This window comes from Streptomyces sp. BF23-19 (assembly GCF_041106355.1).
In the GTDB taxonomy this organism is placed as follows: domain Bacteria; phylum Actinomycetota; class Actinomycetes; order Streptomycetales; family Streptomycetaceae; genus Streptomyces; species Streptomyces virginiae_A.
On the sequence record NZ_JBGBPT010000070.1, the window covers coordinates 1 to 49,779 of the forward strand.

Sequence of the window (49,779 nt, forward strand, 5' to 3'; positions counted from 1 at the left end):
CACCACCACCACCCCAACCCCACCAACCACAAAGAAGCGACGACCACCCCGGTTGAACCCCCGCCACACCGGCGCTGCGCGGTTGCCCCGGGGCCACCTTCTCCACGACGGCGGGAGGATGCGGGAGAGTGCGAGATGGCAGCAGCCCTCTCGCCACGCAGACCCGCACATCTCCACATCACGAAGAGGCGAAGCTCCCCTGATTGAGCGCCACCCAACGCAGACATGACCTGTGCAGTGCCATGTGTCAGCGGGCGGTGAGACGCTTGAACATCGGCATCAGGGAGGGGCGCACATGGCGATTGAATGGGACCACATCACCCAGCCGCGGTTCGATCGGATCGTGGAGGCCTTGGCGCACCGGCTGTACAGCGAGGACGCCGAAGTTGAGGTGATGAACGGGCGCGGCGGCGACGGCGGGATCGACATCAAGGTGACGCTGGACGGGCGCGTGCGGATCTACCAGCTGAAGTACTTCCCGGAGGGCTTCCCCGGCTCGTACCAGGGGCGCAGAGCAGGCATCAAGCGGTCGTTCAGGAAGGCGCTGGAGCACGATCCTGATGACTGGGTGTTGGTCGTCCCCTGTGCTCTGACGCCGTCAGAGCGCGCGTTCGTCATGGGCCTGGGCGGGGGTGTCGAGCGGCCCAGGATCCGTGTCCTGGACCGTGCCTGGCTGGACGACAAGTTGGCCCTCCACTCGGACCTGGAGGCCTCGTTTGTCCGGGACGATCTGCGGGAGGCGGCGCGAGACTACGGGGCGGAGCTGGCGTTCTTGGCGGGCGGCACCGGCGACATTGACCAAAGGGTCGGCGCTCTGGGCCGGCGGATCGATCGTCTCGATCTGCACTGGTCCATCGATGTGGCCTACCGCAACGGTGCGGTGGTCAAGACCCTGCGGCCGAAGCACCCCCGTGCACATCAGGTGAGCCCGATCTACTTCACCGTCCGCGGCCATCTGAAGGATGCCGATCCCGGCCTGACCGAGGCAGTGCGGCGCGTCGTGGGATTCGGTACCGCTGAGGAACTCGTCTTCCCCGCCTCGGTCATCCAGGAACTCAGCGTGCACGGCCCGGAGTGGCTTCAGATCGACGGTGAGAGCACCGAGGTTCGGATGTCGCGGCTGTCCCCCGCGCCAGGCGAGGGGCAGAAGGTCGAGCTGGTCTTCCTCGACGGTTCGGGCGGCGTGCGATCGGTGCACGAGGGGACCGTGCGGGCCTTGGGGAAGGGGCAGCTGGGGAGCAGCCTCGACCTGCAGTTCACCGGGTCCCGAATCACGATCTGCCACGCCGACGACGCCAGTGTTCCAACGACGGTGAACTGCGCGATCGACTTGGCCGGCCTGTCCTGTGTCGATGCTCTCCAGGCCCTCGACATCTACGGTCACGTCATGGAGGGCAGCGTCTTCCGCCTGCGCCTCAACGGCCAGGAGATGGCGTCAGGCACGTTCCCCGGGGCGGCCTTCTCCCGCGACGACTACGAGCGGCACGCCCGGCTCCGGCTGAGCGTGGAAGACCTGCACGTGGTGCAGCAGCACGCGCGGCACTACTTCGCCGTGCCCAGCGAGCTGCGGCCGGCCGACCGCGTGCTGCTGCGCATCGCCCGGCTCCTCATCGACGGGCACTGCGTTGCCAACCCGTTCCTGGCCAGCCTGACCATGGAACTCAACGGCGAGGACTCCCCCGTCCTGCGCGCGCTCCTGCTCGGCAATGGCGCCGCCAACAGAGCGCTGCTACCTGACTTCGCGATCCCGTTCGGCGACCGCGATTTGCCGCTGGGGACCGTCCACATCTACCACCCCCGCGTCCTGGCCACAGACGGCGAGCAGGCCCTGCAGGCCCTGGCTGCGGGCCATGCGGAGGGTCACAAGGTGACGCTGCGCCCCGCCAACGGCGAGCCGTACCGCTTCTACCTCGACCGGCCCGGCGACACCACCGACCTCAGCACCCTGACCCCCACACCACTCGGAATCCCCGGCCCCAGCTCCCGGACGTCCGGCCCTCCGGATAGCTCGCCCAGCACGTAGGAGCCGCGCCGATCGAGACTCCCCGAGACACAGGCGGTGGGGCAGAATCGTGCTCATGGTCCGCTCGTTCTGCAGCGCCCCCGTATCCGACCGCGAGTACCTGCAGCGCGTCCGTCGGCACCCACCGAGCTCCTTGCTGCGGCTGATAGCGCGAGTCAGCTCACAGATGCCGACCAAGATCGACTGGCCCACGAACCCCAACTACCGGCCATGGGCTCTGGCGGACGCCGCTATGGTCTCGCTGGTACGCAGCAACGAGCACAGGCGGCGGCCGGCCAGCGACGAAGACCTGGTCGAGATCCTCGCCCAGTACCTGGCGCTCGACGACCCGATCCGCCACCTGCCCGTCGGCGAGCGCCTGGAGGGTTACCTGCTTCGGGTGGCCGGTCAGCAGTTCACCTGGCAGGAGGATGACTTCTCCGAGCTCGCCCGGAGCCTGGCCCTGTTGATTCACACCGAGCCGACCAAGCAGCTGGAGGTCCTCACCGATGGCTGGGAGCAGGACCTGCTGGGCTGCTCTTTGTCCGACTACGTGGGGCTTGGCCAGCTTCTCTACACGGCGGCGATCAATCGGCAAGGCCGGTTCGACTGGGCCTGGCTCCCCGAACACGAGCTCACCGCTTTCGGTGGCCTGAACAGCCACGCGGTGATCTCTGCGGTGATCGAGCGGCACTTCGCGACCGGGGCGCAGGAGGAACGCGCGCTAGCGGCAGCCGCTGGATCCTCGGACCCGCTGCTGCGCCGGTACACGCCCAACCGGCTGCGTTCCCGGCCACTGGTACGCGGCTACGGATGCGACTACCTCATACCGGTCACACCCGCCGTGCTGGGCAAGGTAAGCCCCATGGGCCTCTACTACACCGCGCGAGACCACTACCAGGACGACGAGGTGTTCCTGGCGTTCACCCGGGACCTGGGCGAGCTCTTCGAGCAGTACGTCGGCCGGAACCTGGGCCTTCTGCCCGACAGCACCGTGTATCCGGAGATCGTCTATGGCAAGGAGAACAGGAAGAGCGTCGACTGGATCGTGGTGCTGCCCGACCTCGTACTGCTGGTGGAGGCCAAGGCGGCCCGGCCCACTACATCTCTCAGGCTCGGGCCACAGGACAAGTTCAGCGACGAGCTCAACCTGAAAGTGGGCAAGGCCGTGGGCAAGCAGATTCCCAACACCGTGAAGTGCATCCGCGACCGGACGCCTGAGTTCGCCCACATTCCGCACGACCTGCCGATGTTCGGCATCGTGGTGACCATGGAGCCCTACCACTGGGTGAACGCCCCCGAGTTCCGTTCCGTCCTGCCGCCAGATTCTGACGGGGTATCCACAGTTATCGCCTCAGCTGGCGAGCTGGAGGACGCGGTCGTCTCGACCGGCCCCAGCCTCCGAGAGGCGATCCTGGGTCAGATCGACCAGGCCCCACCCGGAGGGTGGTCCCTGCGCGCCCTGACCAGCGGACGAACCGTCATCAACCCGATCCTTGACGCGGCATGGTCGGCCTTCCCTTGGGGCGACCACCACGCAACCCCAGCCGGCGACACGGCGACGGGCGCATCGTAGGGCAGCACTCTTCTCAATGCCGGATCGATTCGGCATTGCCGACGGGTGGGCGGTTACCGGCTACCGGCCCCGGTTGTCAGTGGCCCGGTTTACGCTGCCGGTCAACGACGGCCCGAGGGAGCTGGCATGGAGCTCGATCCCCAACGCTTCTTCAGCGGCAACCAGCGCAAGGTTCTGTACTCCCTCGCCGGTGGGCTCTGCGAGCTCTGCGGTGAGGAACTGGGCTCCGGCTGGCACGCCGACCATCGCATTCCCTGGGCCGCAGGCGGCCCGACAGTCATTGAGAACGGCCAGGCCCTGTGCGCAGGGTGCAACCAGACCAAGGGGGACGGGATGTTGCAGTACTTCCAGGACAAGTTCAAGGCGCGCCCTTTTCAGGCAGACGTGGTCACTCAGGTTCTCGACGGCATCGAGTCCGGGCGCGACCGAACTGTGGTTCTCGCCTCTCCTGGATCCGGAAAGACCCTGGCTTATCTGTCGCTGGCGACGCGCCTGTTCCGGGAAGGCCGCATCGACCACATCGCCGTCTTCGTACCTCGCGTTGCTCTCGCTCAGCAGTGCGAGGTGGGTTGGCAGCATCTGACGCCGGACAAGCGCCCAGGGGGACTTTGCACCCTCTTCGAGGAGCCGCGGTTCGGGAAGATCTGGCACCGTACCAACGAGGTGCCGCTCACGGCTGGCAGGGGCACCGGCTTCGTGGCCACGTACAGCGCTTTGGCGACCAGCGAATCGATCTTCGTCGAATGGGCAGCCAAGCACCAGGGCAGGTTCCTGCTGATCGCGGATGAGGCCCAGTTCTGCGGGGACTCCCGGGACGGCGATGGCGGTGGGACCCGGGCCGGCACGCTCATCCAGAGGCTTCACGAGCATGCGCTCCACACGCTGCTCCTGACCGGTACGCCGTACCGTGCGGACAACAACCCGCTGGTCCTCGCCGACTACGAGGACCCGCAGCACGGGGACGCGAACGGTCTGCGGCGTTTGGTGAAGCATGCCGAGGCCACTTACGCGGACGGGATCGCGGAGAACTACCTCCGGACGTTCGAAATGCACCTCACGGAAGCACGGGTCTCGCGCCGCACGCTCGGCGACCCCTCCGACCGCATGAGCGGTGACAGTCTGCTCACCTACAACCTGTCCGACGACGGCGACGGCCTCGCGGAGGTCCTCCGCGACCCCAAGACGTGGGAGCCGCTGGTCGAGCAGGTGGTCTCGAAGGTCCGCGACAAGCAGAAGTTCAACCCCGCCTACCGCGGGCTGATCTCGTGCATGGGCCAGAGCGAGGCCAGGAAGGTCCAGCAGTACCTTCAGGCCCGCCATCCGGGGCTCCGAGTCGGGATCGCCGTCTCATCCGACACGGACGCTCCACGGGCACTGTCCGAGTTCCGATCGCTGCCCATGGACATCCTCGTGACCGTGCGGATGGCCTTCATCGGCTACGACTGCCCGCAGATCACCGTCGTAGGGATCCTCACCCACTACCGGGACCGGGGTCACCTCATGCAGCTCGTCGGCCGGGGTCTGCGCGTGTGGAGCGACATGCCGCCCCGAGAGCAGTCCTGCCTGATCATCGCCCCCGACGACCCCAGGATGAAGGAGTTCCTCGAACACCTTCGCGGCCTGCGGGAGGACGGCCTGCGGCGCGTCAAGGAGCGGGAGGCAGGTGAATCGGAGTCAGGGCCTTCCAGCGAAGGCCAGCTGTCCCTGTCCTACGTGGAGTCCGCGGTGGCGACCACCACAAGGGCGGCCAGCAACGACACCGACGTCGAGTCGGACGAGCTGCTGCTGATCGAGTCCATCAAGGTCGAGGTCGACTCCGCTGAGGACGCGACGAAGTTCGCCCGGTTCCTGGAGCTCTACGGCATCAGGACCAAGCTGGGAGACCAGGTCCCAGGACAGCGCAACGACCAGGACAACGAGATGATCGTCCAGGTCCCCCAACCTCCTCGCACCGACAAGGAGATCATCGACGACCTCAAGAGCAGGACCACCAGCGCCATCACCCGGTACCTTCGCAAAGCCGGCGTCGCACCTGGTTCCCCGGGCTACCAGGACGCCGTCACGAAGGCCACCTTCAGGGTGAACGAAGCCGCTGGCTACACCGCGAAGACCGCCAACACCGTGGACCTCGCCGAGAAGCGGCTGCAGGCCGCACTAGCCCTGAAATAGGAGGGCTCATGAGCGTACGCATAGAGTCGAACTCGCAGCTCACCCCAGAGCAGGAGCGGGTCTACCGGCTTCGAAACGCCGCGGAACGCGATGGCGGAACCCCCGGAGGCTTCCTTGAGCTGATGGCTGCCGTCGTGGCAGACGACACGTGGCGGCAGATCCCCTCCGCCGTCAACGCCTCGGAGCCGTTCTCGTCCTTCGCGGAGTTCATCGAGGCGAAACCGCCCTTCGGGCTGGGCCAGCGCGTCGAGGATGTGCACACCCTCCTCCAGATGCGTCACCCGCACGAGGCGGCCGCCGAGTTCCGGGCCAAGATGGACGCCATGCGCGCCGATGTGCGCCGGCTCCTGGCAGAAGACGGCATCACCGGCTACTCGGAACAACAGCGCGACCGCGACATCCAGGCGTGGGCCGCGCTCGACAAGTCCGGCAGCTGGTGGCTGGCGTTCTTCGTGGCGTGCCAGGTCTCACCACAGCCCGCGGCTGGGGAGACCAGGCGGAAGGCCAACTCGAAGATCTCTGCCAGCGAATTCGCCCGGCGGGCGGGCACGTCGGCGGACCGTGTGCTGCGCTACTACAAGGCCTGGGAAGACGCGTACGCCGCCGGCGCAGTGCCCGTCGGGTCCGACCAGCTCCATCCCGGCCACGAGCCGGTGGAGCTGCCCCCGTCCGACGACTGGACTCTGTACTACAGCAGCCGGCGCAGCGCGTCGACGGACCGTGGCGCGCTCATCAGTGCGGCGGCTGAAGCACAGGGTATCCGTCCTACCAAGGCCCTTGAGGTAGCGGAGAACCCCACTGCGCTCCGTGCCGCGATCCTCGCCGACCCCAGGACCGCGGATGCCGCGCGCGCGGCACTCAAGGCGCTCACCGTTGAAGAACGCCGAAACGAGCACTTGGAATACGTACGCCAGGTCGCGGAGGGCGGAAAGGCACCAGTGGGGTCGGGCCAGGTCCTGGAACTGCCCGAGCAGATCAGAGCCGAAGTGTCCGAGCAGCTCGCCGCAATTGCCGAGCAGTCCTCGGACGCCGACGCCGTGTCCAGCGCCTACGAGACCGTGCAGGAACTCGTCGCAAGGGCCGTTGAGGGGAATCCGGAGCTCCACGCCAGCGAGCAGCGGGCACGATTCCAGACGGCCCTCAAGGCCACCCGAAGGAGCATCGGCATCATCGACCCCGAGCGCCTCCCCGCGGTCATCGACGACAGCCTCCGCGAGGAGATCACGGCGCTGCAGGAAATCGTCAACACGCTTGTCGCGAGCATCGCCAGCCGCGAACGCTGAACACGGACATGCGCCGGGCCCTCCCTTCAGGCGGGGCCGGCGCACGACGACCCGAGGTCAGCGCTCGCGCACTATGTCGCCACGGCGCACCTTGTAGTGCCGCTCACGTACTTCTGGGTCGCTGACCAGCGTCGTCTCCCCGACCTGTGTCCAGCGACGCCAGTAGGCAGCACCACCATGGTTCTCCCCCATGCACGAGCACACACAGTCGTCACCCTCCGCGGCCTGGCACCGCTTGTCGCAGCGCTGCCTCATGGAGAACTCCAGGTAAAGATCGATCTCCCCGAACTTCAGGGCCATCGCTTCGACCAAGGACCGCAGGTGTGGACGCGCGATCTCCCAGCGTGCGGGCACCGCATCACGGTTCCACGTGGGGCGCATGTACGACCCCAGCTCGTCCAGGATCCAGCGCTTGTTAGATCCACCTTCATAGGGCATCCATGCCTGAAGCCGCACTTGTCCCACCGGGCGTCGCACCCAGGGATTCGTCACCGGCTACCCCCTCCGCGTCGTATGTCCCACATCTTTGATCACCAGCGCGGCCAGCGCTAGGCCCGAGGTGCTGCAGAGCGCACCGCCCAGGAGAGTGCCGCCTATGCTTCCTGCCCTGCTGCGTTCTGGATGGCTGCGAGCCACCGGGCCATGAAGTCCTCGGCCGAGTCCAGTTCTCCGGGGCGGCGGAAGATGCCCTCGATGTGCTCGGCCATGACCTCGTTGAGCTGCTCACTGAGGTGGTCGAAGAAGGGGTCCAGGCACAAGCTGAGAAGGTTGGCCGCCTCGACCTTGGTGAAGCTGCGGGCTGCCGTGAGCACGATTTCGCCCATGCCCAGCTCGTCGATTTTGGCGCGGATGGCTTGCTGGCCGGATGTGTCCGGGAGCAGTAGGCCGTGCATCAGGTAGAGGCTGCCGCAGAAGCCGAAGATGCGGGCGACTTCTCGTGCGCGGGCCAGCCGTGCAGGGCTGGCGTCTTCGGCTTCGGCCACCACGTCACGCTGCCGTGCCGCGTGCAGGACATCGTCCAGAGCTCCGTCACGCTCAGCGTGCTCAAAGGCCGCGGCCAGCGTCTCGCAGTCGAGTCCCAAATGCAGTCCGGAGCTGGTCATCGCCTGCGCGAAGCTCTCCCCGCTCACCTCCGCCTGGGGCAGTCCGAGCAACGCGATGAGGTTCACCATGCTGCGCTGTCCACCGCGTGGTGGTGGCTGGATGTCCTGGCTGCTGTCGAGGAGCGCTTCACGCATGCGTCCCGGATGACCGAACAGGCCGGGCGAGCGGGCAAGGAACCTGTCGGCGTCGGCGTAGAGGTCGTCCGTGTCGATGTCGTCGCACGCTCGACGGGCCTGCTCGATCAGGCGTTGGACAGGGCTGCGACGCAATGCCCAGACGAGTGCGTCACGGACTGGCTCGAAGGGCGGTTCCGGTACGGGCTGGCGGGAGTGCGCTCCTGGTGTGCCGGCTCGCATGTACCAGACCAGGACGGTGGCCCGTAAGTCCTTGCCCTGCCCGCTGCAACGCGTCAGGACATCGGCGATCTCCACGGTGCGGGGGTCCAGAACAGATGTCGACCCCCGGCCTCGCCCCAGTGCCGTACGAGCATGCCGCGGGAGCAGGCCGGCTCGCCGCCATCGTTCCAGTTGCGCCGCTGATACGGCCAGGCCGCGGTCGTGGAGGAGCTCAAGCAGCTCTCGATCCGCCGGGGATCCCTCGTTGCGGGTCACGTCCGCACTTTAGAACCCCGCGAAGTGTCGTGGAGCCGTGAATTCGAAGTCTGACTCAATGGGGCGACAGGGGGAGAGGCCTGGCTTCACGAACGTCTTTCGGTCCGTTCGGGGGCACACGGGCCCGTCCCATCGCCTTGGCCCTCGGGGGACGTTCGCTGTGGGCAACCGGCAGAGAGGAAGAGAAGGCACCGACATGCTGAACGATGTGATCACGGGCTCGATCGCGGAGCTTCTGGGTGGCCTCGCCGTGGTCGTGGCTGTCGGCCTCGACGCACGGGCCCGCCGTCGCCGTGGTGCCCGGCGCGGCACCGCGTCGGGCGGAGACGGGGCGGAGACGAGGGCCGCCCGCACGTACACCCTGATCGGTACGCGGGCCCCGGACGGCCACGCGGTGCAGATCGCCAGCAGCCGCCCCGCGGGAACCGTGATCAACCGCCAGCAGCCGGCCGGCGAACGACGGCGGTTCGAGCTGACTGACGCGGTCCTTTCCGACGGCACGTACGCAGCGGAACCCCTCGACTGGTACCGGTGAAGTCCCAGCCTCGAACCGACCGAGATCAGCGGCCGGCCACCGTGATCGCGGGAGAGTCCACCCACACTGCGGTGCCACCGGATGTCACGGTCAGGCCGTACCTGCCGACGCTCGGCCGGCCGAGCTCCTCCCACCGGCGGTATGCGGAGGTGATCTCGTCCCACAGCTGTCGGGACCCGGCCTGGGTGACGGCGAAGTCGGTCGCGGTGCGGCCGTCGTAGTCGACGGCCGCCCAGGATCCGGTGGCGGGGTCTCGGATCTGGAGGCGGGTGTGGGCGTGTTCGCCGCTGGTGTCCCAGGCGAACGAGGCGCCGGGGACGGTGATGCCGATGTGGAACTCGGCATCGAGGTCGCCGCCCGCGACCGCCCACGGTGACAACCCCGTCGACGAGTACGTGGCTGCGCTCGCGGCGCCCTCCGGGGCGGCGGGCGGCTGGTCGGGCTCGGCGTCGGGGCGTGCCATCTGCATGAAGGAGGCGAAAGTATGGAAGCGGCCCTGGGCTTCGCCGTCTCCGGTGGCGGTGAGTGCGAGGGTGCCGTAGCTGCACCAGGCCGAGGTCCAGGGGGCCACGATGCGGCCGCCCGGCCGCAGCTGGGTCAGCCAGGCGGGTGGGATGCGGTCGACGGAGAAGGTGGCCAGGACCATGTCGTAGGGGGCGTTCGGCGGCCAGCCCAGGGCGCCGTCCGCGGCCACGACCGTCGGCGCGAAGCCAGCCGTCTTCAGGTTCTCCTGCGCGTTGGCGGCGAGTGTGGGGTCGAGGTCGACGGTGGTGACCTGCTCGTCGCCCACCAGCGCGCACAGCAGGCCCGCGTTGAAGCCGGTACCCGCACCCAGTTCCAGCACCCGCACACGGGCACGGACGTCGTCCTGGGCGGGGGGTTCGGCGAGGCCGGCGAGGAGGAGCATGCGGGCGACCATGGAGGGCATGGAGGCTGACGAGGACGGCAGGTCGTCGGTGAAGCGGGTGACCAGCGGCTCGTCCGAGTAGGCCGCGGCCAACCAGCGGTCGGGCTCCGTCGTCCGGTCCACGGGTCGGTAGCCGCCGGAGCCGTCGCGCAGCCAGATCCGGTCGGGCAGGAACCCGTGACGGGGTACACGGCGGAAGGCCGCCTGCAGGCGTGCCGGGAGTGGCCGGCCGAGCTGGTCGGCGACCGCCGCGAGCAGGCCGTCGACGAGCGGGTCGGTTGCTGGGGCGTCCGGTGTGGTGGGCACGGCTACTTCTTCGAACCCGGCTCGGTGGGCGGAGGGGGCGGTGGCGGAGGCGGAGGGGGTGGCGGGACAGGCCGGTTCGGCTGGTGCCCGTCATCACCGATCGGTGACCGGTGCTTGCCCTCCATGATCCCTGCCACAGCAGCCCTCCCACGGGTCGAGATCTCCTAACGGTAGAACCGGAGGAGCAGATACGGCAGAGCGCGTGCCGGACACGTAGAGAACCGCATGGCTGTTTCCCGTCCCCGTCTCCCCCCAGGCCGGTGGGTACCGCCGCGGGTGCGTCCATACCCACCGGGCCGCCAGGCGCGCCTGATTCAGCAGTTGCTGACGACTCGCTAGGATCCGCCCTGCGGCAGGAGGCGCACGCCGCGACCTGATGGCCGGTACCCCACGTCGGCCGTACCTCAGGTAAGGGCACCCGGGCTACCAGGCCCGAGGGATGGCCCCGCCGCATGACCAACACACCCGCGCGGTATCGACTCTGCGGGGCAGGTGGGGGCCCTGGAGCGGAGATCGATCATGACCAAAGCCGGCGCCAGCGGAGCAAAGAGCCGAGCCCGCAAAACCCAGCAGGCCACCGGGGTGAAGTACACGACGCTGCGGCGCACCGCCGCCGCGCGCGCTCGTCGCGGCCGCGTCGTGCAGTTCCTCACCGAAGGCTATGAGGTGGCGACCCTCCCGTACCAGATCGCCGCGGCCTGGACCCGACAGGGGCTGCACGTCCTGTTGCTCCACGACTACAAGCCCTACCGCACCGACCTCGACCTGTACTCGAAGCAGGCAAAGAAGCGCAAAGCGGCCGAAGCGCGGCGCCAGGCACATCCCGGCCCTCGAAGCACCGTGCTCCTGCACCCCGACCAGCTGCAGGGCCGTGGCCTGCTCGTCGAACAGCACACCCCGTGGCACGTGCGCGAGCAGGGTGACCACGGAGGCAGGGAGCTTCTCCTTCGTGAGGCGCTTGAGGTCGGCCGGGCTCACTTCGACGTCGTGGTTCTGATGGGCCATGGGGTCTTCGCCCGGTTGTCCCTCGTCGATGACTTCGTGCTCCTGGCCCACACCGCCGAGGGCATTCCCAGCGGGGAGAGCCTCCCCCGCGGGAAGGGCGGCGACGGCCGGACGGAATGGGTGGCGCTGTCGCCGGCGCAGAGCGCCGCCCTTCTGCGGGACCGACACCTCGCGGACCTGCACCACCCGGTCGCCCTTCTCGGCATGGTCACGGCCAGAACCCTGTACACCGGGGACACCCCGCCCAGGCTCGATCCCGAGTTCGTGAAGGCCGTAGAGGAGAACATGGCCTCCGTGGGACTGCCGCTGCTGGGACACATCACCCTGGACGGACACAACGACGCCAAGACCCTGGTGGAACGCCAGCACAAGCCGTCGACAGCGGCCACGGCGCCACCCGACCACGGGGTGGTCGAGACAGCGCAGGCCATCCGCCGCCGTTGGTGACCGGCGCTCGCCCTCCGCCATGTGTCTCGTCTTCGACCGGGGTGGCTGAGCAAGGCTGTGGCTGTGACGGGCGCGCATCCGCTGTTCGCACACCGCGCCCGCGCATTTCGAGGCCTGCCAGGCCCGGTCCGCGAGACGCGGATCTTCTCCAGTACCGCCTTGAAATGGGTGCAGTCCGCCCGTTGACCTGGTGTGACGATCAGGGACAGCGGGCGGCAACGGCCGTCCACGCTCAGGGTAGTTTGGTGGTGAACCCGCCGCGCGAGCGGCCCAGGCCCTCACCTTCCGCGCCACCTCCACCAGGCGGGCGTGAAGGCTCTGCCACGCGGTTTCGCCCTGATGTTCTGCCCGTACGGCCACCCTTTGAGGCGGATACCGGCGCCTGCCGCGTGCTGATGAGCCCGCACGATGGTGGAGTCCACCGAGATGTCCCAGTCGATATCACCTGCCGCGTCGGCTGCGGCCTGGACATGCTGGAGCAGACGCTCCCACGTCCCGTCACCCGACCACAGCCGGTGGCGCTCGTAGACGGTCTTCCACGGCCCGAACCGTTCGGGCAGGTCACGCAACTGCACGCCGGTCCGCACCCGGTGCAAAATCCCGTCGATCATCTGCCGGTGGTCCCGCCACCTGCCACAACGCCTATTGCTGACCGGCAGGAACGGCCGCAGCCGTTCCCACTCGGCGTCTGTCAGATCTCGCCGCCCCATGTCCGCAACAACGACCAGGACACGGAGCAGTCCCACGATTGGCCGGACAAGTCCTAGCTAGTGGGTCGAGTCGAAGATGTTGAAACGGGCGGGTTCGGCGCCGTCGACGAACCGCAGCTGATTGCCGTCGACGATCGTCAGCGGCCTCTTGCCCTCCGAGCCGTCGTACCAGATCTCGTAGTAGTCGTCCTTGTCGACGAAGGTGAACTGGTTGGCCTTCTTCGTTCCGACCCTCATGTAGTCGTCGGGGATCTGGATCCAGCCGCCCTCGTTTTCCTTCGAGGTGACCTGGAGGTAGCCGCCCCAGTTGCCGTCCTTCGCCCAGCCGTCCACGACCTTCAGCCACGCTGCGGGGAGGATTTCCTGGATGGGATCTCCCGGGATCTCGTTACCGGACTTGTCCTTCCTGACGTTGCCGTTGGAGTCCTTGGCCCACACCTTCGGAGTGTCCTCGTTGATGAGGAGGCCGGTTCCGTTGAAGCGCATGCAGTTGCTGGTCTTCTTCTCCGCTCCCGTGTGGATCAGGAAGCTGTTGGTGCGCAGCCGTCCCATGAATGCTCTCCTTCGCGATGATGATCAAGGTCTCCGCTCCATTCCCCGGTCGGCGTCACGGCGAATCGGCCGGGCTCCCCCAACCACCCCTAGGAGGGAGCGCGCGGGGGCGCAGTCCCGGCGTAGGCGTGACATCCCGTGCGCTGCCTGAAGCTGCGGTTCCACCCCATCAGCCGGTGGTGTGACCGGACGTCCCTGAGGCCATGGAGGTTCCGGAGCGGCGATCGGGCACGGGCGACTTCTGATCCGCAGCTTCTGGGGATCGGACGCTGACGACCACTCCCTTGGCTGCTAACCCGCCGACTGCTGCGGAAAACTTCAATGACCTCGATCACCTTTGACCGGTCGGCAGGTCCTAGTTGCCGGCCTGGCCCCCTTGGTTGTCACGGGTGGCGGTAGCCGTTCACGTACCTGCGGGCGGCCGCCTCGCTCGTGCCGAGCGCGGTCGCTACCGTCTCCATCGGGATCCGGCCGACCTGCACCGCAAGAGCCGCGTCCGCACCCACCCCGGCGATCAGATACCTGAGGTCCGCGAGGGCCTTCAACGCCACGAGCGGATCCTTCACCGCAGTGGTCTCCAAGCTCTCCTTCAGGTCGGTCAGCAGAGCGATGAGGGGTTCCGGGAGGGGGACGGCGGCGTCCCGGACCACGGTCAGGTGCGCGCCGTAGTCCGCGATCGGCCCGGTCAGATCGACGTCGGCCTCGTAGAGGGGCTTCCGGTCGTCGAGCACGGTCCAGTCGAGGGGGTACTCGGCCGCTCCGCGCCAGCCGCACGCGCACGCACCGCGCAGGAGGGCGGCCTTCGGGCGGCCGAACCGGCCGTCGTACGCGTGCCATTCCGTGGTGGACGGCACGTGCGAGCCGCTGCCCACGTCGAAGTACACCGGCCCCGGCTCGGTGCCGTCCTCCAGCAGCACCCCGACCGAGCCCTCGTGCGCAGCACCCAGGTCCCTCAGCGTCCGGTCCACCACACCCCACCCCTCCCCGTCATACGGCCTGTGCGGGCCGGATCGGTGCCGGGCCCCGCCGGTTCCAGCGTGCCGCACCCGCCCGGCCGCATGCCCGCGTCCGGTGAAAGTGCCACCCCCAAGGGAACGCTGCGCCGTCCCGGACCCCATCAGGACGCCAGGGTGCGGGGCTTGCGCAGCCAGAGCAGCCATCCCGCCGCGCCGGCTGCCACTGCGAACAGGAGGGCGTCTTGGACGTGGTTTGCCGACCCCGGGGGAACCGTGAGCATTCTGACTCCACCCGTGCCGTCGGGGTGAGTCCTGGTTGAGTGTCTGGTGCCGCGAACAGTCGCGTCAGGGCCGTCGTCTGCCGCTCATCCGCGCGGTCGACGCCACCTGCGCCCTCCTGGCCGACGGGCATCGGAGAGGGTGTGGAAGGCGAGCTGACCGTTTGGCGGGGAAGGTCGGTCCGCCCAGGCTGTGACCCCGGGCTTGGATCGATCGGGCCCAGGTGTACAGGGCCCCGAACCTCGCCAGGGCACGCACCCGAACTGAAGTTGTGGTCCTGCGGTTCGGTACCTGTCTGTCCGGTGGCAAGGCCCCGGCGGAGAAGCCCGGGGCCGAGCAATCCCGGCATCGCCCCGTCCCGTTGGTAGGGCGGGCTCGCGTTCCCGGTGCCTTGGTGGCGAGCGCCGCCGGGGCACCGGGAACGCCCGGAAGGGGGCCGAGGCCGGGTGTGTGTTAGGCCCGGATCTCGTTGACGGGTTTTGGCAGTGGCTGGTGATTCCGCCGGCTGGCGGGGAGCGCTACTCGAACTGCCCGGGCCAGAAGACGACGCGAGGGGAGGCTCACTTCATCTGGATGCCCAGGCGTACGCATTCGATGAGGTAGTCCCCGGTGTCGGCATCGATGGTGACACCGTGGGCCTCGCTGTGGAATCCGGGGAAGGCTCGGTCGAACGCCTCCAGCGCGGACAGGTAGCGCAGGACCGGACCGTTGAGCGCGCCGAGTGCTTCTCCGGGCATCAGGACGGGGATCCCCGGGGGAGTCACGGTGACCATGGCCGCAGCCACCCTGCCGGCGGCCTGGGCGAGGGGGAGGCGTTCCGTGCCGCCCCGGATCAGCTGCCGGTAGCACGCCTGGGGTGGGGCGACGGGTTGCGGCAGCTGCTGGAAGGCGGTGTCCAGGGCGTCGATCAGTTCCGCCCGGGTGAGGTGTTCGTGCATGTCCTGGCAGAGACCGCGCAGGGTCGTGCCGCTGTAGCGCTGCGGGTAGCGCTCGACGAGGTCCGGCAGTACTTGGCGCAGCGGGGTGTCGGCGTCATGGAGGGCTTTGAAGTCCATGAGGGCGTCCATCAGGGTGCCCCACTTGCCCTTGGTGATGCCCATGGAGAACAGGACGAGGGTGGTGTAGGTGTCGGTCTTCTCCACGACGATGCCGCGGCCGGCCAGGTACGCGGTGAGGATGCGGGCGGGGATGCCCCAGGAGTCCGCCTCGCCGCGCGCGTTGACGCCGGGGCAGGTCAGCGTCACCTTGATGGGGTCCAGGAGGCACTGGCCCTCGCCGAGTCCCTTGAAGCCGTGCCAGTCCGCCTCCGGGACGAGCTCCCAGCAGCGGGGGTCGGAGGCCAGGAGTGCCGGGGAGGCGTCTGCGAAGGCCACGGTGGTCCCGTCGGCCGGGTCGGTGACGGTGTCGGGCTGCCAGACGCCGAAGAACCACGGCAGCCGGTCCCCGGCCTCCGCGATCCGGCGCCCGGTGCGGACGAGGGCCTGCCGGAACCGCACGGCCTCGGTCACCGCCTCGTTCACCAGCCACTCGCCCTGCGGTCCGTCCATCATCGCCGCGGCCACGTCCAGCGAGGCGATCACCGGGTACAGCGCCGAGGTGGTGCCGTGCATCATGAACGTCTCGTTGAACCGGTGGTGCTCGACCGGTGCTCGGGGTGAGGACTTCACGTGGACCATGGCGCTCTGCGACAGGGCGGCCAGCAGCTTGTGCGTCGACTGGGTCGCGAAGACCGTGGGCCGCTCGTCGCCCTCGAAGGTGTCCGGCCCCACGGCCATGCCGTACCGGCCCGCGTACAGCGGGGAGAAGCGCGCGTAGGCGAACCAGGCCTCGTCGAAGTGCAGACGGGGCGTGCTGGGAGCCAGGGCGCGCGCGGTTTGCACGGTGTCGTAGCACAGGCCGTCGTACGTCGAGTTCGTGATCACCGCGTACTGGGCCTCGGGGGACACCGCTCCCGGAGTCAGGGGGTGGGCGGCGATCCTGGCGGCGACCGCGGCAGGCGCCGTCTCGCGCGCCGGGAGCGGTCCGGCCAGCCCGTATCCGTTGCGGGTCGGGACGAGGTAGACCGGGCGTGCACCCGAGATCACCAGCCCGTGCAGCACCGACTTGTGGCAGTTGCGGTCCACCAGGGCGATCTCGTCGGCGGTGACGCAGTAGTGGCCGACCATACGGTCCGCGGTGGAGTCGCCGTGGAGCACGAAGTACGTCCGGTCGGCGCCGAAGATGCGGGCGGCGTTGCGCTCGGCTTCCCCGATGGGGCCGCTGTGCTCGAAGAGGGAACCCAGTTCCTCCACCGAGATCGACAGATCGGTGCGGAAGAGCCGCTCACCGTAGTAGTCGAAGAAGGCCCTGCCCACGGGCGACTTCAAGAAGGCCACGCCGCCCGAGTGCGCCGGGGTGTGCCAGGAGTACTCGTGGGCGTCGTCGAACCGTCGCAGCGCTTTGAAGAACGGCGGCAGGACGGAGTCGCCGTACTCCCGGGCGGCGTTGAAGACCCGGCCCGCGATGAAGGACGGCGTGTCCTCCAGAGGCCAGATGTATCCGACGGCGGTCTCCGCCACCCACAGGGGGAGTCGGTCCAGACCGTGGTCCGATTCCTCGCTCATGACGACGAAGACGGGCAGGGCCGTGAACCGGCGGGTGATCTGGCGCAACACGGCCGCTCCCCGGCCGTCGCCGTCCTCGCCGGTCTCGGACGGCAGGTCCCATGCGACGACCGCGGCCGACAGGCCCGCCTCCGTACGCAGGGCGGCGCAGGCCGCCTCGACGGTCCGCGCCCACCGCACCTCCAGGCCGCGATTCTCCAGCTCCTTGCCGATCCTCCGCAGTTGGTCACCGCCGACGCCCCGGCCCAAGGGGTCCTCGCGCAAAGCCAGCAGGACACTACCGTTCGCCATGACACTCTCCACGTGCGTCAACCCATCCCGACCTGCCAAGCATCGAGTTCAAACACCACGGACCGGGTCGAAATCCGGCGACCCTCACCCGTTCGGCAGGGGCGCACGACAGGGCACCCCTCGTTCCGCAGACCTAAGGCCGAGCGAATGACGGCTCGCGCAGGTCTGGTTATCCGCTATCCGTTATCCGGGTCGGGCGCCGCCGGGCCTCTTCCACGACTCCGCGACTCCGCGGCGCATCGCCGCAGCCGACCGGGGGCAACGGTCCGGGGTGTCACCCGAGGGCGCAGGCCCAGGCGGGCCTTGACCCCGAATGTTGAACACATCCATACGGCTTGGGCCCGCAGTTATCACTCCAGCCCACAACGCCCCACACGACCGCGAAGGTAACCCTCGGCGACCGCTCCCCAAGATCTGCCAGACCCCGCTGGACTCCGTCGCAGACATGAGGCGATGGAGGGGGAGGCGGGTGCGTTCCGGACGATGCCGGTGAGGAACACGGCGAGGACCAGGACTCCGAAAGCCCGGCACCAGCGAGCCGGCCCGGACAGGATCACCCACGCGCCCATGTACGGACACCAGAACCGGCGGAAGGCCACGCCCCCAGCCCACAGCGCCATACAGACCGCCACGGTGACCAGCACCCTGGTGAGGCCGGTGCCGCCGAGCAGGTGGCCGGTCACGGCCGCCGTGGCGAGCATGGCCTCCGCGGTGCCCCCAGGGCGACGACGCCACGCACGGCACGGTCCGGGTCGAACGCACACAAGGCTGTACGCGCATCCTGAACGGCTTCAATGCGGTAGCCGACCCGGCCCCGGTGGCCGAAGACGAACTCCTCCAGCTCGGCGAGGGCCTGGCGCCGGTGGGCAGTGCCCTGGCGGGCGACGCGGATGAGATCCACCAGTGCGGGGGCAGCGCCAACGGGCTGCGCCCGCTGCCCATATCGACCTGGGCGGCCTCCCTTCCCACCCGCGCCGTCTGACAGGATGCGGAGCATGAGCTACTGGGACCCACTGCCGGCCGTCCGGGCCGCGGAGAGCGGGCCGCTGCCCGCGCCGGACGGCGGCACGTGGCTGCCCTCCGCGGACTACCGCGGCCGCTGGTGGAACCCCCGCCCCGAACGCTGGGCGGAACGCGACTGGCGCAACGTGCCGGGGCCGTTCTACGGGGCCGGGACCGACACGTGCTGGATGGGCCGGCTGATCGCGCCCGCGCACGTGCTCTACGACGACGAGTGGGGCGCCGAGTTCGTCTACCGGCAGCCCCGTGACACGGCGCAGGCGCTGGCTCTGCTGGGCGCGGTCGCGCAGGACCCGATGGTCGGGTACGCCCGCGACGGTGACGACCACTGGACCCCGGAGCTCGTCCGCGACTGGTGGAGGAAGCGGGGCCGGGTGCGGGAGTGGGCCGCGGCCCTGGACCGTACGTGGTCCGTCTCGAGCCGGGCGGAGGAGCGCGAGGCGGCCGGCGGGGGCCGGGAGTACGTCGCCTACATCGACGGAAGCCTCGCGCAGGACCTACGCCACTACCTCTTCTGGCTGTCCGAAGGCCGCCCGGCCAACCCCGGCGAACCCTTGCCAGCCCTCCCCCTGCGCGGGGCCTAGCAGGGGTCAGTGCCCAGGTTACGGCCCGCAGGACGCGCCCCTGCTGGGCCTGGATGTCGACGCCGCCCACTGGGGGAAGATCACCGGGCTGGATGCTGTCAACCGAGGCGGTGACCGGCGACGTGTGACGGCTGCCGGACCTGCCCGCGGTCGACAGCGCCACGGGGGCTGTGGCTTTATTCACGGGCCTCCAGCCGCCCCCAGCGCCATCGCAACTCGTCATAAAACGCCTCCCAAAACGGGTTCTGGCACAGATCTTGGGGAGTCGTCGCGGAGCGTTACCCCGTTGTTCGATTGCGAGGAGACGCTTCGCGTGAGACCGCGTACGCCTTGGCATCCCTCGATCAGAATTGACGCTCCCTCAGGTGCCTGCCTGCCGCTGCTGCGCTCGGTTGTGGGCGGTGATGGTGCTGGTCATGCAGACCGATGCACCGTTCTGGGACTCGCTGGTGTTCGACGGGATCGACGATGTGGACGTCGAGGCGGTGACGGCCGCGTTCGGCACAGTCGAGGTGATGGCGAGAGGCCGCGCGGTGGGGGCGGCATGTCCGGACTGTGGTCGCTTCTCGGACCGAGTCCACGACCGGTACCAACGCAGGCTGAAAGACCTTCCGCTCGCTGAACAGGGCTTCGTGATCCTGCTGACGGTCCGGCGCTTCATCTGCGGAGCGGCGGACTGCCCGCGCCGGACGTTCGCCGAGCCGTTCTCACGGCTGGCCGTCCCTCACGCACGGTTCACAACGCGGCTCAACCGCGCCCTGGAGCGGGTGGGGCTCGCGCTGGCCGGGCGGGCCGGGGCCCGGCTGGCCGCCCAGTTGGGCTTCGGCGCGGGACGGATGACCTTGTTACGCAGGGTCATGGCATTGCCCGATCCACAGTTCAGCACGCCGCGTGTGCTGGGCGTGGACGACTTCGCGATCCGTCGCGGCCAGACCTACTCCACCGTCTTGACCAGCGTCGAAGACCATCGCGTGGTCGATGTGCTCCCGACCCGCGAAGCCGGGCCACTGGCCGCCTGGCTGATCCAGCACCCAGGCGTGGAGATCATCTGCCGGGACCGAGCTGGCGCATACGCCGAGGGCGCCCGCCGCGGCGCCCCCGACGCTCTGCAGGTCGCCGACCGGTTCCATCTGTGGCAGGGCCTCGGCCGAGCCGTTGAGACCTGCGTCGCCGCCCACCGCGACTGCCTGCGCAGCCCGTCGCCCACCGGCACACTGCCAGGCGCGACCCGTCCCGACCCCGCTCGGCCGCAGGACGACTCGGCACCTGTCGGCCGGCGGGCCGAACGGAAGAAGGCAGCACACGCCCTGGTCCACGAGCTCCTCGCCCAAGGCCACTCACGCCGGGCGATTGCTCGGCACCTGGGCTGGGGTCTCAACACCGTGCTCCGGTACGCGAACGCCGCACGCTGGCAGGACACCTTTCGCGAGAACCGGCCCCGGTCCAGCAAGCTGGACCCCTACAAGCCCTACCTGGAGCGGCGATTCGCCGAGGGATGCACCAGCGTCACCCGACTGCACGGCGAACTCATTGCCGCCAACGCGCCCGTCACCTACCAGATGGTCCGCGCCCACATCGCGACCCTCCGCAGGACTCCGGCCGACGCGGCACCGCGGCCGCCGTCGGTGCGGCAGGTGACCGGCTGGCTCACTCGCCACCCCACCGCCCTGACCGAAGATGACCGCGCCGGACTGAAGGGCATCCTTGCCCGCTGCCCTGAACTTGACACGGCCTCCAGGCATGTCCGCGAGTTCGGCGAGATCCTCACCGGACGCCTCGGCGCCACACTCCCCACCTGGATCGATGCCGTCGACGCCAGCCAGCTACCCGGCCTCACCGGCTTCGCACTCCATCTGCTCCGAGACCTCGACGCAGTGACAGCCGGTCTCACTCTCAACTGGAGCTCCGGCAGTATCGAGGGAGCCGTCAACCGCATCAAGAAGATCAAGCGGCAGCTCTATGGCCGCGCCAGATTCGAACTTCTCCGAAAGATGATCCTGCTCCAGTAGCACTACGAGACGCTCCCCAAGAGCTGCGCGAGAACCGAGAAGTACTGCGCAGGTCAGATACCTTGCAGACATGACCAGAGTGTTGCCTACTGACGTTGCTCACGTACTGGACACCGTTTTGAGCATGGTGGTGGACCCAGGTCTCGCGCTGCATCGGCAGATGCGGCATCTCCGACTGGAGAAGTGCTGTGCGTGCGGCTGCGGTTCGACGTACTTCAGTCTCGATGCGGACGGTGTTTCACCTGCACCCGCGCTTACGGGCACGCAGGTGGTGGCCGACATGGAACTGTTCGGCGCGGACGGAGAGACCGCCGGCGAGGTTCTGGTGTTCGCCGAGGACGGGTATCTGGCGTGGCTTGAGGTCTGCTCTTGGAGCGAAGACACCTTCACACTGATCGACGCACACCGGATCCTGTGCCCATGCGACCGATGAGTGCCGGATGAGCGACCAAAGGGGCACTGAAACAGGGGGCCCTGGGCTCGCGCCCCTCCCCCTGTAATCGAACGGCACCGTCGCTCTCCGCGACCGCTCCCCAAGATCTGTGCCAGAACCCCAAAACGGGTGACATAGCCACCCCCGCCGACCTGCACGACGCCGCTGCTGCGAAGGAAGTCCTCTTCCGCCTGCGTCTGATGCACCCCGAGATCACGATCCTCTGGGCTGACTCGGCGTACGCCGGAAAGCTCGTCGGCTGGGCCAAACGGCACCTCAACCTCACGATCAAGCCGGTCAGCCGGCCTAAGGACGTCTCCGGCTTCGTGATCCTGCCCCGACGCTGGGTTGTCGAGCTCGCTCGCTTGGATGATGCACGCACGCCGCCACGCGAGGGACTACGAACGGCTCATCCAGCACTCCGAAACCCTGATCACCTGGGCCGCCATCACCCTCATGACCAGGCGCCTCGCGCGGAAGGGGGCCACCCCCAGCTGGCCGAGGAAACCTCAGCCCTCATGACACGACGCCTGACCCGCGGCTACCGCGCGGGGTGGACTACAAAGCCAGCCTGCTGAGACCGGTCGTCACCGATGGCTCTCCTGGACGACCTCGATGGAGAGTTGGGCACCCATTTCCTCGAAACCCAACGCGGCAGCAACCCGCTGGGAGGCCACAGACACTGCACGCCACTGCGGCAACAATCCTTCAGCGAGAGCATGCGCGGCCGCCGCCGAACCCGTCACCCGCGCGAGGCCACGCCCTCGCGCATCTGGTGCCGTGAGCACGCTGAGGTGAGCGGTCCGGCGGAGCCAGACCTGATACCCAGCAGCAGCCACCACACGGCCGTCCTTGCGAACCACGAACGCGGGCGACGTAGTCTCGGCCAGAGCAGCTTCCGCAGCGTCCTCGTGCCCCGCCGCCTCCTCCAGACCGCACACCGCAGGGTGACGGCCGGGCAGTTGTTCCACCATCGGCGGTGCAACGGTCGGTCGGAAGCCTTCTGGAGACACGTACGACAACATCGCTGGACCGAGCACCCCAGCCACGGGCAGCACTTCACGGACCGCAGCGGCATCCACCACAGAATCCACCGGCATGCCCCAGAGCGCGTCGCGCACGATCACGCTCGCACTCTCAGTCGGCACGGTCACGATCGCCGATCCTCCGAGAGCCACCACCCCGACCCAGCCAACCGGGCACAGCCCCGATTCCGGGGACACAACCACGTTCACACCACCCTTCGGCGCGAACGACACCGGCACCCGGGCCAGGTCCTCCCATAGCCCCTGGGCTCTGGCAAGCAGCGGATCCATCGACATGGCCTTGATCCTGCCAGTCGGAGCAGGCTGACCTGGCGAATTAGTCAGCATAGATCGTCAGCAACGAAGCGGAACTGGAGGCAACGCGATCCCGACGATTAGAAACACGCACTCACGACTCGGGAACACCCCGGGGACCGGCGGTCGGAAACGAAAACCCAGCGGGTCGGCGCTCGAATCGAACTATCGTGTTGGGCGCCATCGGTGACAGTCATGAGACGGGGTAGCAATGCGGTGGGGAAATCGGATGCGGCAGTGTGCCGCTGCGGCAGTGAGCACGACGCTGGCGATGACGGTGTTGGTCGCATGCAGTCAGGGAAGTGACGCGCCGGACCCGAAGTCGCCCGGCACGAGCGGGTCGCCCCGGTCCGATGTAACGAAGCCCGGCCGTCCCGCCTTCGATCCGCCCATGCGTTTCGAAGGGCCAGGGATCGATTTACTGGGCGCCCGACAGCCGAGTACGACGAGCGGGGGAGCGTCGCGGCCTGCGGTCACGCTCGCCAACGGGGTCGCCTTCGTCACTGCCGAGGAGGGGATGGAGGCGATTGACACGCAGACCGGAGAGCCGCGGTGGGAGGCGAGGCCGAAGAACGCCGCTGAGAAGGGTGGGTTCGGCAGCGACCGCGCCTCGCCCCTCGTGTCGGCTGATGGGAAGACGGTGTACGCCGCCTGGAACAGGTGGGTGAAGGGCGAAGGAACGGCACCGGGCCGGGCGGTGATCGAGGTACTTGCTGTCGACACCGCCACCGGCAAGACAGCCGGGTCAGCCGAGATCCCGGCTGCTCCCAGTTCGACCGGGCTCTCTGCGACCCCTATCGGCGCAGACGAAATCCTCGCGGCGCGGGTGATCGGAGCAGATGCGACTACGGTGGTGGTCACTGCAGCCGATACGACGTACGCCGTGGACCCTGTCGCGGGCACGGTCCGTTGGAAGAAGGCCGATTTCCTTGCCGTGGTGCTGGCTGACGGCATCGTCGCCGGTGGTGAGAGGACGGGGTTCAGGGAAGGGCGCCTTACCGGACTGTCCGTGACCTCGGGCGACCAGCGTTGGACGATCAGCGATGCCAAGCGGCCCGCAGGGGTCGGGTCCGGGTTGCTGACCGCCGTGCTCGGTGCCAAGACGCTCGTCGTTGACGCTGCCAAGGGCGAGCAGCGCTTGGCCCTTGACGGGGGCTGGGGATGCCGTTACGACCAACAGTCTCTGGTCCTGTGCTCCGGTGGTGCCACCGGGTCCGGTCGGGGCATTGCGGTGTTCGATGCCACTTCGCTCGAGAAGCGGTGGGCTCTGCCCGACGGATCCGGCCGGAACGTGCCGAGGGTCAGCGGATTCTGGCACGGGGCCGTGTACGGGGAAGTGGTGGCGGACGAGAGCCTGGTCCTGGACGGCAGGACGGGGCAGGACCGGGAGACATCAGCTGGTGCGGCGCCCACCGAGATCGACCAGTTCGGCGGCGTGGCCTTTGGGGCCGGTCGTCCCACGTTCTATCGCGCTACACGCTGAGACAGCCGCAGCAACAGGGCCAGAGCCTGCTTGCCCATGGCGTCCTCGACGAGGGGCAGCTGCCGCGGGGCCTCCTGGCGGAAGAGCTGCTGGATTCGTTCCGCGTCGGTTTCGATGCCCCGGCGGCGGCTAGCCCGCCGGAGCATGGCCGTCAGCTTCCACATCTGCAACTTGGCTGCCAGGCCAGGCGTGGGCGCGACGGCCAGGATGCGGCGGGCGTCAGGGCGGGTCAGGGTTCCCGGCTTGTCCCTGAACGCCTCGATCATCGCCGGGAAGTGCAACCCGCAGTGCACCTCTACGTGCAACCGTGGAGCCCCCTCCCGGTGCAACCCTCACCGGGCCCGCGAGGCGGCCAGCTTGCCCAGCACTAGGACGACGTCGCGGCCGCGGTGGCGACGTCACCCAGTTTCTCCCCGGACCGGGCAATCACTCGGCGGGGCACCGGAGGTCACCGGCGGCGCAGGGCGAGCGCCACGCCGAACGCGGCGGCCAGCGCCGAGGCCACCCCGCCCACGGCGCCGATCGGCCCGGCCAGCGAGCGGTGGACCACGCACAGGTAGCCGGTGGCGCCCAGGACCAGGACGACGACGATCCCCATGACCAGGAGCAGCACGGGATCGGTGCTCGGGGGCTGCGGGGCCGGCTGCTGGGGCTGGGGCTGGGGCTGGGGCTGCTGGTCGATGGTGGCGGACATGAGGGGTTCCCTCCCGTTGTTGGTCTACGGACGATCCGCAGACTGCGGCGCGGAGCACCTAGCCCCGCAACCCCTGGTGTCTTGACCGGGCGGCCAGACAGCAGGAGGGGCGGCGCAAGGTTTTGCCTGGCACCACGCTGCGGGCCGGGCGGGATCCATTCGATAGCGCTGACGTGCAGGAACTCCCCCGATCCCCTGTCTGAAGAATCTTGAATGAGGGGGTTGCGTGTGTAGGTGGGCGGGACTTCCTGGCCCCTTCCGGCTATTGAATGGCCGCTCGGCGGGGCGTACGAGTCCCACCTTCACGGCCCCCGGCGGCGCCGGGGAAGGGGTTCCGGTTCCCCCCTTCAAAAGGGGAACCGGGACTCGCGGATTGATCGAGCGCCGACCCCTGGGTACCGGCCCGCGCCCCGCTACTCCCCCAGCGCCTCCGGCCGCCCGCAGGGCCCGTCTGGCCGCCGAGCTGGCCGAGCTGGCCGTCGAGGACCCGGGCGGGCCAGGCCGGGCTTCGGCGGCATCAACATGACCGTGACGAGCTCGCGGGGTCGTGTGCCAAAGCTCGGTAGCTGTCACTGGCGGCCCCGAATAGGCTGCGCAAGCATCCGGGGCGAAGCAACCCGACTGTCACCAGAGAGGCACGGTACTTGTCACCCACAGCCGATCGCCGGCCTTCCTGTCACCGGGCCAAAGCGTGACTCGCGAGGACCTCATCGCCATGCTTCGCGAACAGACCCCGGCATGCGGACCTGCCCGTGACGCCTTGATTGCCGGGGGTGCCTTCGCCGTTTGGGACGGTCTGGTCCCTGCCAACCGGCACGCGGGTGTGTTCGCGATTCGAATCCGCACAGCTGCTCGGCGCGGCCACATAGTCGAGGGCCTTGCCGCCACTGTCGACATCCTCCGACAGGCGGGGGAAGAGCCTCTCCGTACCGGTCGCATTGACTCTGTGGATATGGCGTCCGTGTTCACGATCTTTCTGAACTCCTCAGCAACAGAAGTCCTGGCCTGCGCAGGCGGGCCCCGGCCCTACCCCCTGCGAACGCCAGCCGACGCCCCCGAGTGACAACACACCGGCCTTGGTGTCAACTCTCGTGCTTCGGCTCAGGTCGGCGCAGCAGCAGGACGTGCCAGGCCTCTGTTCAGAAGGAAACGTCGAAGTAGTCGATGTCCGTGAATTCGACTTCGAGGCCGTTTGCGCGGGTTCCGCCGTCCTTGAAATAGATTTCCTGCAGTCCTTCGGCGACGATTGCACGCATGTGCTGGTCGCTCCCGCCCTCCGCGCGGGCCTCGAAGAGGCGCTGCGCGTACGCGGGCGGAAGGTGGACGGTGAGGCGTCGCATGCGGCCGTCGTCGGTGGTGCCGACGGGTGCGGTGTAGCCGAACCGGGCTCGCGTCTCCACCGTGATCCCCGTGCTCGTGGCGGCCTCCTTACGGCGGCGGCCGCGGACCACGGGCTGCCAGCGGGCCCGTACGGCTGTGTCGATGCGGTCCGCCACGTGCTTGGGCGGCGTCTTCCGGTCGCCCTTGCGGTAGCGCTCCACCGAGCGCTGACTGACGCCCAGCTGCTCGGCGACGGCCTTGGTCGACTTCAGCTGTCTGACCAGGAAGTTGATCCGGCCCTTCAGGGTCTTGGGCGGCTCCTGAGTGAACCCTTCGCGGTCCGCGCGGTCCAGGGCGTCGTCGATGTCCCCCACCGGCTGCGTGTCCTTCCTCTCGGCCCTGTCCCGGGCGCTGCGCCCGGGACCGGTTGCCCAGCCTGGTCTACGACCCGGTCGTCGGGCCGGCCGCCGTCGTGTGCAGGGCGGTCATATCGTCGTCCGTCGTGGTGGCAGTCTGCCCGACCCCGGAGAGGCCGTGTGGCCGCGTGGCGGGAGTGGTCGGTGCAGTGGATCCCGCTGCCTGAATGCCACTCCAGCACCGGGCCCACGGCGTCGCCGTGCTCCTGGCACCAGGAGACGGGAACTACGCCGCCGCAGTCGTATCGCCTGCACACGCACCGCTCGCCCGGCCCCGCGTACGCGATGCCGTGGCGGACCGGTCCGCCCGCCGGTCCTGACGCGGCGGTGCCGCGCAGGCCGGCCGGCCAGGCCAGCGTGAGGCGCAGGCTTCCTGATCCCGACCGGAACCGGTCGATCACCCGCACCTCCCCCAGCACCGCCAACCGTGCCATTCCCGGCGCAGTCAGCCGGCCCACCGACGCCCCGAACGCCCCGCCGTCAGGGCGGCCGGCTCGTCGGTCCGGCAACGGCCGTGGCCAGGTGCTCGCCGACCTGCCCGGCCGTGTCAGGTCGCAGGCGGATGGTGCGGCCGACCGCACGCGGTCCACGCGCCGCCTTCGGCCTCCCACATGGCGTGCCTCGCGCAGGTCAGCTGGTGTCCTCCCCAACCCGAAATGATCACCTGATGTGATCGCGGAGTGACGTGGTGTCAGAGCCAGGTGCTTTCATGGAGGCGCTGTGCGGGGAGCGCAGCCTGGCTGGGAAGGAATTTTGAATGCCGTCTGTCCGGGAGCACTTACGGAACGGGTCGATCGTGCGGGCGCACTGGCGGAACCCCGCCGGTTCCAGCAAGCAGGTCGGCCTGCTCGTCATGTTCGTGGTGGCGATGTTCGTTCTTGGCAGCAAGCCGATGGGTGGCGCTGCTCCGGTGGAGCAGGTGCCGGGGCCGCAGTCGACGGTGTATCCGATCAAGTGGCCGGGGTGGGACACGCCGGTCGTGGTGCCGACGCCGACGGTCTCGTATCCGATCGTCTTCCCCAGCCCGGGGAGCACTCCGTGAGCCGGCGCCCGCACGTTCGGCGTTCGAGCCGGGGCCGGCGTCCCCGCAGGCGTCAGGACACGGACCTGGAGAAGCTCGGGCTGCTCGCCCTGGTGGGCGTGGTGGTCCTCGGTGTGGTGGTGGGGGTGCTGCGGTGGCTGGCCGCGCATCCCTGGGTGGTGGTGCTTGCCCTCCTGGCGGTGGCGGCCGCGGGCGGGGTGTGGGTGTGGCGGCGGAGAGAGGCAGCGCAGTGGGAGCTCGTACGCTCCCAGGGCCTGCGCTACGCGGTCGAGCAGCTGGACCGGCTGCACCACCGGGAATTCGAGTTCGCTGTCCGGGACCTGATGCACCGCGACGGCTGCCGGGATGCCCTCCAGGTCGGCGGCCGCGGCGACAACGGCGCGGACGTGAAAGCCACCGACCCGTACGGCCGGCGCTGGGTCATCCAGTGCAAGCATCGCAAAGCCGGCTCGGCCGGGAAGCCTGTCGGTACCCCAGATCTCCACGTCCTCAACGGCACCAGCCGACAGGTCCACGGAGGTGACGTGCTGGTCATGCTCACCAACGGCCGGATTACAAGCAACGCCGTCACCTTCGCCAAGTCCCAGCGCCTGCACCTGGTCGATCGCCGCCTCCTCGCCCAGTGGGCCGCCGGATCCCGCCCCCTGTGGGATCTCCTTCGCGCCGTACCCCCACCCCGCAAACCGACCCCTCTGTCCTGAGCCCCCGGCAACGGACCCCGGGCGGCAACAGCCCGATGAAGCGGCCGCCCGCTTCCGGCGCGCTCACAACAACAGGCCACGGCCGCACCCACCGCCGCGGGCGTGACTGCCGCTGTCGCGGAGCCGACGCCCGCAGCCAGGCGACGTCGCTCGCCAGCCCTGCAGTCCCACATCGGTGAAAGCGGCGACCAGGGGCCGTCGCCGCCAGCGTTGTGCTGCTGGGCCGGCGAGGCCGGTGGGGCCGGGTTGCTGGTCAAGGTCAGCCGCAGGCTCCCGACCCGGTCCGCAACCGACTCCCCACCTTGATGCAGGCCAGCGGGCTGTGGAGATGTTCGGCTGCTGTCTACGGGAGGTGGCCACGGACGGCGACTGTCACTCGAATGGGTGATTCAGGGGGTGCTGAAGGGAGAAGGAGGGTGGGTCGGCTGTCTGGGTTGCGTGGGCGCGATCCGTGCCCGTACCGACCGCAGATGGAGAACGACTTCAGATGCCCTTCGACTGGACCGGGGTCCCCCCGGCTGTGGGCGCGGTGGCTGCCTTGGCGGCCGCCCTGATGAAGCTGTGCCGTGACCGCAGGTCCCGCACGGCAGTACCGGAAACCCCTCAGGAGGACGCGGCCGCCGTGGTCCCGGCGACGGCCGGACGGGTGCCGGTCACGGTGCACGTCGAGGTGTCCGGACCCTCCCGGGTGCGCGTGACGGTCGCCGACCGCAGGGGGCTGATCCTGATCGACACGGCGGTGGACCCCGATGCCGACCCATCGTGGCCCTCACCGAAGGAGCGCGCGCCGTGGTAGCAGGTGAGATGCCCAAGACACCACCGCGCTCACGCGCGGACAAGCCGTTGGCGGCGGTGAAACCCGGCGCGGCCGGGGAGGAAGGAAGTCGCGGCAGCGGGTGGGCCGACTCCGAGCAGGCCCAACAGCTCGTCGCGGATGCACTGGAGTTCCTGGATGACGAGCCGGCGGTGCTGCGCGGGAAGACCGGCGGAAAGCTGTCGTGGGCGGCGTGCGAGGACGTCGTGCATCAGGCGGTGTCCAACGTGATCACGCGGGCGGCCGAAGGGCTGCTGGGTGACGTGGTGAACCTGACCGCGTACCTGCGTAGGTCGGCGTGGAACCTGGCTCTGAACCAGCTGAACGCGCAGGCGCGTCAGGAACTGGTCGGGGACAGGGTGGAGTCGTCCGCCACGTCGCTGGCCCCGTCGCCGGAGCAGGTGGCGGTCGGGGATATGGACCCGATGCGGGACCTGCTGGTGGGGGCGATCGATGCGATGCCGTCGTCGGTGCGCCGGCAGGTGGTGCGGCTGCAGATCCAGGGCCTGACCGACGTCGAGATCGCCGCCGCCCTCGGCATACGCGCCCGACGACTCCACCAGGAGCGTCACAACGCGGTTGTGGAGCTGCGGCACGCGCTGCAGGCGTTCATCCGTGATGCGCACCGGAAATCATCAGGACGCAGGAAGAGGGACAGGTGACGGTGGTGACCCGTTTGAACGACGACAGCCGCGACCTTCCGCCGTCGGCCGGGCTGGTGGAGCTGCTGGCGAAGCTGGCCGGGCCGGAAGACTTCTGGGATCGGCCCCAAGGGGACTTCGGTCCGCTGAGCGGCTTGTACAGGCTGGACCGGGACGGGTGGGAGCGGGCGAACTCGCTGTACCTGCTCGGGTCGAAGGCGCTGCGCCGGGGTGAGCTGACCGTGGCAGCGGACTGGCTGGGCGAGTCCGCCTCCGCCGGCCACCCGGGAGCGATGTTCCGCATGGCCGCGCTCACACTGCGCGCGGGGGCGGACTGGACGGACGAGGCGCGGTTCCTGGTGGCCGAGGCCGCCCGGCACGGCCACGGTGACGCCGCGCGCTTCCTGGCCGCGCTCGCCCGCCGTCTCCCCGACGTGGAGCCCGGACAGCCCGAGGACAAGGAGTACTTCGAGGAGGTCCGCGCGGGGCTGGGCGTGCCCGAGCACCTGCTGCACCCCGACACCGGCGGCTCTCCCACGACGGCCGGCGCGGTGGGGGGCGAGCAGCCGCAGCTGCACCTCGTGCCCGCCCCCCAGGTCCCCGAGTACGGGCCGGTCCCCCGGCCGGCGACGGCCGGCGGTCGGCGGCCTCACCTGGCCGCACTGCCCCCCGCCCAAGGCGGGCTCCGTCTGCCGCTCCCCGACCTGCGGCCCGACGCGACCACGGCCGCGGTGCATCTGCTGCGACAGGCCGCCGCCGAGGCGGACACCGACAACAGCCAGGGGACGACGGAGCCCTGGTCGGTGAACGCGTTGCGCCCCGCCGTCCTCAACGACATGGCCCGCCACCGCAACACCCCCACCCCTGTGCCCCAGAAGTGGCAGACCACCCAGCGCGCCCGCGACCTGCTCCACGTGATCAGCACCGCCGGCGGCATCGACAGCCGCGCCCTGGCGCACAAGGCCAGGATGTCGCTGAACACCACCGTGCGACTGCTGGACTGGCTCCTCGAACAGCGGCTCATCGAGACCGTCGGCGGCGCCTACTTCACCGGCCCCGTCCTCGACCTCGTCACCAAGGCGGATCCCCACCGGCGGATGCTCAACATCGCCCTCGAACAACTCCGCGACGACCTCGGCGCCGCCGTCTACATCAGCACCTACACCCACGGCGAGATCGAGGTCAACGGCTGCGCACACAGCGCCTCCGCCCCACCCGTCCACGAGTGGGCCCCCTTCACCGAAACCGCCCATGCCAGCGCCGTCGGCAAGAGCCTCCTCGCGCAACTCGACTTCGACTCCCGCATGGACCACCTCACCCGCTACCCCTCCGTGCAACTGACCGAACGCACCATCACCAGCCCCCGCGCCCTGCTCGACGTCCTCGACGAGCCCGGCCCCCACGCCGCCCAGTTCGACCTCCTCGAATACTCCGAGAAAGAAGTCTGCGTCGCGTTCTCCCTCGGACTACCCGGCCGGGCCTCCAGCATCGCCGTGTCCCTACCCGCCCACGACCACACCCGCCTCATCACCGCCGCCCAAGGCCTCAGCCAACGCGCCACCGGCCTCCTCCTCGCCCACCTCCTCACCGACGACAACCAGGACACCCACACCAACACCCACAACAGACAAGAACAACCACGCCGCGCCCTACCCTGACCAGCAACTCTCCCCTCACGTCACGCAAGGCACACACGAAGCCAGCCCCGGACACCCGTACCGGCCCAGAAGGCGTGACAAGGAGCGGGCGCCCGGTTCACCGGCGCAACCCACTCGCACCCGCACCGTGCGCGAGACAGCTCCCCGCTCGGCGCCGCATTGTGGTCAGAGATCTGCTGTCCAGCCCTGCTCCGCAGGCCGCTGCTCAACGACTTCAGCAGAGAGACTTCCCCCTCCAACGCCCCTGCGGAGCAGGGCTGGACAGCAGATCTCTGACCACAATGCGGCGCCGAGCGGGGAGCTGTCTCGCCGGTGCGGCACGTGTAGCCGGAGGGCAGCGCGCCATCGGCCCGTGCGGTGCCGGAGAGGCGGTGAGGGAAGGGAGTAAGGGGCCCAGACCGGCCCGGGGGGAGGCCGGGTCGGGGCCGCGCCCCGACCGGCGGGGGGGGTGCCGGGCGGAGCGGTCAAGGGGTGGGGCGGCAAAGGGTGGTCGCCTCACGGCGGAGGGCTCTGCGGGGCTTCAGCCGAACGATCTTCCCCACAGGCACAGGTCGGTCCCGGGGACACAGTCCCTTCCCGCACCCCACAGGTACATGAACGGTCAACCAAACCGGGATGTTCCCACCTATAAGAGGTATACCGCCACCCCGGTCAGAAGACGACGGGAACACGCAGACCGACAGCGACCGCCGCGCGCCGACACCCCGCGCGCACGGCAGCAAGCTCCGCACGCACATCCGTCCCCGGCCGCCCGCTGGCGGCCTCAAGGGCCTTGGCGGCCGCCGTGTACAACTCGGCCCGCGCAGTCGGACCGTCGCCGGGAAGCACCGTGACCTCGGCGGCGTCCGCGACCGCACCGACCAACCGCGCCACCTCCGCCGGCCCCGACACCGACCGGTGAACGTGGACGCCGAGCATCCCGGGCACCCATCCTTCGAGGGCGCCCCGGATGCCCTCGCACAACCCGTCGACACCCGTGTGCGGGCCCTCGGGCGCGATACCGGCGCTCATCTCCCCATGGTCTCCGCCACCACCGACATCCCCCTTCGGTGTGGCAGCTTGCCCAGCAGTGCGGGCCATCGCCCGGTGAGGCGACGGCCCGTGTGGTCATGTCACGCAGGACCCCGACATCGTGCGGGGCCCGCGGTCGCGGTCCTAGCGGCGGCGGCCCCAGGTCTCGGTGTCGACGGTGCGGCCGCGGTCGTCGCGCAGGGTGGCGGTGTCGGAGTTGTTGTCCCAGACGTAGTTACGGCGGTCCTGGAAGAGGTCCGTGCGGGTGTCGCGGCCGTTGCCGGTGTGGATACGGATGGTGGCGCGGGCGCCGATGCGGACGTTGTCGAAGCGGTAGCGGTTGCCGTCGTTGTCACGCAGGGTCCAGCCGCGCAGGTTGATGGCGTCGCGGGTGGTGTTGGTGATCTCCACCCACTCGTTGTTCAGGGACCGGTTCGAGCGGTCGTCACGTCCGGGGCTGTCGGCCTGGACCCGGCTGATCTCCACCCGCGGGTGCCGCTGCTGGTGGCGGTCACCGTCCGCGGCAGACGCCGGCAGAGCGGCGGCGGAGACGATCGCGCCGGCCGCCAGAACGGTGGCGGCGATACGGCGTACGGAGGAAGAAGCGGAAGACATAGATGGCGCCCCTCAAGAACAGCACCCCACCAGCCGAAACACGGTGGTGAAGGCGCTTGCCGAGTCGGCCCGGATGAGCCGAGGGCCACACTCTCGACCCGACACGGACCCCACGGCAGCCCCCGCCGACGCCGGTTACCAGACGTGGACATATCCGTCACAGTCGCCTGCCGGATGCACGCATTCCGCCCGAGCGTGCCCCTGACATCCACTGACCGCTACACCCACCCGCCCCACAAACCGGGCATCAGAGTCGACACGCTCCGGCGCACCACCGGGCGCACTCCTCCCCCGCCTCACCCGCCCGGACCAGTGGATCGAGTAACAGCCGTTCTGCGGAATTCTTCGTACACGGGTCCGTGATTCGCAAACATGTCACCCTCTGCGGCAGCCCGATGGACCATGGGCGACGTGCCTTCGTCCGTCGCGGGAAGCCGCGGGGCCGTGTCCCGTACCGCTTTCGGTAGATCTCGGTACACAGGCACCCGAGGCCCGGCAGCCTGGACGTCGCAGGCCGGCCGGCAGGCCGATCGCGTAGCCGCCGGGGAGGGGTTGGTCGTCATGGACAGGGCGTTGAAGGCGTTGGGGGCCGCGCACGAGGGGTCGGTGGGGGTGCTGCTGGCCGACGGCAGCGAGCCGGGCCCGGTCTACTTCGACGTGGGCAGCGGCCCGTACGTACCGTCGTCGACGAAGTGGCACGTCTATGACGGTCGGTACGGCCGGCCGCGCGCTGCGGTCCTGCGGGGCAGCTGCTCGTGCGGCTGGCGGGGCGCGGCCGAGTACCCCCTCGACTGGACCGCCCTCCCCGCCGACAAGCCGCTGTACGAGGTGGACGTCGACCTGTCCGGGCCGATCGCGGACTACGAAGCCCACCTGTCGGTGATCCGGGAAGGGGCCGCACCGCTCCCCGCGGAACTCACCGATCTCCTCACCGACCTTGTCCGCGTTCTCAACGGCCTCGCCGTCGAGGAGCCGCTGGTCGCGCTGAAGGCCCTCGCGGACCTGCGGTACGTCATCGCCCAGGTCGGCCCGGAGGCGGCGTACGAACTCGGCGGGCATGACGTGCCGCTCAAGGTGGTGGCGACCGCGCTCGGTACGAGCGAGGCCGCGGCGCGCACCTACCTCAACGACTACCTCCACCCCTGACCCACGCCGCCCGGTATCGCGCACCGCTCGGCCGCCACGTGGCTCGGCGCGGCATGACGAAGGGCCGCCGCGCATCGAGGCGGCGGCCCCTCAACCCGTCCGCACAGGCCCTACGGGGCGGGGGTGAACTCCACGTCGGTGCCGCCGCAGCCGGCCGCGATGTCCAGCAGCCGGTCGCGCTCCGCCTCGTCGACCGCCAGCCCCCAGCGGAGCTTGGTCGCGGTCCACTCCGCGCCGTACCGGCACAGCGCATCCGGCGCCGGCGGCAGCCACTCCGCCGGGTCCTGGTCCGCCTTCGACCGGTTCGAGCGGGCCGTCACCGCAACCAGCGAGGCCGGCTGACCCTGGTCGTTCGCGTACGCCTCCCGCCGCGCCGCCGTCCAGGCCGATGCCCCGGAGTCCCAGGCCTCGGCGAGCGGGACCATGTGGTCGATGTCCAGGGCCCCGGCCGGGGTCACCTCCCGCTCGTCGTAGTACGACCACCAGGTCCCGCCGCTCAGGGTGCAGCCCGGCCCGATCTCCGGATACACCACCGCCTCTGCCAGGAGCACCTCCGCGCGGGTGTTGCAGCCGTCCGCCGGAATGTCGCCAGCATTCCAGTGCCGGAAGGAGGTTCGCTGGTAGCCGGTCCGGTCCTCGGTGGCGAGCGGCAGCGCGGACACCGCGACCCCGATCGGCAACACCTGCGGCACGACAGCCACGGCCGGAGCCGGGGCGGCGGGTTGGGTGGCCGCGTGCGCGGCCGTGGGCAGAGACAGGGTCAGGGCGAGAGCAGCGGCGACCGCAGCAGCGGACCGCGTCATGATCATCATGGGCCGGTTCTACCGGCCACCGCACCGTCACCAACAGGCCACCCCGGCCCGGTTCACTCGCCCGCGCACACGGTTCACCGGCGAAACGCCACTGCACCCACCCCGGCCCGGTCAGCCGACGGCCGCCGCCGGCCCCTCACCGAACCTGGGTACGTCCTCGATCCCGACGTCCAGGCGCAGCCGCTGAAAACGGAGCGGGTGACGGTAGACGCCGCCGTGGTCGATGGCGCGATCCGCGCTGACCTCGGCGACCAGGACGGGGTGGACGAGGGTGGTGTCGAGGGTGTCGCGGCTCCCCCACGTCGCCGAGAACTTCGCTCCTGTCCACGGGTGTCCGGGCGCGGCCGCGGTGAGGTGCTCGGCGACCTGCCGGGCGGCGTCCCGGCGCAGCGGGACGGTCCGGCCGACCGCGCGCAGCCGGCCGTCCTGGTCGTGGCGGCCGAGGACGAGCAGGCCGGGGCGGGTCAGGGTGCCGGTGATCGCGCCGACGATCATTTCCGTGGTGTCCCGCCTTCGGATCTTGGTCCACCCGCGGTATCCGGGCAGGTAGCGGCCGTTCAGGGGCTTGATCAGGATCCCCTCCACCCCGGACACGTCCGTCCAGGACTCCAGCCACTCGCGCGCCTTGGCCAGGTCCATCGTCTGCGGGCACAGCGTCCACGGCGCGGTCAGGGCGTGCTCGGAGAACAGGTTCTCCAGCAGTGCGCGCCGCTCGGCGTACGGGCGGGTGAGCAGCTCCTGGCCGTCGTGCTGCAAGAGGTCGAAGGCGACGAAGAAGGCCGGCCACCGGGCGGCGAGGCCAGCGGCGCCGCGGGCGCGGGTGGCGGCCCGGCGCTGCAACGCCTCGAACGACAACCGGCCGGCCTCGGTGTCCCAGACGACCAGTTCGCCGTCGAGGACCAGGCCGTGCGGCAACTGGGCCTCGGCGGCCGCCACCAGGTCCGGCCAGCGGTCCTGGACCAACGCCCTGCGGCGGGTCTGCACCAGCACCGTGCCGCCCGGGCCGGCCGCGGTGAACAGCAGCGCCCGGTGACCGTCCAGCTTCTGCTCGTACGCGACCCCCGCCCGCAATGCGGCCGGGCCCGGCACGGCTTCCGCGGCCTGCGCCAGCATCGGCTCCACCGGCGGCCTGAGCGTCACGAGGGCCTCCCTCACGTCTTGCGTGTACCTCTTCCAGGGTCCGCCAGACCAGCCGGAGGCGACTGCAGGGCCGCGCGCGATCAAGCTCGATGGGACATGGCCGCGCACCCGCTAGCCGGACACCCCCTGGGAGCGCTCAGGGCCTCAACGACTGCACCACGACCGCCGCCGACAGCAGGAGTCCGGCACCGGCCATCACCTTGGCGGCGATCGGGCGTTCGCGCGGGTCCGCCCCGGTGGCCAGCAGGAGCTGCAGCGCCGAGGGGAAGAACAGGAACATCCCGGCCATGGCGCCGATGAACGACCACAGCACCAGCAGCGCCGCGATGGTGCCCGCGACGTAGACGAAGCCGGACGGCCGGGCGTACAGGAACAACGGCACGGAGACCACCGCGGCGGTCGCGAAGGCGAGCGCCGTGATGCCGGAATCCGCGAACCACACGATCAGCACCGGTAGGGGGGTGATCAAGGCGCACAGCACGAGGCCGAACTGCCATGGATGAATACTCGCTCGCGCAGCGGCCTGCATGACCAACCCCCGGACCCGATGACTTGAACGCGTTCAAGCTACCGGATCCGGGGGCGCGCTACGTCAGCGGGTGCACCGGCCAGCTGGACAGCAGGTCGGCGCGCCAACCGCTACCCTGCGTGCCAACAACAACACTCAGCGGGGCCAACTCAAGCGCTAAGGGGCCAACTCGGCCGCTCAGTCTCAGGAACGGGGCTGATGACAGGTGTGGACACTCGCCGAGAAAATCGAACACGTGTTTCACTTGTGGTGTGAGACCACCGTTCCGTTTCCCCGAGGACCTGATCACGCTCCGACGGGCGTGGCAGCAGGCCTACGCCGAGCTCGCACAGGCCCCCGCCGGGGCCGGTACGACCGCGCTGCGGCGCCGGCTGATCGCCCTCTCCGGAACGCCGTGCACCCACCCCCACTGGGCGACCTCCGCCGCCTGGCGGACCGGCGGCGTCGAGCTGCGGCGCGCCACCCACACCTCCGTATCGGCAGAAAGGGAGGGTGCAGCATGAGCGAGCAGACCACCACCAAGCCCCGCCCGCAGGTCGCCACCTGGGCACCTAGCCAGACGGGAGACTCGCACCCGCCGCCGCTGTTCTTTCCGTCGGCCGCCTTCTTAGCGGCGCCTGCAATCAGGGTGGTGGTGCCGAGGCCGAGCATGCCGATCAGGGCGAGGGCCGCGCCGATGCAGCCGGCCTTGGCGAGGAACGGTGCACTTGCGCGGGCGGCAGCGGCCTCGGCGGCGTCGCGGACGTCCACTCAGACCCCCAGCACCCGGGACACCCGCCACCCCACAGTCCCCCGGTTCACCCAGGAGAGTGAATATCTGGCCTGGGGCGCACTCCGGCGTACGTCCACCACCAGAAGGACGGCACCGCGGGGGAAGCGTTGATCCGGGCACCGGCCGGTCAGCGGAGGCGGTGGTCAGGCGGCGTACCGCTCGGCTCTGGGGGTCCGTTCCATGAGCCGGGTGGCTGCCTGGCTGGTGGTGATCCGGCCGTGCAGCACGTTGACGACGACTTCGGTGATGGGCATTTCGACGCCGTGGCGGCGGGCGAGTTGGAGCACCGACTCGGCGGATTTGACGCCTTCGGCGGTCTGGCTGGTGGCGGCGGTGGCCTGGTCGAGGGTGAGGCCGCGGCCGAGGTGCTCGCCGAAGGTCCGGTTCCGGGAGAGGGGTGAGGAGCAGGTGGCCATGAGGTCGCCGACTCCTGCGAGGCCGGAGAAGGTGAGGGGGTCGGCGCCGAGGGCGAGGCCGAGCCGGGCGGTTTCGGCGAGTCCGCGGGTGATGCGGACGGCGCGGGAGTTGTCGCCGAGCCGCATGCCGGTGGCGAGGCCGACGGCGAGGGCGATGACGTTCTTGACGGCTCCGCCGAGTTCGCACCCGATGACGTCGTTGGTGGTGTAAGGGCGGAAGTACGGCGTCTGGGCGAGGGCTTGGAGGCGGCTGGCGACGGTGTCTCTGGTGCAGGCGATCGTGGAGGCGGCTGGCTGTCGTGCGGCGACCTCGCGGGCCAGATTCGGACCGGACAGGACGGCAACGCGGTCGGAGGGCATGCCGGTCACCTCGGTGATCACCTGGCTCATGCGCATGCCGGTGCCGGTCTCGATGCCCTTCATCAGGCTCACCACCAGGGCGTCGTTGTCGAACAGCGGTGTCCATCGGGTGAAGTTCTCGCGCAGGGTCTGCGCGGGGATCGACACCACGACGACCTCGGCGCCGCGGACGGCCTCGGCCTCGTCGGTCGTGGCGGTGATTCCTTCGGGGAGGCAGATGCCGGGGAGGTAGCGGGGGTTCTCGTGCTGGGAGTTGATCGCGTCGGCGAGTTCGGGGCGACGGGCGTGGAGAACGACCTGGTTCCCGGCGTCCGCGAGGACGGCCCCCATGCTGGTGCCCCATGATCCGGCTGAGAGGACCGCGATGCGGGTCATCGGCTCTCCAAGGTGGTAGGCGCGTCGGTGCAGCGTAGTGGGCGGCGGAGCGTGAGAGCGACCGCCCTCCGGCCAGCCAGCATGGGCTGGCGGCGGGCTGCTTCGGCGAGCATGTCGCAGGCCTGCTCCTCGCCCAAGTGGCGGGCGAGGTCATCGGCCCGCGTCTGCCACAGCTGGTAGAGGAGGCGCCACGATGACGGCACGGCCGCCGGGGGTGAGGATGCGGCGGATCTCGGCGAGCGCGGTGATCCGGTCGGAGGCGTGGCTGAGGGCGTCCACGACTTCGGCGAGCTCGGGCCATTCGGTCACGATCACCGCCGCGTCCGCACCGGCGAGAGCCTGCTGGGGGGGTCGACCATCGGGACACTGAGTCCCACGGTTCGCCAACGGCCGGGCGTGCCAGGGTGTCCCAGGAACGTACGTGTGCGCCATCGGCGAGCAGGCGGCGGGCGAGCACGGTGGAGGGGGCTTCGCGCATGTCGTCGGTGCCGGGCTTGAAGGCCATGCCGAGCAGGGCGATGTGCTTGCCCGCGAGGTAACGCGGCCCGCGGTCGGCAGGAGCGTCCGTCCCAGCAGTGCCACTCCGACGACGACGGCGCGTCCGCACCGCTGCCGACGTCGTAGTACACGACCGCCTGGCTCCGTATCGTCGTCTGTCGTCGAGCGGCACAACCACCTGGCAGGTGTGCGCAGCCTGGAGTGCGCCCAGCCCCCTGCCCGTCTGCCCCTCCGCATGGTCCGCACCGGCATGAACCGCATGTGCCGCCCAGAGCGCCCCCTCACAACAGCCGTGCCGGGGCAGGAACTCACAGATGCGGTACCGCGGCCGCGCTGGCGCCGCGATGGAGAGGGGACGGAAACCGGGAGCCGTCCACCCCCTGTTGCCTGCGAGTGCCGTGGGGCTGGCACTCGCGGCGGGCCGCCTCGCGCGTCTCACCGGGTCCGTACCGCGACCGTGGGTCGGTGCGGATCCAGAACGGCCTCGCCGCCGTCTGTCGTCGATGTATGGATCCGGCGGCGGACGCCTTCGGCCTCGACCCACAGGTGACCGTGACGCGAACCCCGCTCCCGCAGGCCGGCTGTCTGAGCTCGCACGACGCTTCGAGACAGCCTCCATGGGGGACATCTACTCGACCCCTGCCCCGCGAGCCCGCAGTGCCTGGAAGCAGCCAGCGAGTTCACCTGCCTGTGCAACCCGGAGCTGCCGGTTACCTCGACACATGGGGCAGCCCGGTGGTACTGCGTTCCCAGTTCGTTCCGGGCACCGGACCTGACCCCCCGCACACCATGTCGGCACGTGCTGCCCCGACTTTAGCCGCTTCGACAGCGGCCGGGGCAGCACTTGCGCTTCGAACCCGGGCCTTGAAGGAGCCTTTCAGCCGATGATCTCCACTCCACCACGAACATACAGCCAAGAGGAAAGTTCCTCGGCGGCCTTAGCGGCTTCCCCCGGCCCGGCCGTTTTCAGGATATTGAACGGCTTACCTGTCGCCAACTGCGATACGAACTTTTCTACTTGGGCGGCGGAACGGATCTTGATAATTGCCCCCAACGCGAACAGAAGCCCGGATCCGTCATCCTGTTTGAGGAGAATCACGGGTGCATCAGATCGCCCCTGCAGGATTGAATCGGATGCGATCGGTCGGGCGTCTCGGAATGCACTGCCTCCAGCGATGACCCCTCTGGCGGAGGACCGAGCTAGCATCTGGATCAGCAGGTTCTCTCGAATCGCTCCCATTAGGCCTTCCAGCTGATTTGGAAGTTCGATGGATTCAAGCGAGTCGATGGTTCCGGCAGAGATTCCGTTCCAAGGTTCCAGGGTCTGCTTCCCAAGGTCGCTCTCTAGAGCCACAGAAAGCGCCCTCTTCGAATTTTCTCGGACGGTTCCGTCCGCGAAGATTCCTAGCGACAAAGCGAGGGAGGTTTCGCGTCCCGGCAGCCGATTATAGTGCCACCAGTTGGCGGGAATGAAGAGGAACTCTCCGGGCTCTACCGAGAACGTCACTGCATCTTTGGCGTATGGATCTACATCAACGCGCCCAAATCGATACCCGCCCACGGCCAATGTCTTCTCAAGGCCCACCTCATCGAAGTATTCCGGGGGCCACATCATTACTTTCTTTCGCCCATAGACTGGGTTAAGAAATGTACTACAGAAGTCGTTGTGCAAGCCAATCCAAGTTTCCTTGTAGTGACCTGCGATGAGAACTGCATTAATCCCTGGATCTGGTATTCCCAGGCGCTCGACGTAGCCGCTGATGAACGATCTGGCCATCATCGCCACTCTGTCCGAGTACTTCAGACAGTAGGACTTCGAGAGGATGATGGATTCGGCATCATTGGCGGCAGCCGTTTCCAGAATAAATTGCTCGAAATCGGCCACGGTGGACGGAACCCTACCGGAGTACTTTGGCTCAGTCAGCATCGATCCGTCAGCATTAACCGATACATCACCGTCTTGGAACACTGCGGCCGCAAGGTCCAGTATGTCGGTAACTGGAAAAATCTTTCCCTGCAGCTCCCCTAGACTGATTACGGCCGGCTTCGCGCCTCCATCAGTTGCAGCCATGATCTCGTCCCAGAATTTCTCTGAGATGAGAGGAATATCGAATTCACGCCCGAGTTCGTCAAACTTCACGCGATGGCCCCATTTCGGCAGAAAACGCGGATGGATAGATTCGCTGATAGGCCCCAGGGAGCTCTGCATCCGGCATGCCGAGAATATTCCTGAGATCTTTACTCTTGGACGCAACAAAGGAAACGGCAAGAATGTTGAAGCCTAGAATCGTCATGGCGAATTCTCCGCCGATGGCACCTGCGAGGAAACCGCCCAAGAGCGTTCCCAGGGGAACGGCCATCCCGGACAGGAATGCTACGGACGAACCGATGCGATTTCGCATCTCTCCAGGACTTGCCAGCATTCTTACGGTTCCCGTATTTATGGTAACCATCGTAAGGCCGATTCCCCCGGCTACGAGAAACGCGGGAGTACTTGAAATCACAGCAGCCACGTTGCCAGATGCAACTGTTCCAATGATTCCCGTTGCGATCATTGCCGTACCAGAAAGAGCGAAGCCGACGAAAACGGCCAGCCTCCTTCCGAGGAAATCGGTGACGCGCCCGACAGCTCCGAAACTGCCGACGAGCAATCCGACTGCGAAAGCGCCTTCGAGCACTCCGATAAGCCATGGAAATCGTGGGAAATGTTGATTTACGAGCGAGGGGATCAGGACGGCGAACATCGGGTACAGTGAAAGGTTTACACCAAAGACAATCAGAGAGAGGTGAAATTCTGACTTGACCTTGGCCAGCGCGACGAATCCGCTCTTGGTTCCGTTATACCAAGAACGAATAAATGCTCCTGGTATTGAGTGAGCACGCGCTGTCGGCCGTGTTGCGACGAACCACATCGAGACGACGCTTGCCGTTACGGCAAGAAAGTTGACCACGAGGGAGCCGCCGATATTGAACAGGGCCAGGAGAATTCCTCCGACGACGGGCCCTACAAGGGATGATGAGGATTTCACCCCGCTGCGCCGACGAATTGCATCGACGATCTGTTCCTCTGGCACCAAGTTCTTGATGAGCGTGTTCTGCAAAGGTTCTCTAATTCCGTTGCAGATTCCAAGAACGAGCAGACACACGGCCAGCATGTAAGGCTGATAAATATGGGCCGTGTGCAGAACCACCAAGGTTCCGATGGTGAAGAAATCGATCGAGTAGCACAGTTTGATTATTCGCTCGGGAGGAAATCTATCGCCGAACCATCCGAAGATACCTCTCGACAGCACCTCGGCTGCTGTTCCCAATGCGCTGAAAGCGGCAAAGAGGGCGGGGCTTCCTGAAGCTGAGAGGATCCACCAGGCTATCGCCAACTGCCCGCATCGCGTTCCGACACTGTTCGTGAAGGAAGCTGTTTGAGCAATATAGAAGGCACGCTCGAATCCTTTCCCGGACTCTTTGCCCTGGGAAGGAGATTCGATTCGGGATGTTTCTCCTGCTGTCTCCGGTGCGCCCGTCACGATGCCGTCGAGCTATCGCTTTTCAGGGAAGGTATCGCGGCATGGAAATCCGCAAGTCGTGCAGCCACTGCATTTCCCATAGGCGATAGGTACGGGTGGTCGACTATGGTTTCCAGACAACCAGTTAGGTAGTCTCGAAGATATGCCCTTCGCGACATGTCGGAAGCTTCGTTGCGATGAGCGTAGAAGTTACACGCCGAAGCCGCAAAATGGGCGGCAAAAAGAACCCCTCTGGGCGCTTTTCCGCTGGTACCGGAGGGAAGCATGAGGTTCTGCGGGGAGCCTTCCAATTGAAAGTCACTGATTTCAGCAAGGAAACTCAGCCAAACATGAGCAAATTCGTGTACTAGAGTTTCTTCCAGTCGACCCTTGGGAGGGAATGCATCATTTCCAAGGTAGATGGTCTGCGGTACCAGCATGCTAGTGAGGCTTCTGATGTCTGGCTGGGTCAGGTACCTGTACCTGTGAGGGAGCGCAAACAGCGCTTCCCAGCCGGGGGCTGCTTGGACGATGTCGTTGGTCGCCTCCGTGACCAGGGCTTCACGATCAGGAGGGAGGGGGACCCAGCTGTGCTCATCGATTGGGCTGATGGCATGACGACGGTAGATAGTGAGGGCATTTACAGGATCGAGGTAGTCTCGAAGCTCGGGAAAGACACTCGGCTCGTACTTTCGTCGAACGCCGGCAGCCAGGCTGAGGAGAGTTCCCGGCTTGACTTCAGGAGACAGGAAGGGAAGGCCACCGACCGCCTCTATGATTTCTTCGGCAATGGCAGGTGAAATCAACGCCACGGCTTCTCCTCGATGAAGCGGATAAGGTCAAGAGTCTTAAGGCGCGAATCGCCGAAGTCAAGAACTTCAGCGGTTGCTGCTGACATGCTCAGACCGCCATGCTCTACCAAGGAATCTCTGAGCAGAGGCAGGGTGCGCTCGCCGTACCACCTGTACTTGAGTGTGTGGATGATATGGTCCGCCTCATCTGGACCGATAACATCCCGCTTCTGCAGTCTAGCCAGGAACTCGCGAATATGGATCAGCGGCTCAGAGAGCGGAGGATGGGGCTGCTCTGATCCATGGAGGAGGGCGACCTCGTCATCGTCCAGATCCGGATTCATGACGTACTGCTGGAAGACCTCGCCGAAGCCTCGCATTCCCATGCTGTGCATCTCGGCAGCACGGAGCGCGCCCATTGATGACAAACCCCAGACGACCCAGCCGGCCGCGAGTGCCGTGCGGATCTCTGCATGACCCACAGACGGGTAGCTGTGAAAGGTGCCATCCACAATGGCAACTTGCCCTGGCCTATCCGTGGCGTCCACCAGAGACTGGATGTCACCCCTGCGCACCGGGGGCAGGACCGTTAGGCCTGAGAAGAAACTAGGGTCGATTCCGTGAGCCGACGGGCCGACGAAGATAGCCAGATCAGGCTTGTTCGGATCAGACTTGTTCATCAGCGCTGCCCTTGTTGTCCATGTAATCCACCAGCCTCGGTCCGACTCGTTTCAGGGTCGGCTGAAAATGTTCGAGCTTTGGGACGATGACCTTAACCACCGCCAGCGGCATGGTTTCGGAAGAAAGCCTTACCCGAAACACTTGGCGGATGCCGGCCTCTGCGAGTTTCGCTCTCAGGAACTGCAACGCATCGTCAATTGTAGAGAAGTTAGGTGCTGCAGAGGCTATTTCTGAGTAGGCGATGCTGTTTGATTCATTCAGTATGCGAGAGCGGACTTCGCTTGTGGCCTGACGCTCTACTTCGCCATCCTGATTTGCGAAGTAGTCGTAGCGTTCTATCAGGTCGTCTCGACCACCGTGAATGTACGAGAGGCGAGACTGGGCTGCTTCGGCAAGTGCTCGGACTGCAGCAATATCTCGAATTAGGTGCAGGCCCGCACCCTGTGAGATGGCAATGGGCGCCTCGTCGGACGATTCCAGGATGAAGCCCTGGAAGTAGGGGATTCCAAAGCGGCTGGGCGTGTATCGCAGGACAGGCTGGAGACTCGCCCCGACTATGCGATCCCGGAGAATATCAATATTCTCGGACGGGTGATCGAAGTGAACGTAACGGGACTTGTCGCGAACGAAATTGAACGACTGTGTGTCACGTTCGATGACTTCACACAGGCCGTGCAGGGTAGCCTCCGCCACAGTGTTTCCAGAGGACAGGCCATTGGTACTGGTGCCGAAGATTCTCTGCCCCGGATTCTCGGAGAATGGAGAAAAGGCCAACTCGGCTGGCAGGAGAATCCGATTCCCAGTAGCGATATCTTCTGCTTCGACGCAGGCCAGTGGGCCGTCGGCATCAACCTGTCGTCCTAGAATGGGACACAGGTCGACGAAGTCAAATTCGATTCCCTTCTGGGACATGACTTCCCCGGGCGTCGACATAACGACTTCAATCGAACGGTTTCGGTACTCTGCGAGGGCGAACTCGATTGCCTCCATGTAGGCGCCCACCTTCGCCTCGTCCGGGTGGACTCCCTTACCGGCATTTACACAGAGCGAGTTCGGAACGGCGTCTGGCCTGATACTGGAGTAAACGGGAACTCCTATACAATCCAGCCAAGTCGTATCCGTCACTCTGGTAACCCCGAGCTCGGCAGCAAAGGCTTTAGCCTTGATGAGCGTATCGGCCAGCGGGACAGTCCGGAGGCTGGACGTCATCCGATGCATTGGGCCCGATGCGGGGTGGAGATGGTTAACCATATTCCTCACGCAACCTAGTCTGTCGTCGGCTACCGCCTCTCGCAGGAAATGTTTTTGCGGAGAACGGAGCGCGGTCGCTGCGCCTTATGGCGCAGCGACCGTATCTGGCCTATATGGCCATGTCTATCCGACTTCTATTAGATGTTCGAGGCGTCTTCCGGGCTGTTGGTGTTGTCGGCCTCAGAGATGACGAATCCCGCGCGCATGATGCCCTCGTCAGCGAGGAGAGCGTCGAAGCGCTCCACGGCCGCGTCATCGAGAACGAGGTTTCCGGTGCTGCCCATATGTATTCCCTTCATTGGCCAGCTGTGTTGCTGACGACGGATTTGATCTTAGATGTATGTTCCCAAGATCGGCAAGCAAGATTGCCTTTACGGCAGCATTGGCAACTTTTCATGATCCCTGGCCTATATGGCTGCAATGTCCGAATCGCCAACTGTGGCGCATTGCAGTGCATCGGCTGGATCACTGGCCCTGCGGCCCCGGTGTGCGACATAAAGTGACAAAACCAAGAAGCGGAGGATTCTAAGGCTTGGATATTTTCGAGCCATATTCAGTGTTGGTTTAGGCCAGTCTCGCGAGGCCGGGGAGCCTCGAGGCCGCACGAGTGGTCGTTCCGAAGAGGCTGCGTGCGGGACGTCACGATCGTCGCGGCATAGGTCCGCTGACCCGTCAGTGCGACTGCAGGGCGACGTGGCGATTACGAGGGTCTGGTTGTTATTCTGCCTCTGCTGGGCGAGGCGGGGTGCCACGGACTTGGGCATTGCACGAACCCAGCACCATGGAGCCTGTATCGGGATGGCACCCCAGTTGCAGCCGCGACGCTGGCAGCGGATGGAAAATGGCTGGCGATGCCCAGGCGCTGCGCCCGCTGGTCGCCGGCTTTAGACGTCATCTCATCTGGCCAGTCGGCGGTAGCAGATGAGGGTTTCAGGCGAGGCTGGTGAAGGCGAGGAAGTGCTCAGCCTTGCGTTCGTAGCGCGGTGTAGTCGTCGGCAGCCGGCGAGCCAGGGCGTGGTCCTTTCGACGACCCATCTGTGGCGGCTGTCGGCGTACTCGTGAAAGTGGCTCTGGCAAGATTTTCGTAGGCGGAGATCATCTCGGTGCCACGGTCGGGCGGTTCGCAGGACGGGCAGCCTGTGATTGTGCTCTGTTGAACTGGTCAGTCTGTTACCGCAGTTGTCTGATGTGCAGGTGGTTTCGGTTGAGGTATCCGATACCGCGGTGGCGGTCCGTGTCCGCACGAGATCCGGTGAACCGGCGGGATGCACGGGATGCGGCCAGCTCAGCGAGTGGTGCCACAGCCGCTACGCACGGCACCTCGCCGACGTGACGCTCGCCGGCCGTCCTCTGCGCATCGATCTGTCCGTACGCCGTCTGTACTGCGAGAACAGGACCTGCCCGAAGGCGACCTTCGCCGAACAAGTACCGGGCCTGACCATGCGCTACCAGCGCCGGACACCCCGACTGCAGTCCTTGGTGGAGGACGTCGGCGTGGTCCTGGCCGGCCGGGGCGGATCCCGGATGCTTCGGATCTTGAACATCAGGCTCTCTCGGGTCGCCGTCCTGTCCCAGCTGATGCGGGTGCCACTGCCGCCACTGGTCACGCCACGGGTCCTGGGGGTCGACGACTTCGCTCTCTACGGTGACGCCTACGGAACTCTCCTGGTGGACGCCACCACCCGGCTCCCGCTCACCCTTTGGGAAGGACGCGACGCGGAACGACTCGGCCGCTGGCTCCGCGACCACCCAGGTGTCGAGGTCGCCTGCCGCGACGGTTCCCTTGCCTACCGGCAGGGCATCACCGCCGGTGCCCCGAATGCAGTGCAGGTCAGCGACCGCTTTCACCTCTGGCAAGGCCTCTCCCGCCGAGTCCAGGACATCGCCTCCGCCCACCGCGGCTGCCTGCCCGCAGCACTGCCTCCGATCAGCGATGTCGCTCCCGCGCCGGTCGAGGAGCCCCTCGAGAACACCACCGCGGACACGCGATCCGAGCGCCACGCTCAAAGGCTTTTCGAAGCCGTTCAGGCCTTGGCCCGTTCTGGTCGGAGCCACAGCTCCGTGGCCCGGGAGCTCGGCCTGAACCGCCGTACCGTCAGCAAGTACGCCCGAGCCAACACCTGGCAGGAGGTGGTGCGGCGCCCGCCCCGCAAGTCCTCCACACTGGATCCCTACCTCGACTACCTGCAACAACGCTGGGACGAGGGACAGCACAGCGCGAAGATCCTGCACGAAGAACTGCAGACCAAGGGCTACCTTGGTCACTACCAGCGCGTGAAAATGGCCGTCGCACCCCTCAGGCGCGGCCTGCCCCTGGACGAGCCACGCGAGCGACCGCCCTCTCCACGCGAAGCCGCCCGATGGATAACTACCCACCCACATCGCCGCAGCCCGCACATCAACGACCGCCTGCCCCGCCTCCTCGACCACTGCCCTGAACTCAGGACCGCCCACGACCTGGTCCGACGATTCGCTGCCATGCTCGAAAACCGCGACGCGACATCTCTGCCAGAGTGGCTGGACGACCTCGCGAACACGGGATTGGCACCGCTGACCGGCCTTGCACGAGCCTTGCGCGAAGACCGGCATGCCGTTGCCCAGGGATTCACGACCCCTTACAACTCCGGGGTCAACGAGGGCCGCATCACCGACGTCAAGCTGCAGAAGCGCCTCATGGCCGGACGCGCCGGCATCCGTCTCCTCCGCCACCGCGTCGTCCTGATCGCCCACCTCCGCCGACGCTATGCAGACCGGACGACCGTGGCACCGAGATGATCTCCGCCTACGAAAATCTTGCCAGAGCAGTGAAAGTGCACTGCGGAGTACGGAGATACGTGCACCAGAGAGATGACGGTGATCGGGCGGGATGGGGCCGGGCTGTCAGGCTGCACTCGTGGCCCTCGACGAAGCCTGGACGCCGGTTGGGCCGAAACCGCCCCCGTGCAGACCAGGGAGGCTGCCGTTCTCCAGTGCTGGTGTCCTCGGAACGGGCCCCATCCCGGCGCACTCTAGATACAGGGTCTGACAAGTCAGACCGGACGTGGCCAGGCTCAGGCTGCGTCTGTGTCGCGCTCGTCCGAACTCGCCCCGATCGACAGGATTCGGACCTGTCAGATCCCCTCTTTTCAAGCCCTCATGTTCACCGAGTCATCGCGCAGCGGGACCAGTCGTGCTCGACCGGGCGCCGAGTTCGTCGAGGACCAGGCGGTGGAGCGTGGCCTGCACCCGGGCCTTGCTCCACTGAGAGAATCGTCGGTGGGCTGTCGCCCCCAAGGGCCGAACGATGCCGTGGGCGGCTGCTGCCAGGTACAACCCGACGTCGTGACGAAAACGATCGCGGTCAGCACTTCACGGTCACCGTGCTGGCGCCGTCCACCGCCTTGGGGTCGCGACGGCGCCTCCGGCACCACCCGCTGGAGCAGCTCCCCAAGCTCGTCCGGCACCAGCCGCTCAACGATCCCCACCATGGCCGACAGCCTGGCCGAGAAGGCCAAATGAGATGCCGTCTAAGACCGTGTCCTATGTGGTGAGGCATCGTTGATGTCGGTATGGGGCGGGGTACTTGGAGTTGGATTGTTCCGGACGGGTTGTGGGAGATCGCGGAGCCGCTGATCCCACCGTCGAAGGTGCGGTCACAGGGCGGTGGAACACCTGATACGCCTGATGAGACGCTGTTCGCCGCGATCATCTACGTGCTGGTCAGCGGATGCGCCTGGCGGTCGCTGCCACCGTGCTTCGGGATATCGAAGTCGACGGCTCACCGCCGGTTCCTGATCTGGTCGCGGGCAGGTGTGTGGGGCCGGCTGCACGAGGAGATCTTGCACCGTCTCGACGACGCCGGCCTCCTCGACCTCTCCCGGGCCGTCCTGGACTCCGCCCACGTGAGGGCCAAAAAGGGGGCGAACTCACAGGTCCGAGTCCCGTGGACCGGGGCAAGCCGGGCTCCAAGATGCACGTCCTGTCGGATGCGAACGGGCTGCCCCTCCTCGTCGGCATCACCGCCGCCAATACTCACGACAGCCTCGCACTGAAGCCCATGATCACAGGTCACCAAACGAGACACGACCCCCACCGCGGCCGCTACTTCAAACCTCGCCGCCTCCACGCCGACAAGGCCTACGACGTTCCCCACCTGCGGAGATGGTTACGCGGCAAACGGATCGGGGTGCGTATCGCACGCAAGGGCGTCGAGTCATCGGAACGGCTCGGACGGCGCCGTTGGGTGATCGAGCGGACGATGTCCTGGCTCACCGGCTACCGCCGGCTCAACCACCGCTACGAACGCCACCCCCGCAACTACCTGGCCTTCCTCGGACTCGCCGCAGCCATCTGCTGCTACAAACGCCTCGTTCGCCTCACCACATAGGACACGGTCTTAGACCGTGTCC

At 67.7% G+C, this 49,779-nt stretch carries 44 protein-coding genes and 4 pseudogenes; 21 read left to right on the forward strand and 27 right to left on the reverse strand.

What is annotated here, in order from left to right; all coding sequences use genetic code 11:
* Positions 1-343: 343 nt before the first annotated feature.
* The 4 genes from AB8A24_RS31405 to AB8A24_RS31420 all read left to right on the forward strand — a co-directional run bounded on the left by AB8A24_RS31405 (position 344) and on the right by AB8A24_RS31420 (position 7,030).
* Entirely contained in the window at positions 344-2,023 is a 1,680-nt protein-coding gene (locus AB8A24_RS31405; RefSeq protein WP_369478190.1) for a hypothetical protein, read from the forward strand.
* A 55-nt stretch (positions 2,024-2,078) separates the two neighbouring features.
* Positions 2,079-3,578, forward strand: coding sequence for a hypothetical protein (locus AB8A24_RS31410; RefSeq protein WP_369478191.1), 1,500 nt, complete (start codon positions 2,079-2,081; stop codon positions 3,576-3,578).
* A gap of 126 nt (positions 3,579-3,704) precedes the next feature.
* The gene (locus AB8A24_RS31415; protein WP_369478192.1) at positions 3,705-5,747 is read left to right on the forward strand and encodes a DEAD/DEAH box helicase family protein; all 2,043 of its coding nucleotides are present in this window, start codon (positions 3,705-3,707) and stop codon (positions 5,745-5,747) included.
* Between the two features lie 8 nt (positions 5,748-5,755).
* Positions 5,756-7,030, forward strand: a complete 1,275-nt coding sequence (locus tag AB8A24_RS31420; protein WP_369478193.1) for a hypothetical protein — start codon at positions 5,756-5,758, stop codon at positions 7,028-7,030.
* A 57-nt stretch (positions 7,031-7,087) separates the two neighbouring features.
* Here AB8A24_RS31420 and AB8A24_RS31425 read toward each other — a convergent pair whose 3' ends face one another.
* Together AB8A24_RS31425 and AB8A24_RS31430 are read right to left on the reverse strand one after the other, a co-directional pair.
* A complete protein-coding gene (locus AB8A24_RS31425; RefSeq protein WP_369478194.1) occupies positions 7,088-7,522 on the reverse strand; it encodes a hypothetical protein in 435 nt (144 codons plus the stop codon).
* 101 nt (positions 7,523-7,623) lie between these two features.
* A complete protein-coding gene (locus tag AB8A24_RS31430) occupies positions 7,624-8,565 on the reverse strand; it encodes a hypothetical protein (RefSeq protein ID WP_369478195.1) in 942 nt (313 codons plus the stop codon).
* Positions 8,566-8,941: 376 nt separating this feature from the next.
* On the opposite strand from AB8A24_RS31430, the gene AB8A24_RS31435 reads away from it, so the two are divergent.
* Positions 8,942-9,280, forward strand: a complete 339-nt coding sequence (locus AB8A24_RS31435; protein WP_369478196.1) for a hypothetical protein — start codon at positions 8,942-8,944, stop codon at positions 9,278-9,280.
* A gap of 25 nt (positions 9,281-9,305) precedes the next feature.
* Here the strand turns inward: AB8A24_RS31435 and AB8A24_RS31440 are convergent, their stop codons facing one another.
* Complete coding sequence (locus AB8A24_RS31440) at positions 9,306-10,493, reverse strand: methyltransferase domain-containing protein (protein ID WP_369478197.1); 1,188 nt, start codon at positions 10,491-10,493, stop codon at positions 9,306-9,308.
* A 519-nt stretch (positions 10,494-11,012) separates the two neighbouring features.
* On the opposite strand from AB8A24_RS31440, the gene AB8A24_RS31445 reads away from it, so the two are divergent.
* Complete coding sequence (locus tag AB8A24_RS31445) at positions 11,013-11,945, forward strand: hypothetical protein (protein WP_369478236.1); 933 nt, start codon at positions 11,013-11,015, stop codon at positions 11,943-11,945.
* A gap of 107 nt (positions 11,946-12,052) precedes the next feature.
* Here the strand turns inward: AB8A24_RS31445 and AB8A24_RS31450 are convergent.
* The 4 genes and pseudogenes from AB8A24_RS31450 to AB8A24_RS31465 all read right to left on the reverse strand — a co-directional run.
* Positions 12,053-12,655, reverse strand: a pseudogene (locus tag AB8A24_RS31450) (IS5 family transposase); the annotation flags it as partial.
* A gap of 57 nt (positions 12,656-12,712) precedes the next feature.
* Positions 12,713-13,207: a hypothetical protein gene (locus AB8A24_RS31455; protein WP_369478198.1), complete on the reverse strand. Its 495-nt coding sequence runs from the start codon at positions 13,205-13,207 to the stop codon at positions 12,713-12,715.
* Positions 13,208-13,590: 383 nt separating this feature from the next.
* The gene (locus tag AB8A24_RS31460) at positions 13,591-14,175 is read right to left on the reverse strand and encodes a hypothetical protein (protein WP_369478199.1); all 585 of its coding nucleotides are present in this window, start codon (positions 14,173-14,175) and stop codon (positions 13,591-13,593) included.
* A gap of 827 nt (positions 14,176-15,002) precedes the next feature.
* Positions 15,003-17,336 (reverse strand): Orn/Lys/Arg decarboxylase N-terminal domain-containing protein, encoded by a 2,334-nt coding sequence (locus AB8A24_RS31465; RefSeq protein ID WP_369478200.1) that lies wholly within the window; start codon positions 17,334-17,336, stop codon positions 15,003-15,005.
* 817 nt (positions 17,337-18,153) lie between these two features.
* On the opposite strand from AB8A24_RS31465, the gene AB8A24_RS31470 reads away from it, so the two are divergent.
* From AB8A24_RS31470 to AB8A24_RS31490, 5 genes and pseudogenes are all read left to right on the forward strand, one after another.
* Positions 18,154-18,318, forward strand: coding sequence for a hypothetical protein (locus AB8A24_RS31470; RefSeq protein ID WP_369478201.1), 165 nt, complete (start codon positions 18,154-18,156; stop codon positions 18,316-18,318).
* Positions 18,319-18,331: 13 nt separating this feature from the next.
* Positions 18,332-18,940 (forward strand): ferredoxin, encoded by a 609-nt coding sequence (locus tag AB8A24_RS31475; protein ID WP_369478203.1) that lies wholly within the window; start codon positions 18,332-18,334, stop codon positions 18,938-18,940.
* A gap of 416 nt (positions 18,941-19,356) precedes the next feature.
* Entirely contained in the window at positions 19,357-20,949 is a 1,593-nt protein-coding gene (locus AB8A24_RS31480) for an ISL3 family transposase (RefSeq protein ID WP_369478204.1), read from the forward strand.
* 70 nt (positions 20,950-21,019) lie between these two features.
* Positions 21,020-21,382 carry a hypothetical protein gene (locus tag AB8A24_RS31485; protein WP_327380642.1) on the forward strand — a complete coding sequence of 121 codons (363 nt, stop codon included), beginning with the start codon at positions 21,020-21,022 and terminating at the stop codon, positions 21,380-21,382.
* 140 nt (positions 21,383-21,522) lie between these two features.
* A pseudogene (locus AB8A24_RS31490) lies at positions 21,523-21,895 on the forward strand (transposase); the annotation flags it as partial.
* 74 nt (positions 21,896-21,969) lie between these two features.
* Here AB8A24_RS31490 and AB8A24_RS31495 read toward each other — a convergent pair.
* Positions 21,970-22,704 (reverse strand): GNAT family N-acetyltransferase, encoded by a 735-nt coding sequence (locus AB8A24_RS31495; RefSeq protein ID WP_369478205.1) that lies wholly within the window; start codon positions 22,702-22,704, stop codon positions 21,970-21,972.
* Between the two features lie 271 nt (positions 22,705-22,975).
* Between AB8A24_RS31495 and AB8A24_RS31500 the strand changes: the two genes are divergently transcribed.
* Positions 22,976-24,205, forward strand: a complete 1,230-nt coding sequence (locus tag AB8A24_RS31500; RefSeq protein ID WP_369478206.1) for a PQQ-binding-like beta-propeller repeat protein — start codon at positions 22,976-22,978, stop codon at positions 24,203-24,205.
* Here AB8A24_RS31500 and AB8A24_RS31505 read toward each other — a convergent pair.
* From AB8A24_RS31505 to AB8A24_RS31515, 3 genes are all read right to left on the reverse strand, one after another.
* Entirely contained in the window at positions 24,187-24,510 is a 324-nt protein-coding gene (locus AB8A24_RS31505) for a hypothetical protein (RefSeq protein WP_369478207.1), read from the reverse strand. The two genes, AB8A24_RS31500 and AB8A24_RS31505, sit on opposite strands and share 19 nt — an antisense overlap.
* Positions 24,511-24,653: 143 nt before the next feature.
* Positions 24,654-24,899, reverse strand: coding sequence for a hypothetical protein (locus AB8A24_RS31510; RefSeq protein ID WP_369478208.1), 246 nt, complete (start codon positions 24,897-24,899; stop codon positions 24,654-24,656).
* 1,139 nt (positions 24,900-26,038) lie between these two features.
* Positions 26,039-26,593 carry an XRE family transcriptional regulator gene (locus AB8A24_RS31515; protein WP_369478209.1) on the reverse strand — a complete coding sequence of 185 codons (555 nt, stop codon included), beginning with the start codon at positions 26,591-26,593 and terminating at the stop codon, positions 26,039-26,041.
* Between the two features lie 799 nt (positions 26,594-27,392).
* Here AB8A24_RS31515 and AB8A24_RS31520 point away from each other — a divergent pair.
* The 5 genes from AB8A24_RS31520 to AB8A24_RS31540 all read left to right on the forward strand — a co-directional run bounded on the left by AB8A24_RS31520 (position 27,393) and on the right by AB8A24_RS31540 (position 31,491).
* Positions 27,393-27,677, forward strand: a complete 285-nt coding sequence (locus AB8A24_RS31520) for a hypothetical protein (protein WP_369478210.1) — start codon at positions 27,393-27,395, stop codon at positions 27,675-27,677.
* Positions 27,674-28,378: a restriction endonuclease gene (locus AB8A24_RS31525; protein ID WP_369478211.1), complete on the forward strand. Its 705-nt coding sequence runs from the start codon at positions 27,674-27,676 to the stop codon at positions 28,376-28,378. Before AB8A24_RS31520 ends, AB8A24_RS31525 begins: the two co-directional genes overlap by 4 nt.
* Before the next feature lie 487 nt (positions 28,379-28,865).
* A complete protein-coding gene (locus tag AB8A24_RS31530; protein WP_369478212.1) occupies positions 28,866-29,174 on the forward strand; it encodes a hypothetical protein in 309 nt (102 codons plus the stop codon).
* A gap of 8 nt (positions 29,175-29,182) precedes the next feature.
* Complete coding sequence (locus AB8A24_RS31535; protein ID WP_369478213.1) at positions 29,183-29,854, forward strand: RNA polymerase sigma factor; 672 nt, start codon at positions 29,183-29,185, stop codon at positions 29,852-29,854.
* Positions 29,855-29,859: 5 nt separating this feature from the next.
* Positions 29,860-31,491, forward strand: coding sequence for an IclR family transcriptional regulator C-terminal domain-containing protein (locus tag AB8A24_RS31540; protein WP_369478214.1), 1,632 nt, complete (start codon positions 29,860-29,862; stop codon positions 31,489-31,491).
* 651 nt (positions 31,492-32,142) lie between these two features.
* Here AB8A24_RS31540 and AB8A24_RS31545 read toward each other — a convergent pair.
* Together AB8A24_RS31545 and AB8A24_RS31550 are read right to left on the reverse strand one after the other, a co-directional pair.
* Positions 32,143-32,502, reverse strand: coding sequence for a hypothetical protein (locus tag AB8A24_RS31545; RefSeq protein WP_369478215.1), 360 nt, complete (start codon positions 32,500-32,502; stop codon positions 32,143-32,145).
* Between the two features lie 144 nt (positions 32,503-32,646).
* Entirely contained in the window at positions 32,647-33,117 is a 471-nt protein-coding gene (locus tag AB8A24_RS31550; protein WP_369478216.1) for a lamin tail domain-containing protein, read from the reverse strand.
* Between the two features lie 561 nt (positions 33,118-33,678).
* Between AB8A24_RS31550 and AB8A24_RS31555 the strand changes: the two genes are divergently transcribed.
* The gene (locus AB8A24_RS31555; protein ID WP_328965566.1) at positions 33,679-34,263 is read left to right on the forward strand and encodes a hypothetical protein; all 585 of its coding nucleotides are present in this window, start codon (positions 33,679-33,681) and stop codon (positions 34,261-34,263) included.
* A gap of 110 nt (positions 34,264-34,373) precedes the next feature.
* Here AB8A24_RS31555 and AB8A24_RS31560 read toward each other — a convergent pair whose 3' ends face one another.
* The 3 genes from AB8A24_RS31560 to AB8A24_RS31570 form a co-directional block, all read right to left on the reverse strand.
* The gene (locus tag AB8A24_RS31560; protein ID WP_369478234.1) at positions 34,374-35,066 is read right to left on the reverse strand and encodes an HNH endonuclease family protein; all 693 of its coding nucleotides are present in this window, start codon (positions 35,064-35,066) and stop codon (positions 34,374-34,376) included.
* A 120-nt stretch (positions 35,067-35,186) separates the two neighbouring features.
* The gene (locus tag AB8A24_RS31565) at positions 35,187-36,215 is read right to left on the reverse strand and encodes an ATP-dependent DNA ligase (protein ID WP_369478217.1); all 1,029 of its coding nucleotides are present in this window, start codon (positions 36,213-36,215) and stop codon (positions 35,187-35,189) included.
* Positions 36,216-36,351: 136 nt separating this feature from the next.
* The gene (locus tag AB8A24_RS31570) at positions 36,352-36,684 is read right to left on the reverse strand and encodes a hypothetical protein (RefSeq protein WP_369478219.1); all 333 of its coding nucleotides are present in this window, start codon (positions 36,682-36,684) and stop codon (positions 36,352-36,354) included.
* A 311-nt stretch (positions 36,685-36,995) separates the two neighbouring features.
* Between AB8A24_RS31570 and AB8A24_RS31575 the strand changes: the two genes are divergently transcribed.
* Positions 36,996-37,247, forward strand: a complete 252-nt coding sequence (locus tag AB8A24_RS31575) for a hypothetical protein (protein WP_369478220.1) — start codon at positions 36,996-36,998, stop codon at positions 37,245-37,247.
* A gap of 412 nt (positions 37,248-37,659) precedes the next feature.
* Here AB8A24_RS31575 and AB8A24_RS31580 read toward each other — a convergent pair whose 3' ends face one another.
* From AB8A24_RS31580 to AB8A24_RS31625, 10 genes and pseudogenes are all read right to left on the reverse strand, one after another.
* On the reverse strand, positions 37,660-38,667 hold the full coding sequence (locus tag AB8A24_RS31580; protein WP_369478222.1) for an NAD(P)H-dependent glycerol-3-phosphate dehydrogenase: 1,008 nt from the start codon (positions 38,665-38,667) through the stop codon (positions 37,660-37,662).
* Positions 38,668-38,817: 150 nt separating this feature from the next.
* Positions 38,818-38,982, reverse strand: coding sequence for a hypothetical protein (locus tag AB8A24_RS31585; protein ID WP_369478223.1), 165 nt, complete (start codon positions 38,980-38,982; stop codon positions 38,818-38,820).
* A gap of 136 nt (positions 38,983-39,118) precedes the next feature.
* A pseudogene (locus tag AB8A24_RS31590) lies at positions 39,119-39,793 on the reverse strand (hypothetical protein); the annotation flags it as partial.
* A 249-nt stretch (positions 39,794-40,042) separates the two neighbouring features.
* A complete protein-coding gene (locus tag AB8A24_RS31595) occupies positions 40,043-41,305 on the reverse strand; it encodes a cupin-like domain-containing protein (protein ID WP_369478225.1) in 1,263 nt (420 codons plus the stop codon).
* Complete coding sequence (locus tag AB8A24_RS31600; RefSeq protein WP_369478227.1) at positions 41,295-42,689, reverse strand: MFS transporter; 1,395 nt, start codon at positions 42,687-42,689, stop codon at positions 41,295-41,297. Before AB8A24_RS31600 ends, AB8A24_RS31595 begins: the two co-directional genes overlap by 11 nt.
* On the reverse strand, positions 42,686-43,480 hold the full coding sequence (locus AB8A24_RS31605) for a hypothetical protein (RefSeq protein ID WP_369478229.1): 795 nt from the start codon (positions 43,478-43,480) through the stop codon (positions 42,686-42,688). The genes AB8A24_RS31600 and AB8A24_RS31605 overlap by 4 nt, the downstream gene beginning before the upstream one ends.
* Positions 43,471-44,139, reverse strand: a complete 669-nt coding sequence (locus tag AB8A24_RS31610) for a TfuA-like protein (RefSeq protein ID WP_369478230.1) — start codon at positions 44,137-44,139, stop codon at positions 43,471-43,473. The genes AB8A24_RS31605 and AB8A24_RS31610 overlap by 10 nt, the downstream gene beginning before the upstream one ends.
* Positions 44,126-45,391 carry a YcaO-like family protein gene (locus tag AB8A24_RS31615; RefSeq protein WP_369478235.1) on the reverse strand — a complete coding sequence of 422 codons (1,266 nt, stop codon included), beginning with the start codon at positions 45,389-45,391 and terminating at the stop codon, positions 44,126-44,128. The genes AB8A24_RS31610 and AB8A24_RS31615 overlap by 14 nt, the downstream gene beginning before the upstream one ends.
* A gap of 137 nt (positions 45,392-45,528) precedes the next feature.
* A complete protein-coding gene (locus tag AB8A24_RS31620; RefSeq protein ID WP_369478231.1) occupies positions 45,529-45,690 on the reverse strand; it encodes a hypothetical protein in 162 nt (53 codons plus the stop codon).
* 597 nt (positions 45,691-46,287) lie between these two features.
* Positions 46,288-46,434 (reverse strand): annotated as a pseudogene (locus tag AB8A24_RS31625) (IS5/IS1182 family transposase); the annotation flags it as partial.
* Positions 46,435-46,534: 100 nt separating this feature from the next.
* Between AB8A24_RS31625 and AB8A24_RS31630 the strand changes: the two are divergent.
* Complete coding sequence (locus tag AB8A24_RS31630) at positions 46,535-48,166, forward strand: ISL3 family transposase (RefSeq protein ID WP_369478232.1); 1,632 nt, start codon at positions 46,535-46,537, stop codon at positions 48,164-48,166.
* 350 nt (positions 48,167-48,516) lie between these two features.
* Here AB8A24_RS31630 and AB8A24_RS31635 read toward each other — a convergent pair whose 3' ends face one another.
* Complete coding sequence (locus AB8A24_RS31635) at positions 48,517-48,858, reverse strand: transposase (protein WP_369478233.1); 342 nt, start codon at positions 48,856-48,858, stop codon at positions 48,517-48,519.
* A gap of 81 nt (positions 48,859-48,939) precedes the next feature.
* Between AB8A24_RS31635 and AB8A24_RS31640 the strand changes: the two genes are divergently transcribed.
* A protein-coding gene (locus AB8A24_RS31640; protein ID WP_328965688.1) for an IS5 family transposase occupies positions 48,940-49,757 on the forward strand; the annotation gives its coding sequence in 2 pieces (ribosomal slippage) (positions 48,940-49,282 and positions 49,282-49,757; 819 coding nt in all).
* Positions 49,758-49,779 lie beyond the last annotated feature (22 nt).

Excerpts from the sequence above, each read along its gene's own strand:
- AB8A24_RS31530 (WP_369478212.1), top strand. The coding sequence starts at position 28,866 with ATGCCCTTCGACTGGACCGGGGTCCCCCCGGCTGTGGGCGCGGTGGCT.
- AB8A24_RS31535 (WP_369478213.1), top strand. The coding sequence starts at position 29,183 with ATGCCCAAGACACCACCGCGCTCACGCGCGGACAAGCCGTTGGCGGCG.
- AB8A24_RS31520 (WP_369478210.1), top strand. The coding sequence starts at position 27,393 with ATGCCGTCTGTCCGGGAGCACTTACGGAACGGGTCGATCGTGCGGGCG.
- AB8A24_RS31415 (WP_369478192.1), top strand. The coding sequence starts at position 3,705 with ATGGAGCTCGATCCCCAACGCTTCTTCAGCGGCAACCAGCGCAAGGTT.
- AB8A24_RS31475 (WP_369478203.1), top strand. The coding sequence starts at position 18,332 with ATGAGCTACTGGGACCCACTGCCGGCCGTCCGGGCCGCGGAGAGCGGG.
- AB8A24_RS31550 (WP_369478216.1), bottom strand. The coding sequence starts at position 33,117 with ATGTCTTCCGCTTCTTCCTCCGTACGCCGTATCGCCGCCACCGTTCTG.
- AB8A24_RS31480 (WP_369478204.1), top strand. The coding sequence starts at position 19,357 with ATGCAGACCGATGCACCGTTCTGGGACTCGCTGGTGTTCGACGGGATC.
- AB8A24_RS31560 (WP_369478234.1), bottom strand. The coding sequence starts at position 35,066 with ATGACGCGGTCCGCTGCTGCGGTCGCCGCTGCTCTCGCCCTGACCCTG.
- AB8A24_RS31555 (WP_328965566.1), top strand. The coding sequence starts at position 33,679 with ATGGACAGGGCGTTGAAGGCGTTGGGGGCCGCGCACGAGGGGTCGGTG.
- AB8A24_RS31580 (WP_369478222.1), bottom strand. The coding sequence starts at position 38,667 with ATGACCCGCATCGCGGTCCTCTCAGCCGGATCATGGGGCACCAGCATG.
- AB8A24_RS31615 (WP_369478235.1), bottom strand. The coding sequence starts at position 45,391 with ATGGTTAACCATCTCCACCCCGCATCGGGCCCAATGCATCGGATGACG.
- AB8A24_RS31545 (WP_369478215.1), bottom strand. The coding sequence starts at position 32,502 with ATGAGCGCCGGTATCGCGCCCGAGGGCCCGCACACGGGTGTCGACGGG.
- AB8A24_RS31445 (WP_369478236.1), top strand. The coding sequence starts at position 11,013 with ATGACCAAAGCCGGCGCCAGCGGAGCAAAGAGCCGAGCCCGCAAAACC.
- AB8A24_RS31610 (WP_369478230.1), bottom strand. The coding sequence starts at position 44,139 with ATGAACAAGTCTGATCCGAACAAGCCTGATCTGGCTATCTTCGTCGGC.
- AB8A24_RS31465 (WP_369478200.1), bottom strand. The coding sequence starts at position 17,336 with ATGGCGAACGGTAGTGTCCTGCTGGCTTTGCGCGAGGACCCCTTGGGC.
- AB8A24_RS31485 (WP_327380642.1), top strand. The coding sequence starts at position 21,020 with ATGACCAGAGTGTTGCCTACTGACGTTGCTCACGTACTGGACACCGTT.
- AB8A24_RS31410 (WP_369478191.1), top strand. The coding sequence starts at position 2,079 with ATGGTCCGCTCGTTCTGCAGCGCCCCCGTATCCGACCGCGAGTACCTG.
- AB8A24_RS31495 (WP_369478205.1), bottom strand. The coding sequence starts at position 22,704 with ATGTCGATGGATCCGCTGCTTGCCAGAGCCCAGGGGCTATGGGAGGAC.
- AB8A24_RS31620 (WP_369478231.1), bottom strand. The coding sequence starts at position 45,690 with ATGAAGGGAATACATATGGGCAGCACCGGAAACCTCGTTCTCGATGAC.
- AB8A24_RS31455 (WP_369478198.1), bottom strand. The coding sequence starts at position 13,207 with ATGGGACGGCTGCGCACCAACAGCTTCCTGATCCACACGGGAGCGGAG.
- AB8A24_RS31510 (WP_369478208.1), bottom strand. The coding sequence starts at position 24,899 with ATGTCCGCCACCATCGACCAGCAGCCCCAGCCCCAGCCCCAGCCCCAG.
- AB8A24_RS31635 (WP_369478233.1), bottom strand. The coding sequence starts at position 48,858 with ATGGTGGGGATCGTTGAGCGGCTGGTGCCGGACGAGCTTGGGGAGCTG.
- AB8A24_RS31435 (WP_369478196.1), top strand. The coding sequence starts at position 8,942 with ATGCTGAACGATGTGATCACGGGCTCGATCGCGGAGCTTCTGGGTGGC.
- AB8A24_RS31420 (WP_369478193.1), top strand. The coding sequence starts at position 5,756 with ATGAGCGTACGCATAGAGTCGAACTCGCAGCTCACCCCAGAGCAGGAG.